The organism is Blautia sp. AF17-9LB (assembly GCF_003479185.1).
GTDB lineage: Bacteria > Bacillota > Clostridia > Lachnospirales > Lachnospiraceae > Fusicatenibacter > Fusicatenibacter saccharivorans.
The window spans coordinates 115,879-158,950 of sequence record NZ_QUGU01000009.1 but is presented as its reverse complement, the minus strand read 5'-3'; the positions used below and the strand labels follow the sequence as shown (position 1 = coordinate 158,950).

General features: G+C 47.5%; 45 protein-coding genes and 1 pseudogene (1 of these 46 cut by a window edge). 21 read left to right on the top strand and 25 right to left on the bottom strand.

The annotated features are described in order from the left end of the window. Positions 1 to 69 precede the first annotated feature (69 nt). Positions 70 to 840 (bottom strand): ATP-binding protein, encoded by a 771-nt coding sequence (locus DWX00_RS11370; protein ID WP_117762263.1) that lies wholly within the window; start codon positions 838 to 840, stop codon positions 70 to 72. A gap of 168 nt (positions 841 to 1,008) precedes the next feature. Between DWX00_RS11370 and DWX00_RS11365 the strand changes: the two genes are divergently transcribed. Continuing rightward, entirely contained in the window at positions 1,009 to 1,656 is a 648-nt protein-coding gene (locus tag DWX00_RS11365) for a TetR/AcrR family transcriptional regulator (RefSeq protein WP_019162593.1), read from the top strand. On the opposite strand, the gene DWX00_RS11360 is transcribed toward DWX00_RS11365, so the two are convergent. Beyond that, a complete protein-coding gene (locus DWX00_RS11360) occupies positions 1,578 to 2,204 on the bottom strand; it encodes a DUF3786 domain-containing protein (RefSeq protein ID WP_055226247.1) in 627 nt (208 codons plus the stop codon). The genes DWX00_RS11365 and DWX00_RS11360 overlap by 79 nt on opposite strands. 230 nt (positions 2,205 to 2,434) lie before the next feature. Here DWX00_RS11360 and DWX00_RS11355 point away from each other — a divergent pair, with 230 nt between their 5' ends. The 7 genes from DWX00_RS11355 (at position 2,435) to DWX00_RS11320 (ending at position 8,776) form a co-directional block, all read left to right on the top strand. Beyond that, the gene (locus tag DWX00_RS11355) at positions 2,435 to 2,884 is read left to right on the top strand and encodes an Rrf2 family transcriptional regulator (RefSeq protein WP_055221751.1); all 450 of its coding nucleotides are present in this window, start codon (positions 2,435 to 2,437) and stop codon (positions 2,882 to 2,884) included. A gap of 575 nt (positions 2,885 to 3,459) precedes the next feature. Next, positions 3,460 to 4,353 carry a DegV family protein gene (locus DWX00_RS11350; protein WP_118595257.1) on the top strand — a complete coding sequence of 298 codons (894 nt, stop codon included), beginning with the start codon at positions 3,460 to 3,462 and terminating at the stop codon, positions 4,351 to 4,353. A gap of 172 nt (positions 4,354 to 4,525) precedes the next feature. Then, the gene (locus tag DWX00_RS11345) at positions 4,526 to 5,077 is read left to right on the top strand and encodes a stage V sporulation T C-terminal domain-containing protein (RefSeq protein ID WP_055221761.1); all 552 of its coding nucleotides are present in this window, start codon (positions 4,526 to 4,528) and stop codon (positions 5,075 to 5,077) included. A gap of 257 nt (positions 5,078 to 5,334) precedes the next feature. Further along, positions 5,335 to 6,279: an ABC transporter permease gene (locus DWX00_RS11335; RefSeq protein ID WP_022462693.1), complete on the top strand. Its 945-nt coding sequence runs from the start codon at positions 5,335 to 5,337 to the stop codon at positions 6,277 to 6,279. 78 nt (positions 6,280 to 6,357) lie between these two features. Further along, complete coding sequence (locus tag DWX00_RS11330) at positions 6,358 to 7,161, top strand: ABC transporter permease (RefSeq protein WP_022462692.1); 804 nt, start codon at positions 6,358 to 6,360, stop codon at positions 7,159 to 7,161. Position 7,162: 1 nt separating this feature from the next. Further along, entirely contained in the window at positions 7,163 to 8,041 is an 879-nt protein-coding gene (locus tag DWX00_RS11325) for an ATP-binding cassette domain-containing protein (RefSeq protein ID WP_118595256.1), read from the top strand. A gap of 3 nt (positions 8,042 to 8,044) precedes the next feature. Further along, a complete protein-coding gene (locus DWX00_RS11320) occupies positions 8,045 to 8,776 on the top strand; it encodes an ABC transporter ATP-binding protein (protein ID WP_117510043.1) in 732 nt (243 codons plus the stop codon). Positions 8,777 to 8,778: 2 nt separating this feature from the next. On the opposite strand, the gene DWX00_RS11315 is transcribed toward DWX00_RS11320, so the two are convergent. Further along, complete coding sequence (locus DWX00_RS11315; protein ID WP_117804456.1) at positions 8,779 to 9,759, bottom strand: dipeptidase; 981 nt, start codon at positions 9,757 to 9,759, stop codon at positions 8,779 to 8,781. Between the two features lie 286 nt (positions 9,760 to 10,045). Between DWX00_RS11315 and DWX00_RS11310 the strand changes: the two genes are divergently transcribed. The 5 genes from DWX00_RS11310 (at position 10,046) to fucO (ending at position 16,080) form a co-directional block, all read left to right on the top strand. Further along, positions 10,046 to 11,443 carry an alanine/glycine:cation symporter family protein gene (locus tag DWX00_RS11310; protein WP_055267140.1) on the top strand — a complete coding sequence of 466 codons (1,398 nt, stop codon included), beginning with the start codon at positions 10,046 to 10,048 and terminating at the stop codon, positions 11,441 to 11,443. Positions 11,444 to 11,590: 147 nt separating this feature from the next. Further along, on the top strand, positions 11,591 to 12,679 hold the full coding sequence (locus DWX00_RS11305; RefSeq protein WP_117801845.1) for a hypothetical protein: 1,089 nt from the start codon (positions 11,591 to 11,593) through the stop codon (positions 12,677 to 12,679). A gap of 66 nt (positions 12,680 to 12,745) precedes the next feature. Continuing rightward, complete coding sequence (codB, locus tag DWX00_RS11300) at positions 12,746 to 13,990, top strand: cytosine permease (RefSeq protein WP_118595255.1); 1,245 nt, start codon at positions 12,746 to 12,748, stop codon at positions 13,988 to 13,990. Between the two features lie 136 nt (positions 13,991 to 14,126). Beyond that, the gene (locus DWX00_RS11295; RefSeq protein ID WP_022462686.1) at positions 14,127 to 14,708 is read left to right on the top strand and encodes a TetR/AcrR family transcriptional regulator C-terminal domain-containing protein; all 582 of its coding nucleotides are present in this window, start codon (positions 14,127 to 14,129) and stop codon (positions 14,706 to 14,708) included. A gap of 223 nt (positions 14,709 to 14,931) precedes the next feature. Further along, positions 14,932 to 16,080 carry a lactaldehyde reductase gene (gene fucO / locus DWX00_RS11290; protein ID WP_055226239.1) on the top strand — a complete coding sequence of 383 codons (1,149 nt, stop codon included), beginning with the start codon at positions 14,932 to 14,934 and terminating at the stop codon, positions 16,078 to 16,080. A gap of 237 nt (positions 16,081 to 16,317) precedes the next feature. Here fucO and tig read toward each other — a convergent pair whose 3' ends face one another. Continuing rightward, positions 16,318 to 17,553 (bottom strand): trigger factor, encoded by a 1,236-nt coding sequence (tig, locus tag DWX00_RS11285; RefSeq protein WP_158578810.1) that lies wholly within the window; start codon positions 17,551 to 17,553, stop codon positions 16,318 to 16,320. 243 nt (positions 17,554 to 17,796) lie between these two features. On the opposite strand from tig, the gene DWX00_RS11280 reads away from it, so the two are divergent. Beyond that, on the top strand, positions 17,797 to 18,252 hold the full coding sequence (locus DWX00_RS11280; protein WP_117510035.1) for a hypothetical protein: 456 nt from the start codon (positions 17,797 to 17,799) through the stop codon (positions 18,250 to 18,252). Positions 18,253 to 18,399: 147 nt separating this feature from the next. On the opposite strand, the gene DWX00_RS11275 is transcribed toward DWX00_RS11280, so the two are convergent. The 8 genes from DWX00_RS11275 to DWX00_RS20580 all read right to left on the bottom strand — a co-directional run bounded on the left by DWX00_RS11275 (position 18,400) and on the right by DWX00_RS20580 (position 26,241). Beyond that, a complete protein-coding gene (locus DWX00_RS11275) occupies positions 18,400 to 18,852 on the bottom strand; it encodes a DUF1934 domain-containing protein (protein WP_022462143.1) in 453 nt (150 codons plus the stop codon). 39 nt (positions 18,853 to 18,891) lie between these two features. Beyond that, complete coding sequence (gene murI, locus DWX00_RS11270) at positions 18,892 to 19,716, bottom strand: glutamate racemase (protein ID WP_118595253.1); 825 nt, start codon at positions 19,714 to 19,716, stop codon at positions 18,892 to 18,894. A gap of 197 nt (positions 19,717 to 19,913) precedes the next feature. Further along, entirely contained in the window at positions 19,914 to 20,660 is a 747-nt protein-coding gene (gene spoIIR, locus DWX00_RS11265) for a stage II sporulation protein R (RefSeq protein ID WP_117510034.1), read from the bottom strand. 96 nt (positions 20,661 to 20,756) lie between these two features. Beyond that, entirely contained in the window at positions 20,757 to 22,493 is a 1,737-nt protein-coding gene (locus DWX00_RS11260) for a GerAB/ArcD/ProY family transporter (RefSeq protein ID WP_118595252.1), read from the bottom strand. A 3-nt stretch (positions 22,494 to 22,496) separates the two neighbouring features. Beyond that, the gene (locus DWX00_RS11255) at positions 22,497 to 24,029 is read right to left on the bottom strand and encodes a spore germination protein (protein ID WP_118595251.1); all 1,533 of its coding nucleotides are present in this window, start codon (positions 24,027 to 24,029) and stop codon (positions 22,497 to 22,499) included. A 145-nt stretch (positions 24,030 to 24,174) separates the two neighbouring features. Then, complete coding sequence (locus DWX00_RS11250; protein WP_055221789.1) at positions 24,175 to 24,888, bottom strand: GntR family transcriptional regulator; 714 nt, start codon at positions 24,886 to 24,888, stop codon at positions 24,175 to 24,177. Then, positions 24,875 to 25,756 (bottom strand): 4-(cytidine 5'-diphospho)-2-C-methyl-D-erythritol kinase, encoded by an 882-nt coding sequence (gene ispE / locus DWX00_RS11245; protein WP_118595250.1) that lies wholly within the window; start codon positions 25,754 to 25,756, stop codon positions 24,875 to 24,877. The genes DWX00_RS11250 and ispE overlap by 14 nt, the downstream gene beginning before the upstream one ends. Positions 25,757 to 26,097: 341 nt before the next feature. After that, entirely contained in the window at positions 26,098 to 26,241 is a 144-nt protein-coding gene (locus tag DWX00_RS20580; RefSeq protein WP_319638357.1) for a DUF6783 domain-containing protein, read from the bottom strand. On the opposite strand from DWX00_RS20580, the pseudogene DWX00_RS20575 reads away from it, so the two are divergent. From DWX00_RS20575 to DWX00_RS11230, 3 genes and pseudogenes are all read left to right on the top strand, one after another. Further along, positions 26,200 to 26,328, top strand: a pseudogene (locus DWX00_RS20575) (DUF6783 domain-containing protein); the annotation flags it as partial. The gene DWX00_RS20580 and the pseudogene DWX00_RS20575 sit on opposite strands and share 42 nt — an antisense overlap. After that, the gene (locus DWX00_RS11235; RefSeq protein WP_117510030.1) at positions 26,325 to 27,068 is read left to right on the top strand and encodes an AzlC family ABC transporter permease; all 744 of its coding nucleotides are present in this window, start codon (positions 26,325 to 26,327) and stop codon (positions 27,066 to 27,068) included. The pseudogene DWX00_RS20575 and the gene DWX00_RS11235, both read left to right, overlap by 4 nt. Beyond that, complete coding sequence (locus DWX00_RS11230) at positions 27,058 to 27,360, top strand: AzlD domain-containing protein (RefSeq protein ID WP_330410127.1); 303 nt, start codon at positions 27,058 to 27,060, stop codon at positions 27,358 to 27,360. The genes DWX00_RS11235 and DWX00_RS11230 overlap by 11 nt, the downstream gene beginning before the upstream one ends. Positions 27,361 to 27,420: 60 nt before the next feature. Here the strand turns inward: DWX00_RS11230 and DWX00_RS11225 are convergent, their stop codons facing one another. The 3 genes from DWX00_RS11225 to DWX00_RS11215 form a co-directional block, all read right to left on the bottom strand. Then, entirely contained in the window at positions 27,421 to 28,950 is a 1,530-nt protein-coding gene (locus DWX00_RS11225) for an alpha-N-arabinofuranosidase (protein ID WP_118595249.1), read from the bottom strand. Between the two features lie 136 nt (positions 28,951 to 29,086). Continuing rightward, on the bottom strand, positions 29,087 to 29,281 hold the full coding sequence (locus DWX00_RS11220; protein WP_055226225.1) for a hypothetical protein: 195 nt from the start codon (positions 29,279 to 29,281) through the stop codon (positions 29,087 to 29,089). Beyond that, positions 29,268 to 29,663: a BrnT family toxin gene (locus tag DWX00_RS11215; protein ID WP_330377069.1), complete on the bottom strand. Its 396-nt coding sequence runs from the start codon at positions 29,661 to 29,663 to the stop codon at positions 29,268 to 29,270. The genes DWX00_RS11220 and DWX00_RS11215 overlap by 14 nt, the downstream gene beginning before the upstream one ends. Positions 29,664 to 29,862: 199 nt before the next feature. Between DWX00_RS11215 and DWX00_RS11210 the strand changes: the two genes are divergently transcribed. Both DWX00_RS11210 and DWX00_RS20720 read left to right on the top strand, forming a co-directional pair. Continuing rightward, positions 29,863 to 31,155, top strand: a complete 1,293-nt coding sequence (locus DWX00_RS11210; protein ID WP_055267159.1) for an L-cysteine desulfidase family protein — start codon at positions 29,863 to 29,865, stop codon at positions 31,153 to 31,155. Between the two features lie 57 nt (positions 31,156 to 31,212). Next, on the top strand, positions 31,213 to 31,332 hold the full coding sequence (locus tag DWX00_RS20720) for a DUF6783 domain-containing protein (RefSeq protein ID WP_368250375.1): 120 nt from the start codon (positions 31,213 to 31,215) through the stop codon (positions 31,330 to 31,332). A 9-nt stretch (positions 31,333 to 31,341) separates the two neighbouring features. On the opposite strand, the gene DWX00_RS11205 is transcribed toward DWX00_RS20720, so the two are convergent. From DWX00_RS11205 to DWX00_RS11190, 4 genes are all read right to left on the bottom strand, one after another. Beyond that, positions 31,342 to 32,271: a nucleoside hydrolase gene (locus DWX00_RS11205; RefSeq protein ID WP_070103170.1), complete on the bottom strand. Its 930-nt coding sequence runs from the start codon at positions 32,269 to 32,271 to the stop codon at positions 31,342 to 31,344. A 122-nt stretch (positions 32,272 to 32,393) separates the two neighbouring features. Beyond that, positions 32,394 to 34,094, bottom strand: a complete 1,701-nt coding sequence (locus DWX00_RS11200) for an ABC transporter substrate-binding protein (protein WP_055226221.1) — start codon at positions 34,092 to 34,094, stop codon at positions 32,394 to 32,396. 73 nt (positions 34,095 to 34,167) lie between these two features. Then, positions 34,168 to 35,058, bottom strand: coding sequence for a carbohydrate ABC transporter permease (locus DWX00_RS11195; RefSeq protein ID WP_055226220.1), 891 nt, complete (start codon positions 35,056 to 35,058; stop codon positions 34,168 to 34,170). 11 nt (positions 35,059 to 35,069) lie between these two features. Continuing rightward, positions 35,070 to 36,026, bottom strand: a complete 957-nt coding sequence (locus DWX00_RS11190) for an ABC transporter permease (RefSeq protein WP_055226218.1) — start codon at positions 36,024 to 36,026, stop codon at positions 35,070 to 35,072. 403 nt (positions 36,027 to 36,429) lie between these two features. On the opposite strand from DWX00_RS11190, the gene DWX00_RS11185 reads away from it, so the two are divergent. Together DWX00_RS11185 and DWX00_RS11180 are read left to right on the top strand one after the other, a co-directional pair. Further along, positions 36,430 to 38,097: a sensor histidine kinase gene (locus DWX00_RS11185; RefSeq protein WP_158578808.1), complete on the top strand. Its 1,668-nt coding sequence runs from the start codon at positions 36,430 to 36,432 to the stop codon at positions 38,095 to 38,097. Positions 38,098 to 38,181: 84 nt separating this feature from the next. Beyond that, entirely contained in the window at positions 38,182 to 38,940 is a 759-nt protein-coding gene (locus tag DWX00_RS11180; protein WP_118595247.1) for a response regulator transcription factor, read from the top strand. A 95-nt stretch (positions 38,941 to 39,035) separates the two neighbouring features. Here the strand turns inward: DWX00_RS11180 and DWX00_RS11175 are convergent, their stop codons facing one another. From DWX00_RS11175 to DWX00_RS11150, 6 genes are all read right to left on the bottom strand, one after another. Next, complete coding sequence (locus tag DWX00_RS11175; RefSeq protein WP_117762094.1) at positions 39,036 to 39,662, bottom strand: GntR family transcriptional regulator; 627 nt, start codon at positions 39,660 to 39,662, stop codon at positions 39,036 to 39,038. A gap of 214 nt (positions 39,663 to 39,876) precedes the next feature. Next, positions 39,877 to 40,308, bottom strand: coding sequence for an RrF2 family transcriptional regulator (locus DWX00_RS11170; protein ID WP_055226207.1), 432 nt, complete (start codon positions 40,306 to 40,308; stop codon positions 39,877 to 39,879). A 147-nt stretch (positions 40,309 to 40,455) separates the two neighbouring features. Further along, positions 40,456 to 40,824, bottom strand: coding sequence for a prenylated flavin chaperone LpdD (locus DWX00_RS11165; protein WP_082424856.1), 369 nt, complete (start codon positions 40,822 to 40,824; stop codon positions 40,456 to 40,458). Beyond that, on the bottom strand, positions 40,818 to 41,393 hold the full coding sequence (locus DWX00_RS11160) for a UbiX family flavin prenyltransferase (protein WP_055226203.1): 576 nt from the start codon (positions 41,391 to 41,393) through the stop codon (positions 40,818 to 40,820). The genes DWX00_RS11165 and DWX00_RS11160 overlap by 7 nt, the downstream gene beginning before the upstream one ends. An 18-nt stretch (positions 41,394 to 41,411) precedes the next feature. Then, the gene (locus DWX00_RS11155; RefSeq protein WP_118595246.1) at positions 41,412 to 42,812 is read right to left on the bottom strand and encodes a subtype B tannase; all 1,401 of its coding nucleotides are present in this window, start codon (positions 42,810 to 42,812) and stop codon (positions 41,412 to 41,414) included. Between the two features lie 75 nt (positions 42,813 to 42,887). Next, a protein-coding gene (locus DWX00_RS11150; protein WP_118595245.1) for a UbiD family decarboxylase crosses the window boundary here: on the bottom strand, positions 42,888 to 43,072 show its 3' end. The gene runs 1,285 nt beyond the window's last position; the window shows 185 of its 1,470 coding nt (coding positions 1,286-1,470); its start codon lies beyond the right edge, outside the window — the gene reads right to left on this strand; its stop codon occupies positions 42,888 to 42,890.

Genomic DNA, 43,072 nt, shown 5'->3' with positions numbered 1-43,072 from the left:
TGACTTTTTATTTGCAGGCTGAAGTAACGAGAATGCGACGCGCAGTTTTCAAACTTTCAATCCTCCAACTCACAATCCTAACTTCTTTACAATTTCTCCCAGTGCACTTCTTACAGGAGAATCTTTCGGAAGCCGTATGATCGGCTTTCCATCACAGTCATACTGATATACCTGGTCATCATGTGGTACAACGCCTAACAGTTCCAATCCCTGATTTCGGATTTCTTCCAGAGTTCCGGCATCCAGTTTTCCATCCGGAACACGATTCACGATTAATCCAGTTTTCTGTGGTTTAAAGTTTAATTCATTCATCAGCTTTGCAATACGTCCGGCTGCCTGAACACCTCTTCTGGAACAGTCACTCACAAGAATCGCAACTTCCATCATTGGCAGAATTCCTCTGCTGATGTGTTCCATACCCGCTTCGTTATCAACCACAATATATGGATAATGGCTTTGCAGTTTCTGAACCTGGGTCTGCACAAGGCCATTTACAAAACAATAGCAGCCCTGTCCCTGGGTTCGTCCCATTACCATCAAATCATAATCGTCTTCTTCTGCAATCGCATCAGAAAGACGCATTTCCAGATATGCCTGTTTTGTCATACCGGAGGGAATCTGATATCGTGGGTCTATGCCTGCCCGCTCAATTTCTTCTCTCAGCTCCCCAAGTGTGACCTCCGGCTCAACACCGAGCACTTCGTTCAAATTTGCATTTGCATCTGCATCCACCGCTAGGACCGGACGTTTTCCGCTTTCACATAAATACTGGATCAACAATCCACAAAGAGTTGTTTTTCCTACGCCGCCTTTTCCTGATACTGCAATTACATGTCCCATGTTTTTCCTCCTAAAATTCTGAACAATCTGTTGACTTTTTCTTTAAACCTCATTATAGTTGTTACTATATAAATTACAATAATCAATCTGTGAGATTTGTATGGTTACTCAACACATCAGAAAAATTGTTGAGAAATTATATGATACTAACTAATACAGGAGTATATAATGTCAGAAAAAACGAGAAAACAAGATCGCCGTACCCGCTATACCAGGCAAACCATAAAAGATACGTTCTTAGAGTTGTTAAATCAGAAAAGTTTTACGAAAATTACAGTTACAGAGATCTGCAAAAATGCTGAAATCAACCGTGGCACTTTTTATCTTCATTACTACGATATCCATGATGTATTATCAGATATTTTTAATGATATGACTCAGGATATGTTAACAACTGTAGATCATTTATTCTGTCTAAATCAAAAAAGCTGTTCCTATCCGTTCTGTCAGAAAATACAGATGGAATCACAATACAGGGCACTGTTTCTGGATGATGCAATTGCCCCTATTCTTCTGGAAAAAATAGCAGAAAATACAAAAGAAGGCTATGTGACCTGGCTTATGTCACACAGCCTCCTGACCTTTGAACAGGCAGAATCGGTTTTTTATTTTCAAATGAATGGCTGCCTTTCCATCAACAGACTGATGCTCCGCAATCACTGTAATGACTGGAAACAGATTCAGACAGTAATCGACAAATTTATCAAAGCCGGGTTGGAAAGTTTTCTGATTCATGATCAGAGAGAAGAAAAGGCTTCCGATAATTTTTGCAGCAAAATTTCTCCAACTGTTACCGCATCTTCTACACTCAGATAATGATCGGCATGATCCTGAAGAAATATTTTGCCAGATGCAGGAAATTCTTCATCTGCAAACCATATCTTTAAAGTTACCGGATATCTTGGCAGAACTGGAAAAACAGCACACAGATCCGCCTTTGTCTCTGTGAATTCTGCACCCAGGTTTTTACATGCTTTCTGAATTTTCTCAGGATCTTTATCCTGCAAAAGCTTTTCCAGTTTCTGCTCTGCAGTCCGGTCAAACTTGGTTCCCCGTATCAATCCATCTTTCAGGTTACCAAAAGTAATGAGCTTCTGTGAGCCTTCTGTGCCATCGGCCATATCCAGATAATGCAGCAATGTCAGATAATGCCATTCGTCCACGTTTGAGTTAATACGAAACTCAGGGAGTTGAATTTCAATTGTTTCATAAAAACTCAGTACTTCAAGCACATTCCGGCTGCTATGAAAAACAGCCCCGCTTTTTGCAGCAATCTCCTCTCCGGAACGATTTTGCAGCCGTTTTACTGCTGCCTGCAACATTTCCTGAAATGCACGATTTTCTGTTTGATTTTTGTATTCCATAAGTTCTCCTTTGTGAGCATTTATAGTATCTGTGTTGACTTTTCCTTTAATCTCCATTATAGTTGTAATTATATTATTTACAATCATCAAAGCATTAAAAAATGTACAGTTTATCAACACATTAAAAAGAACTGTTGAGAACTTAGGATGTTTTAAACAAACCAGAAATATTTTCATCCCAAAAACGTGAAAACAAGATCATTATATCATACTACAAGGAGTTTCTTATCATGAAATATTCAACGAAATTAAGTGATACTGTTCATGTGATGGTTCTGATTGCTATCAACCAGGAAAAATCCCTCTCCAGTGCCTCAATTGCAGAAAGTGTCCATACAAATCCCGGCTTTGTACGCCAGCTTATGTTAAAACTAAAAAAAGCTGAACTTATGACCAGTGTAGCCGGACATGCCCGTCCTTCTCTTTCAAAACCAGCCGATCAGATTACATTGCTGGATATTTATAAAGCAGTTGAAGGTGATAAACCATTGCTTCATTTAGATACTCATACCAATCCAGATTGTGGCGTTGGTATTAACATTCAGTTATCTTTGCAGGGATTTTATAATGAAATTCAAAAGGCTGCCGAAGAAAAAATGAATACGATTACTTTGCAGGATATCATAGATACCTACTATCAGCGGATATCTATAGAAAATAACTTACAGAATATTATTTAACAGGAGAACACTTTCATGTACCTTCAGCAAATACGAAATGCTACCAAAACACTGTGGGAGAAGTAGACTATGAGAAAACAATCTGGTCAAGTTCATAGCAGGGAATCTTCTGCAACTCTCCAACTGACAGTAAGTTTACTCTATCCTTAATTGCTTAAGCTGGTTGTATATGAATAAAGAATGATGTATAGTATTTGCAAGAGGCACCTTCTTTCGTAAATGTTGCAAATGTTTGTTTCGTCACTTTCATTATACAACATCAAGAATCAAGGTGTCTTTCTTTTATGCAAAATCACGAACTTGCTCATTTATAGATAAAACAATTTTATTTCAAAAGCGGTTTTTACTAAAAATACGTCTGCTGTTTTTGGTCATTATTACTATGCATTGATACCTGGTCAAATTTCTTCCGAAAACAGATGATTTCAGGAATCAACTTGTCGGCACACTCCTTTGTAGTATGTTGTCTATCTTCCATTGAAATCTCTCTTCTTTGGTGATACAATGTGCTACAATGCTTATCAAAAGTTACATCATTTTGGGGGACATTTACACTACAAAGGAGAATTTTATTTATGTTTCAGGTTTTTGTTGATTCAGCGGCAAATCTGCCTGCTGTTACTGCGAAAAAATACGATATCCATGTCGTTTCTTTCGTCAATCTTGTGAATGGAAAAGAGCTGGTCTGCTTCGACCCGGATCTGTCACCGGAAGAGGAGCTTTCAAAAGGAAAAGAATATTACAATGCCATGCGCACCGGCTGTGAAATCAAGACCGGACTGATCAGCACCGCAAATTTTGCGGATGCGTTCCGCACCGCTCTTGAGGCAGATCAGGATGTCATCTATCTTTCCTTAAGCAAAAACATCAGCGGAACTTATAACTCCGCAAGACTTGCTGCCGAGGAGCTTCTTGAGGAATACGGCGGAAAACGTAAAATCCGCCTCGTCGATTCCCTGAATGCCTCTCTTGCACAGGGCATCCTCGCCATCTATGCCAGCGAAATGCGCGATCGGGGCATGAACGTAGACGAAGCGGCAGATCTTCTGGAAACCTACGTCGGCAAAATGAACGGCATTTTCACCGTCGGCGATCTGAAATATCTTTCCCGCACCGGAAGAATCAAGGGAAGTGTCGCTGTGGTCGGAAATATGCTGAAAATCAAACCGATTCTGCGTGGAAATGAAGATGGCTATATCGTTTCTTATAAGAATGTCCGCGGACGCAAGGCCGTTTTAAATGAACTGATTCGTCTTTTCTGTGAAACGATCGAAGACCCGGAAAACCAGATCGTCGGAATCGCACATGCAGATGCCTATGAGGAATCTCTTTATATGATGGAAGAAATCCAGAAAAGAGTGAAGGTGCGTGAATTTATCAATACTTCCTACGATTACTGCACCGGAAGCCACGTCGGACCGGATACGATCGCTTTGTTCTATCTCGGAAAAGACCGCAGTCTTCTGTAAAAGGAGCAACCAGACTAACCACTGCTGTTCCACTGTATTTTTTCCGAAATTGCTGCAAACAGCGGAAATACTGTTTCTTTTTTCCATGCATAATTCCACCTGTTTTTCCACATACTACCCATACAGTACAAATTATGGAAAGTACATTGCGGAAACAGGAGGAATTTTTCATATGAAAGCGACGGGAATTGTTCGAAGGATTGATGATCTGGGGCGTGTGGTAGTTCCCAAGGAAATCCGGCGCACGATGCGGATCCGGGAGGGACAGGCCATGGAAATTTATACCGGACGGGAGGGTGAGATTATCCTGAAAAAATACTCACCGATCGAAGAGCTGGCGGAATGCGCAGCAGGGTTTACAAAATCGATTTCAACGGTGACCGGATGTCTCGTCTGTGTTTCGGATCAGGAACAGATTGTAGCGGCAAACGGGCCGGAACAGAAAAATTATCTTGGCAAGTCCATCAGCAGCCGGCTGGAGGAAGCGATTCTGAACCGGAAAACAGTACTTGCGCGTCCCGGTGAAAAGGCTTATTTTTCAATTTTGGAAAACACAGACAATACTACTCCTCTGCCGGAGCTCATTTTTCCGATTCTCTCCTCCGGTGATGCCATCGGTTCGGTCATTCTCTGCGGCAAAGACAGGGAGTCCCTGCCGGGCGATACGGAAAAGAAGCTCCTCCAGGTAGCGGCAACGTACCTCGGACGGGAAATGGAAAACTAAACAGGGGATTTATCGAAGGCAATTTATCAAAGGCTTTTTGCATCATCCGCACCGGTTATGCAAGAGGCCTTTTCCTGTTATTCTGTAATTCGAGATATTCCAATTTTATCTTGCTATTTACACCTGCATTGTCTACAATAAAAATGACGTGCACGAAAACCTTCAGCCGATACGCCCGAAGCTTTTCTGTGCCTGCTTTTATAAGCCGGGAAAAATTCCCGGAGTATCCTACATTACACAAGGAGGAATTTCCATTCATGAAATACATTGCAAAGAAATTCGGCTCTCTCCTTCTTACGCTGCTTCTTGTATCCTTTTTATCGTTCTTTGCCTTTTCCGTCATACCCGGAGATGCGGCAAAATCGCAGCTTGGCACGGAGGCGACGCCGGAGCGGATTGAGGCTCTGCAAAAGGAAATGGGACTGGATCGGCCGGTTCTGGAACGGTATGCTTCGTGGGTAACCGGCTTTTTTCATGGAGATCTCGGCACCTCGTATTCATACTCGATGCCGGTCGGAGAACTGATCCGCGATAAAGTTCCGATTACCATCGCTATCACCGTTATCGCATTCCTGATGATCCTTGTTGTCTCGATTCCCATCGGCATTTTCACAGCACAGCACGCCGGAGGCCATCTGGACCGGCTGATCATGACGATCAATCAGGTGATCATGTCTGTGCCGGGATTTTTCATCGGTATTCTGATCACGTATCTTTTCGGTCTGATTCTCAAATGGTTTCAGCCGGGCGCCTATGTGCCGATTTCTGAAAATTTTTCCGGTTTTATCGGTTATCTTGTTGCACCGTCTGCCGCCATTGCACTTCCGCGCTGTTCCATGGCTGTCAAAATGCTGCGCAGCTCTGTGCTCTCGCAGCTCGATGCCGACTATGTGCGCACCGCCTATTCCCGCGGAAACAGTACACGCCGTGTTATGTATCACCATGTGCTGAAAAACGCCCTGATTCCGGTACTGACCTTCTGGGGCATGACAATCGCAGATATTGTGGCAAACAGCATTATTCTGGAACAGGTTTTTTCGATTCCGGGCATGGGCAATCTTCTGATCACTTCGATCTCCAACCGCGATTACCCCGTGGTTCAGGGCATCCTTGTACTGATCGCCGCCCTCATTATTATCATCAATTTCGTGGTAGATCTGCTGTATGGCAGAATTGATCCGCGCATCCGCGTAAAAGACTGACGGGAGCTTTCGATCATCCGCTCCCTGCGACCGAAAGGTCGCAGGGAGCCGCCCACGACAAACGAAAGGGTTTTCATTATGAAAAAGAAACGCAATCTCACGCTGATCATCGGAGCTGTTCTCACCGCTTTTATGCTTCTGTTTCTTCTGATCGGCTTTTTCTACACACCGTACGACCCGGACGCAATGAACGGCGCAGCCAAGTTTGCTGCTCCATCTCTGTCACACCCGTTCGGCTGCGATCACTTTGGACGCGATATTTTCAGCCGCGTCTTAAAAGGAACCGGTACAACCTTCTTCGTCGCTTTCGCTACTCTGCTGCTCGGCGGAACCATTGGTGTTCTTGTCGGTGCGTTCACCGGGTATTTTGGCGGATGGATTGACGAAATCCTGATGCGCATAAACGATGTCATTGTTTCCTTTCCGGGAATCCTGCTGGCGCTGGTATTTATCGCGCTGCTTGGCCCCGGCAAATACAACGTGATCCTTGCACTCGGTATCGTATTCATTCCGAGCTTTGCACGTATCACCAGAAGCGAATTTCTCGCACGCAAAGATATGGACTATGTCAAAAGTGCCCGTCTGATGGGTGTTTCCCATCTTCGGATCATATTTGTACATATCCTGCCAAATACGGTCCCGTCCCTTCTTTCGATGGCAGCAATCGGCTTCAACAACGCCGTTCTCTCCGAGGCCGGCATGAGCTTTCTCGGCATCGGTGTCCAGCCGCCCGATGCCTCGCTTGGACGGATGCTCTCAGAATCCCAGACGTATCTGATGACTGCTCCCTGGGGCTCTGTTTTCCCCGGTCTTGCCGTCATTTTACTGGCGCTTGGCGTATCGCTCCTCGGCGACGGATTACAGAAGAAAGGCGGTAACTGATATGGCGCTTCTCGATGTACGTGACTTAAAAATTGCATTTTACGATACCACGCCACCGACCGAAGTGGTAAAAGGCATCTCCTTTTCCCTGGAAGAAGGTGAGACACTTGGCATTGTCGGGGAATCCGGTTCCGGCAAAACGCAAACAGCACTCTCCATTCTGCAGCTTTTAAAGGAAAACTCCGCCGTATCCGGCGGAGAAATTCTCTACGAAGATTCTTCCGTTGCGCACGCTTCCAGCCAGGATCTGCAGCGCATCCGCGGAAAAGAAATCAGCATGATTTTTCAGGAACCGATGACCTCTTTAAATCCGGTTCTGACCATCGAAGAACAGATTGCAGAGGGACTGCTGATCCATGAGAGCTGCACACCGGCAGAACGTCATGAAAAGGTTCTTGCCATAATGCATGAGGTCGAGCTTCCCGACCCGGAAAAGCTTTGCAAAAAATACCCTCACCAGCTCTCCGGCGGTCAGCGCCAGAGGGTGATGATCGCTGCGGCGCTTATTACAGAACCGAAGCTTCTGATTGCAGACGAGCCGACAACAGCTCTTGATGTGACGATTCAGTCGCAGATCTTAAAGCTGCTGAAAAAAATCAATGAACGCCATCACACGGCGATTCTTTTTATCTCACACGACCTCGGCGTCATCCGTTCGCTCTGTGACCGGGTCATCGTCATGAATCATGGGACGATTGTGGAATCCGGCAGTGTGGACGATGTCTTTTTCCACCCGAAGGAAGACTACACCCGCCGCCTGCTCGATGCAATTCCGAACCGACGAACATCGCTGCGAAAGCGAATCAAAATCGCTCCAACAGCTCAATGGCCGACAGGCTCTGACAAAAAAGCTGCTCCGCCTGCGGAAAAGGAGGAATAACCCATGGAAGAAATCAGTCCAAACAACATTCTGAAAGTCAGCCATATTTCTGCCTCCTATCAGGAGGGAAAGCAGAGAAAAACGGTGCTTCATGATATCTCTTTCGAGCTTCATGAAAATGAAATTCTCGGTCTCGTCGGAGAGAGCGGATGCGGAAAATCGACACTCTCCAAAGTGATCTTAGGATTTATCCGCCCAGATGAGGGCGAAATAATTTCGCAGGTCGACCATCCGCAGATGATTTTCCAGGACCCGTTTTCCTCCCTGAATCCGGCGAAGAAAATCTCCTGGATTTTAGAAGAACCGCTTCGGATGCAGAAGGTTCCGAAAGAAGAACGAAAAAAACGGGTTCTTGCGATGGCTGAAAGAGTCGGTCTCTCCGCAGAGCACCTGAAACGCCGCCCGCATGAGCTCTCCGGCGGCCAGCGCCAGAGAGTCAGCATCGCGGCCGCACTGATCCAGGGCTCACGCCTGATCCTTGCCGACGAACCGGTTTCCGCTCTCGATGTGACGATTCAGAAGCAGATCATGGAGCTGATGGTTCAGCTTCAGGAGGAGCTTCAGCTCTCGATTCTCTTTATCTCGCATGACCTCAACGTGATCTATCAGATGTGCGACCGGGTTCTCGTGATGAAAGAAGGCCGGATTGTGGAGAACGCGGAGACGGAAGAACTGTTTGCGCATCCGCAGAATGATTATACAAAGGAGCTTCTGGCGGCATCACCGGAGCTGTAGTTTTATTTCCAGCATTCTCTAAACACCCGAAGTACATTCTTGGAAAAGACCTTCTCGATCTCTTCATCGGTGAAACCGTCGTGGCTCATCACATCTGCGAGATGCTGCATATGCGCGGTGTCCGGCACATCCGTTTCACCGCTGAAACCGTCAAAATCGGTTCCAAGGCCGATGATGTCGATGCCGCCGACGTTGCGCAGATATTTCATATGGCGTACCATATCCATCGTCGATGCCTTTTTCGCCGCCGGCTCCTCGCGCAGAAACGACGGACAGAAATTGATACCGGTGACGCCGCCACGCTCTGCGAGCTGACGAATCATTTCATCTGAAAGGTTTCGCAGATGGAAGCACGCACCGCGCGCATTGGAATGAGATGCAATGACCGGACCTCTCGTATGTGCAAAAACGTCGCGGATTCCGGCATCATTTAAGTGTGATAAATCGATCACTATGCCGAGCCGCTCCATCTCCTCGACAAAGGTAATACCGGTCGGCGTCAGCCCGTTTTCAAGATCCGGAAGATATGGCTTTCCCTCTTCCTGCGCCGGGTTTGGGAATCCGAGTTCATTCGGGAAGTTCCAGGTCAGTGTGGAAATCCGCACGCCGAGATCGTACATCGTATGCAGTTTTTCAATACTTCCCTCGTAAACACCACCCTCTTCGACGGTCATCACCGCGCCTATTTTTCCTTCCTTCTGTACCTGCATCAGATCCGCATACGTTTTGATCTGACAAATGCGGTCCGGATACCGTTCCACCTCTGATTTCCAGAGATCAGCCAGCTTTCTCACATGCTCAAACGGCGTTTCGTCTTTCAGTCCCTTCAGGAACGTAAACAAAGAAAAGCACTGGCAGAGGCTGCCGCCCTTTTCCAGCTTATCCAGATTGATCTGAAGATCCGCATCCGCAAGATGCTCCTGTTTTTCCTTCCACTGCAGCGCCGGGATGGTGTCGCAGTGCATATCAATTACCTGAAACATGGCAATAATCCTCTTTTCTGTTTTTTCTCTATTCTATCATATTTCGCTGCATTCCTTCACAAAAACTGGAAGAAAACGTAAAAAACCGCCTGGCTCATGGTAAACCCATAAGGCTAGAGAAAATATATCTTTCCGGAATCGCAAAAAATTTGGGGGGTCCGCGTTTTTTCTCGAAAAAAACTTGCAAATCTCGTCTGAGATGATATACTTTTTGCATTGTGTTACTTTATGAAAGCACTGATCTTCCAAAAAAGTGCTTCTGCTTATGAAAAAGAAAGAGGTATCTATGCTCCAACTGATTGAAACCATCAACAATGCCGTGAACAATTTTATCTGGGGTGTTCCGGCTATGATCTGTATTTTCGGTGTCGGTCTTTACCTGAGTCTGCGCACCCGTTTTCTCCAGATTCGAAAATTCCCGTATGCGATCCGCACAACGCTCGGAAGAATGTTCCGCAAACGAGATGCTTCCGATGGCGCAATTACACCGTTCCAGGCGGTCTGTACAGCACTTGCCGCCACGGTCGGTACCGGTAATATTGCCGGTGTCGCCGGCGCTATCGCTATCGGCGGACCCGGTGCCGTGTTCTGGATGTGGGTTTCCGCCCTGCTCGGCATGTGTACGAAATTTGCCGAGGTAACACTGGCTGTTTTCTATCACGAGAAAAACGCCAACGGAGAACTCGTCGGCGGACCGATGTATTACATCAAAAACGGTCTCAGCAAAAAATGGCATTTTCTGGCCTATCTTTTCGCTGCTTTCGGTGTACTGACTGTGTTCGGAACCGGAAATGCAACGCAGGTCAACACCATCACAACCGCAGTCAACTCCGCACTGATGAATTACCATGTGATCTCAAAGGACGCGATCCCTACCTCCAACCTGATTCAGGGTATCATCATTGCGGCACTCGTAGCGCTGATCCTGCTCGGCGGTGTCAAACGGATCGCACAGGTAACAGAAAAGCTCGTTCCGTTTATGGCTCTGTTTTATATTGTCCTTGCCATCGGTGTAATTTTGCTGAATCTCAACCGGATTCCGTCTGTTTTCGTATCGATCCTTGAGGGCGCCTTCCGTCCCTCTGCTGTTACAGGCGGTATCGTCGGAAGCATGCTCATGAGTGTGAAAAAAGGTGTGTCCCGCGGTATTTTCTCAAACGAGGCAGGTCTTGGTACCGGTTCGATTGCGCATGCCTGTGCCGACACAAAAAAGCCGGTCAAACAGGGTATGTTCGGTATCTTTGAGGTATTTACTGATACGATCGTGATTTGTACCTTAACTGCACTTGTTATTCTCTGCAGCGGTACTTCCATCACCTACGGACAGGCTGCCGGCGCAGAGCTGACCATCAGCGGTTTTACCCTTACATACGGAAACTGGGTTTCGCTGCTCACCGCGTTCGCGATGTGCTGCTTCGCCTTTTCCACGATTCTCGGATGGGGACTTTACGGTGCACGCTGCATCGAGTTTTTATTCTCCGAAAGAATCACAAAATATTTTATGGCCGCCTATGCGCTGGTTGCCATCCTTGGCGCCACCGCAAATCTCGGCCTGATGTGGAGCATTGCCGAGACCTTCAACGGCCTCATGGCAATCCCAAACCTGATTGCGCTCTTCCTGCTTTCGGGCAAGGTTGTGGAGCTTACAAAGGAATATTTTTCCGGAGAAGGCAAAACCCGGTAAAATTCCTTTTATCGCGGCGCATTCCCTTCTTCTGTAAGAAAATCATGTAAATTTGCCTTTTCCCTTGACAATCAGATTGCTACCCCTTACACTGTTAAAAGTTTATAACATGTTTACCAAAGAGGGAAAACCGGGAGGAACTTTTGAATGGAAAAATGGAATGAAGTAAAACTGGTGCCGGAGTTTTCGGAACAGGGCGTGGACTGCTATCGCCTCGCAGGCGGCGATTATGAGAACGAATACTATGTCGTTTCCGAAGCAGAGACAAGAAAGCTTCTGAACACACCGGAGGTTGTCGGATATGAGGTTTATCACTGCCTGATTCCGTCTACTTCACAGATGCTTTATTATTTTAAAGAGCAGGGAAAGGTAACCGCAGCCAACATCCTTTCCATCCTGCGCGGCGCTTTGAATTATCCGCTGGAGGAAAGCTGCTACCGTGAGCACATTCGTGTGCATGACATCAGCTTTCTGTCAAGTGAGCGCGTCTTTAAAGAGGAAGAAATCGCAGGGCTGGAAATCAAATACAGCAAGCTGACGATGGTTCCGGGAAGCACACTTCTGATCGGCGATATCATCGCAACGGGTGAGACGCTGATCCACTGCCTGCGCTACGTAACCGATTTCTACCGTGAGCACGGTGCTTCCCTTCGTAACATTATCATCTTTACGATCGGCGGCACAACCGGAATCAAAATTCTGGAACGTCTCACAAAAGAAATCCGCGAGTTCTGGCCGGAGTTTGAAGGCTTTATCACCGTATATTACGAAGGAATCTTCAGCACCTATCAGGACAGGGGCGTATCTGGAATCAATCTGCCGGATGTCGATTTCTACTGGAAAGACGGTATCATTGCACCGGAGTTCCGAAGAGAAACGCTTTCCATGCGCGATCCGCTGTTTGAAAAATGCATCATCTACGATGGCGGTGCAAGACGCTATGAAATCCATGAGCATGTCGAGGAGGTTCTCGATTTCTGGAATAAAATGCTGGAGAGAGCCGACCGGATCGACTTCACCAGACTGCTCGAGGAGAAGCTCGGCTGCCCGCTTGGCGCATCCTACGAAGAGTGGATTCACATCAATCACTACGAAGAAATCGATGAACGTGTGACCAAATGGCTGTACCGCCAGGAAAAAGGCTATATTGCAAGCCTTGGCGATGCTACCCTGAAAGAAATTGCGGCTGAACGAATTGAAGAGTTTACCGCAGCACTTCGCAAATACATGCTGTAACAAAAAACCATTTCTTACGGTTCGCTGAATTTCGGCGAACCGTAATCACAGTTTTCAGGAGATATTATGGAAAAAGAAAAGAAAGTAAAAGATGTTGACTTCGCGGACAGCGCGGTTCCGTCTTCTGCCCGGAAAAATGTAGTAACCATGTTTATGATCATGCTTGGCTTCACCTTCTTCTCGGCAAGCATGTGGGTCGGCCAGCAGCTCGCTGACGGCCTCGATTTCTGGGGCTTTTTGGGATCACTGATCCTTGGTGGAATCATTCTTGGTATTTATACCGGTCTGCTCGGCTACGTCGGTGCAAAAACCGGTCTGTCACTTGATCTTTTGTCCCAGAGAGCCTTTGGCGAAAAAGGTTCCTATCTGCCGTCAGCCATGACCAGCTTTACGCAGATCGGATGGTTTGGTGTCGGTCTTGCCATGTTTGCAATTCCGGTTTCCAAGGAGCTGCTCGGCGGAAGCACTGCGGCACAGTGGGGACTTGTTATTCTTGCCGGCGTCTGCATGACCGCCTCTGCCTATTTTGGTATTGAATCTCTGACCATCGTCAGCTATATCGCTGTACCAAGTGTTGCCATTCTCGGAACGATCGCCATGGTCATGGCCGTAATGAGAGGCGACGGAACGATCATCGATCAGTTTGCCAAATCCAGCGGATCTCTGACTATCATCGGCGGTGCCGGTCTTGTCATCGGCTCCTTCGTTTCCGGCGGAACCGCAACTCCAAACTTCGCACGTTTTGCAAAGAATGGAAAATCTGGTGCCATCACCACGATTGTGGCCTTCTTCATCGGAAACTCTCTGATGTTCTTCTTCGGTGCCGTTTCTTCCATCTTTGTCGGTGGAAATGATATCTTTGAGGTTATGGTCCGCCTGAACCTGTTCTATCTGGCTGTTCTCGTTCTCGGTCTTAATATCTGGACTACAAACGACAACGCTCTGTATACCGCAGGTCTTGGTCTTGCCAACATCTTCCATCAGAGGAAAAAACCGATGGTTCTCCTTTCCGGTATCATCGGAACGGTTGCCTCCGTATGGCTGTACTACAACTTCTGCGGCTGGCTCAACATTCTGAATTGTACCCTGCCGCCGGTCGGCATGATTCTGGTGCTCGCCTACTTCATGAACAAAAAGGACTTTGAAACCGATCAGCCGAAGCTTAAAACCGTAGACTGGTTTGCGGTTGCCGGTGTCATTCTCGGTGCCATTGTTGCGAACCTCTTACACTGGGGCATCGCTTCCATCAACGGCATGGTTGTTGCCGCTGTATGCTACTGTGTCGGTCAGGCCGTAAACAAAAGAAAATAGGCAAAATCGTCCTGAATATGTTCCTGTATCTTATCTCCGGAACATGTTCAGGGCTTTTTATTTTTTCGGATTCGCGTTATAATATATGCATAACTCTGCATAGTTACAATTTTCGAAGCGAAAGGAAACTACCCGGATGATCCATTCCACCGTATCTGCTCCCAAAGGAGAAAAAACAAAATACCGTCTTGCCGAATCCATGAAGGAGTGCATGAAAACAACACCCGTTGAAGAGATCACCGTGCGCCAGATCTGTGAAATCTGCGGTGTTACCCGCCAGACCTTCTACCGCAATTTTCTCGACAAATACGATCTGATCAACTGGTATTTTGATAAATTACTGACGAAATCCTTCGAACATATGGGCCGCGGAACGACCGTTTTTGACAGTCTGGAAAAGAAATTTACCTATATTCAGAAAGAAAAAGCTTTTTTCGCCGCGGCCTTCCGCTACGACAAACAGAATTCTCTGCGTGAGCACGATTTCGATCTGATTCTCGCGTTCTACGAAAATCTGATTCACGAAAAAAGCGGCAGTCCGGTTTCACCGGAAATGCATTTTCTTCTCGAAATGTACTGTCAGGGTTCCATCACCATGACCGTAAAATGGGTGCTTACCGGCATGGATCTGACACCTTCCGAGTTTGCAGCTCTTCTCGTCCGGGCAATGCCGGAAGACTTAAAAAAACTGTTCCGGAATCTGCAGCTGCTCTCTTAGAGCGCGTGTCAAAGTGGGGCTTGCAGATTGCGGAAATGGTTTTTCAGACACTCTCTGGTTATTTTTCACAAATTTTGTTCTGTTGTTTTTGTCACAATGGCGATTTTTTTTAAAGTGTTACACTTCGCTTCTTCTGTCACTTTCTTTTTCCCTTCCGGATTTGTTAATATAATAACAAGTTCAGTAAAACCATTTATTCATTTTAGAAGGGAGTTTTTCAATCATGGCAAATCGTATTAATTTAAATGCAACCTCTTATCACGGAGCAGGCGCTATTGCCGAGATCGCAAATGAAGCAAAGGCACACGGCTTCAAGAAAGCTTTCGTATGCTCTGACCCGGATCTGATTAAATTCAACGTTACTTCCAAAGTAACCGATATTCTGACCGCAAACGGACTCGACTATGAGCTTTACAGCGATATCAAGCCAAACCCGACCATCGAAAACGTAAAACACGGCGTAGAAGCTTTCAAGGCATCCGGCGCTGACTATCTGATCGCCATCGGCGGCGGTTCTTCTATGGATACCTCCAAAGCAATCGGTATCATCATCGCAAACCCGGAGTTTGAGGATGTCAGAAGCCTTGAAGGCACTGCACCGACCAAAAATCCATGCGTACCGATCATCGCTGTTCCGACCACAGCCGGTACTGCTGCAGAGGTTACCATCAACTACGTTATCACAGACGTTGAAAGAAAACGTAAATTCGTATGCGTTGACCCGCACGATATGCCAATCATCGCAGTTGTTGACCCGGATATGATGTCCTCCATGCCAAAAGGACTGACCGCTTCTACCGGTATGGACGCTCTGACCCACGCAATCGAGGGTTACACCACAAAAGCTGCATGGGAAATGACTGACATGTTCCATCTCAAAGCCATCGAACTCATCTCCAAATCTCTGCGCGGTGCTGTCGCAAACACCAAAGAGGGACGCGAAGGAATGGCTCTTGGCCAGTACATCGCAGGTATGGGCTTCTCCAACGTAGGTCTTGGAATCGCTCACTCCATGGCACACACCCTTGGTGCTGTTTATGATACCCCACACGGTGTTGCATGTGCCATGATGCTTCCGATCGTTATGGAATACAACCAGGAGTGCACCGGTGAGAAATACCGCGAAATCGCACGTGCCATGGGCGTTACAGGTGTAGACGAAATGTCTCAGGAAGAGTACAGAAAAGCAGCGATTGATGCTGTTAAGAAGCTGTCCGCAGACGTTGGAATCCCATCTGTTCTCGAGGCAGTCAAAGAAGAAGATCTGCAGTTCCTTGCAGATTCCGCACACGCAGATGCCTGCGCACCGGGCAACCCGAAGGATGCAAGCGTAGAAGATCTGAAGGATCTGTTCCGCAAAATCATGGCGTAACGAACACAATTCGTTTCCCACATGCGAAGCGGATATTCGCAATCCGCTTCGCTACTTGCTCATAACTGAATAACTGCTCCGCAGTTTATCAGAAGGAGCTTGCACTCCTCCTGATACAAGCAAGTCCCCCCCACTGCTTATTGCTTTTCGCAATGGAAGCAGGGGACTTACTTGATTCGGTTAAATCACCCCGGAAAACAGAAATTTTTATCCTGTTTTCCGGGGTGATTTCTCTTTTTATTCTACTGTATTTCCGTCTGCATCCACAGTCACAGTATTGACCGTTGCATTATCGAGAACCATATTGATCATGCGCTCCATCATGATATTGCGCACTACCGTATCTTCCCCGTAATAGTCATTGGCTGCTTTCAGGAAATCTTCCTGCGACATATTGGCATTGGCTGCCTCATCGTTTAAGATCTGCTGGTAATCCTGGTCATCTGTAGTCCAGCCTTCTGCCTCTTTTACGGCATCCAGAAGAAGGGCACTTTTTGCCATCGTTCCTGCATACGTTGCTTTCTCCTGATTGTAGGTTGCTCTGTCCGCATACTGCTCCAGATAGTCGTCCAGGGAAATGCCGTAATTCTGAAGATAAGTGGTATACCGTTTATCGTAATCCTCTTCGCCAAGGGTGATATAGGATTTCGGAATTTTGTTAAACGTACAGCCGTCTGCCACCTGCTGCATCGCGTCATTCTGCAGATTATTTTCCGCTGTCGTCTCATTTGCAGCCTCCAGCTCTGCGCGTTTTCCGGCACGGTATTCCTCCACAGTGCTGTAATCTGTATTCTCTGCTACCCATGCATCGTCGAGTTCCCATCCGTCAATGTTTTCTGCCGGGCGGGTAAACGCATTTACCGTAACGGTAAACACAACGTCTTTTCCTGCCAGATCGGTACTCTGATAGCTGTCCGGGAATTTCAGGTTCAGATCCTTTGTCTCCCCCGTTTTCATTCCAACGACACCATCCTCAAATCCATCGATGAAGGTTCCGGAACCAATCACCAGATTGTAGGAATCACTGCTTCCGCCGTCAAACTCCTTGCCGTCAACTTTTCCAACATAGGCAATATCGGCGGTGTCGCCTTTTTGTACGGTGGCGTCCGGATCGTCCATGGTGACAGCTGTCTCTGCCATAATGGCCGTCTGTACGTCATCATCCGTTACCTGCTCTACTTTCTTTTCCAGTGTCAGCTTTTTGTAATCTCCAAGCGTTACACACTCTGCCGGATCAACTTCCTCATCGACAACCGGAATCCCGTCTACATCACTCGGGGAAGCGTATTCCTCAGAAGCTGTGCTGTCGGACGATGTGCTGCCTGCGCTCGACGCATCGGATGCTGAGGAAGCGCTTGTGCTGCTTGCGCTTGATACGGAACTGCTGCTTGTTGTATTGTTTTTTCCACATCCGCTCACACTGGCTGCTCCCAGTGTCATGAGCAGAAGCATGACTGCTGCTTTTCTTTTCATTCTTGAATTTTCCTCCATACTACGCCGTTCCCGGCGCGTTGTAAATCTCATTTTACCATACTTGTCTGGTAAAAAAAAGGCTGGGGCTCCGATTTTAGAAATTCTTATGATTTTCGACCGTAAAATCGCCTGGATTGCGCTAAAATGTGTTTGCGTTTTGCCGAAATCAATGTTAGAATGTTCATAGACTGGCATTGTATGTTCCGATGCCCACATTATTTTTTGCAGAGGAGGAATAGAGGGATGAAACCCTGGATTATCGTATTAATCGTATTAGCTGTCATCGCTGTCATCCTTGGTCTGCTGTATTACTTCGGTAAAAAAGCACAGACAAAACAGGCCGCACAGCAGGAACAAATGGAGGCCATGAAGCAGACGGTCTCCATGTTGATCATAGATAAGAAAAAGCTTCGCATGAAAGATTCCGGACTCCCACAGATGGTCATTGACCAGACACCGAAAATGATGCGTCGCGCAAAACTGCCGATCGTCAAAGCAAAAGTCGGTCCGAGAATCATGACCCTGATCTGCGACGCTGCTATCTTCGATCAGATCCCGGTAAAAAAAGAAGTCAAGGCTACCGTAAGCGGTATCTATATCACCGGAGTTCGCGGCATCCGCGGTTCTTTAGAGCAGCCGGCAAAGAAAAACGGCTTCTGGCAGAAAATGCTCCGCAAGGCACGCGGCGAGGAAAAATAAAATTTCATCTGAAGCAAAAAGAAACACGCTTTGCGTGTTTCTTTTTGCTTTCGCGGCAGTCGCCAAGGTCTCGTGCAAGCCCGGACTTTGGCTCGTTGCTCGCGAAAATACCCGAGTTGAATGATTTTCATTCTTCCCGGGTATTTTTTATAAATTCAGTTTTCCGCCTTCCCGCGGTCTTACCTCGATATCGATTACGCAGTCCCCCACGTAGCTGTCGTTGATGTCGAGCGCGTATTCTGCCTTCAGTAAAATCTGATCCGGCGTCTCTTTCATTCTGACCTTCGTCGCCGCAACTCCCATGTTGATCATGCCATATGGCGTATGATAAAACGAAATGTTCTTTTTATCCTCCTCAAAAATCATATGGACATCAATGAGGCCGCGCTTGCGCACCTCGAGGGCGTTTTCCGTAAATTTGATCATGTTGTGCGTCATCATATCAAAGCCTTCGGTTGCCTCGTCGTAGATCAGAAAGTGATGGCCGTTTTTCTTGTAGTACGAACCCGTCGTCATAACCTCCACCGGTTCTTGTTCGCCGGATTCCTCATCCATCAGATACTGCAGTCCGCGGATGCTGATGAGTACGTCTTTTTCCATCCTTTTCTGGTGTTCCTCTCTCTTTTCTGTATGTCGTTTTTAATAGTTTTCAATCTGTACCTGTTTCGTATCGCTGATCTGCTCCGGCAGAACGGAATGTGCGAAGGCATTGAACCGCTCCACGCCGTCGCTTGCGAAGAACTGGTATTTCTGACGGCCCAGCTCATCGTTTCCCGGATTCTCCAGATCCAGCTCCCGCAGCAGTCTGCGCAGTGCCTGTGAGGTTTCGTATGCCGGGTTGACGAGTGTTACTTTTTCTCCGGCTACTTTCCGCAGCAGAGAACGCAGCAGCGGATAGTGGGTGCATCCCATAATCAGCGTGTCGATGTCTTTATCCAGAATCTGTGCCAGATAGCGGCGCGCCACTTCCTCGGTGATCGGATCTTTTGTCCAGCCCTCTTCCACGAGCGGCACGAACAGCGGACACGGTTTTCCGTAAACGGTGATCGCCGGATCTGCCTCGGTAATAAGCTGCTGGTAGAGGCCGCTCTGAATAGTGCTCTCGGTTGCGATGACGCCGACACGCTTGTTCTGCGTCGTCTCGACGGCCATCTGTGCGCCCGGTTTTACCACGCCGATGATCGGGAGATCAATCTCTTTTTCGATCGTATCGAGTGCCAGCGCACTTGCGGTGTTGCAGGCGATGACGATTGCCTTGACCTGCTGGGTTTCCAGAAAGTGTACGATCTGGCGGGAATAACGGATGACGGTATTTTTCGATTTGGAACCGTACGGCACACGCGCGGTATCTCCAAAATATACGATTCGTTCGTCGGGCAGGTTTCGCATAATCTCACGCACTACGGTCAGTCCGCCGACACCGGAATCAAAGACGCCGATCGGCGCCTGTCTGTCTGCTTTCATACTTTCCTCCATTTTTCATCCGGCATTACTTTTTTGTCATGCCGAATGGGGTTCATTTCTATATTTAATATATCTGAATTTTTACATTTCTTTTTTCATTTCACGACCCTGGTTAAAATAGGTCGCTGATACATTATTTTAACCCGAATGGAGGAATATTGCAATCATTTCTCTTGAAAGTCTTTCGAAAAATCCGCCTAACGCCAGAAAAACCGGAACGAAATCCGGTCACTTTTCAGAATTTCGCGGTAGGCGGCGTCACTCAACAGATTCTGCAGCGGAATCCGGCTTTTTTCGACTTTTTCTGCACTTTCGCCATCCTCGTTTACGGGGCGCAGGGCATCCGAAAAGCAGATGGACGGGTACAGCATGCACCACCAGTTGTGCCCTTTGGCTCTGCCGATGTTGATCTGAAGAGCGTCGTACGTTCCGGCGGGGAGAATATAATTGCCCGTTTCTTTTTCCTCAAAACTGGCTTTTCCGTACGTTACGGTGATATCGTCAGTACTGCCTCCTGCGCGCAGCGTCTGAAGGGCGGCGGCACGGATGGAGGGCTCGTTTTCACGCAGGATTTCTTCGGTTTCTGCTTTTGTTTCGGCTCCGTGCAGGATCGTCTGCAGTTCTTCGGCAACGGCATCGCGTACCTGAAGCTTGATCTGCTGGTCGGAGGCGCAGTCGCTGTTGGCTCTTACGTGAAAGCGCACGATCTTTGCAGCGACTTCCTGCTGCAGACGGGACTCGCGGAGAAGATTGGCGGTTCCGGAAAGGATCAGCGCCGCAATGCAGACGGGGAGCCAGCGGCGGCAGAAAATTTGAAATGCCGCCTGGAATTGACTTCTATGCTGGTTCCCAAATGTATTTCGGGGCTGCGCCTGCCTGTCCCTGGATTTCTTCTGTGTCTGATTTTGATTCCGTTTCCGGCTCTGTACTTTTTTCTCATTCATATGCTGCCTCCTGTTTTTTCCAGTTTTGCCGGATTTCAAAACTTTTATACACAGACACTCACTACCCGCTCCGATATTCCATACACTTTAAACCTTTTACGGCGCTTTCGGAATCCACGGAATGCTCCTTTCGTTTTCCAACGCATAGCACAGGTCCGCCAGTGTCACCGCCTCTTTTCTTTTCACCCGGTTGTCATAAATTCCGCACAGGTACTCACCGACGGACTCCACCTGTTTTCCGTTCTGCTCCATGATATCTTCTGGTTTTTCTGCGTGAAACAGATAGGCACTGTGCCCAAGCGCACGGTCCTGTTCCAGGTACTTCAACAGTTCTTCCATCCGTCCCCGGTCACTGAGCAGTGCATCGGAAAATACAATCGCCTGGACGTGTCCGGTGTCGAGATCATATTCCTCTGTGCTGTCATATTGCTGCGCAATCTCCTCAAACGTCTCCGCTTCAAAGAACAGCGATGCGGGGTCCTCGTCGGTTCCCTCCTCCTGCTCATCCTTTCCCTGGCCGGTCACCACCGCAAGATTCGCAGGCGCATACCAGACGCGCCATTTACCGCCAGCCGTCTCCTTTTCTCCGCCGCTCTCACTGACCGCCGTCCCGGTTTCTTCCCCAGTTTCACTGTTTTCCGGCGCAGTCGCCTCTTCCGACATATAATCAAAGGCAACCGCCAGTGGATACAGCCGCTTTTCCGGCTCTACTGCCCCGCAGGATGACAGGAAAATCATACTGCCCAGCGCCAGACACACAAGCCGCAGTTTTTTCATATGCTTCTGGCAGAAGCCGAGCAGCACCGTGATGGCAAGGAAAAACGGAAAGTAACCGTATCGGACCGACCAGCCGCTTTCCGCGCATGACAGCAGCCATATAAAAAGCACTGTACCGATCTGTACATAGAGATTCTGCGGTTTCCACAGTCCCGTCTTCTCTCCGATCAGCGATACGTAAAACAGCAGACTTCCCAGTGTGAACAGCAGTCCCATCAAAAGAAATGCCATCCACAGAATATCAAACCGCTCCAGAAATCCACCTGGCAGGCTCGTTCCTGCCATTAACAGTAAGAGCGGGTCCTGCGCCGCAGCCGTGCCGCGCCGGCCGAAAACGCCGAGCAGCGCCATGCTTCCTGCAATTACAAGAAGCCCCGTTTTCCAGATACTCTGCGTCACCGGAAGAATGACACTCCTGTGCTCTTTCTGCACATGCCCCAGTAAAAACGGCAGCAGCGCAATCGGTGTTCCATTTTCCAGTGTTCTCCACACATTCCACCCAAAAAGTATTCCGTTATCCACAATTTCAACAGACTTTGCTGTCTTCCAGGCATCCTCAAACGAGGAAAAATGCATCTGCGGAACCGTCAGCAGAAGCAGAATCAAAATCCCGCCCACAATCCACGGATAGAGTGCTTCCGCCAGCCGTCCTCTTTTCTGTACTTCACTGCCGACACCAAACCCGGCCGCCGCGAGCAGAAACAGTCCGCAGAGCTCCTGCGGTACACCCGCTGTCAGATACGCGGCGGCAAGCTCTGCCATTCTGCGAAGCAGTGTTCCGCCGAGGAAAAGCAGATAACACAGATACATCACTGCCAGAAGGAGTTTCCCAGCCTTTCCCATCACGCTTTCCAGGCGGCAGTAAAGCCCGCCAAGGCGCACGAGATAAATGCACCACACCGCCAGCAGCCCATATCCAACGAAAATCCCTGCCATACCGGGCAGGCCGTCCGATGCGCCGTACGCTGCGAGCTGCCAGAACGCCGGGCAGAGCAGAACGAGCACGATCTGGCGTTCCATCTGGCGCTGTGAAATTCTGTCATTTTCCGAAAACATGCGTCACTCTCCCCTTTCCTGTTTTTCTTCCGGCTCCGCAGCTTTTCTGTTTTTCCGCAGCCGCACTCTCTGATTGCGCTTTGTAAAGACCGGCCGCTCCCGCATCTGATGCAGCGGCGGCCGCCATACGGAATCCTTCGGCGCATGGTAGCCCGCAAGTCCTTTCCCGACGAACGGCATCAGATAGGGAATGCCAAAACTCGTAAGCCCGGCAAGATGACCCGCGAGAAGAAACGTGCCGAGCACCATGCCGAAAATGCCGATCCATCCGCCGAGCAAAATGAAGCCGAACTTCAGCAGCCGGAACGGCGCACCAAACTCTTCGTTCGGAATCGCCAGCGAACAGAGCGCCGAAACCGCAACCACAACGACGGTCATCGGGCTCACCAGATTGGCGGAAACCGCTGCATCTCCGATGATCAGCCCGCCCACAATTCCGATCGTCCCGCCAAGCGGCCCCGGCATGCGCACACCGGCCTCGCGGATCAGTTCAAAAGCAAATTCCATCAGAAGAATTTCCAGAATGCCGGGGAACGGAACGCCTTTCCGCGCTTCGGCGAACGCCAGCAGGAGTTTGGTCGGAAGCACCTGTGTGTGAAAGCCCGTGACAGCCAGGTATCCGCCCGAAATCCACAGGGCGAGAAAGACCGCCGCATACCGCAGCAGCCGCTCAAATGAGACGATCAGAAAATGATGATACCGGTCCTCACTGACCTTTAAAAAGCTGTCAAATGATGCCGGGAAGAGAATCCCGACCGGGGAATTATCACATAAAAGCAGGATTCTTCCGTCCAGAATCTCCATCGCCGCGCGGTCCGGCCGTTCAGTCGTCTCGAAGCGCGGGAACGGCGATTTCCACTGCGGTCCGCAGAGCTGCTCGACCATGCCGCTGTCAAAAACGCCGTCCACCTCCCAGCCGGCAATCTGCTGTTTTACCTCTTCCAGAAATTTCGGATAAATCAGCTCTTTCTCATACACCAGAGCCAGAACCGTATCAGAACGCGCACCAAAATGTATCTCCTCCACTTTCAGATCGGTGGTCCGCAGACGCTTGCGGACGAGTGCCGTATTGGTTTTGACGGAATCGGAAAAGCCCTCGTTTGAGCCGCGCAGCACTTTCTCGGACTCGGCTTTCTGGACTCCCATATTTGGATATCCCTTCGAACCGATTTTGACGGCGCAGTCGTAACCGTCCACAAAGAGAACGGCGTTTCCCGCCAGCATCGAGGCAAAGGCATCCTCGAGGGTGTCAAATTCCAGCGTGTCCGAAATTCCGAGCTGATTTTCCGAGAGAACCCCCGGGATATCTGCCTCGGGAACCTCCATCAGACGGTTCAACAGCTTCCCGATCACGGAATCCTTCAACATAACGCAGCTCACCGCCACTTCTACGTAGATCAGCAGCGCACCGGTTCCGCCCGTTTTGCCGAGTTTCATCGGGCGGATCTGAATATCATCGCAATTTTCACACCATGTACGGATCACGCTTTCATTTTCCGCCAGTGTGAGTGAAATCTGCGTCTTCTCTTCTTCCATGCCTGCGTCCCTCCTTCTCCTCCTTTTGAAAGCTTCCGAAAAACCATCTGGAGAAATATACTCTGCAAAATTCCATAAAAAAACATTCTGTCACGATTTTTTTACTCTGTAACAGAATGTTCCTTTTTCGAAATTTTATACGCTTTTATTTTTCTTCTACACCCGTCATGCTCTGGTGATGTACGGTCTGCATAATACTCTCCTGCTGTCGCTCGATATGCTCGCGGATCATCTTCTGTGCGCCTGCAAGATCCCGATTTTTCATACGTTCATAGAGGGCATCGTGCTCCTCGACCAGGGAACGTCGGGATTTTACATCCTTTAAATATTCAATCCGGTAACGGTACATTTGCTCCCGCAGATTGTTCAGCAGCTGAATCAGACGTTCGTTGTTCGTCGCCTGATAAATCACATCATGGAATGCCACATCTGCCTGTGCAAGCTTCTGCAGATCATCCGTCTCTGTTGTCTCCAGCATTTGTTCAAAGCTGCGCGATGCCTGATAAAGCTTCTGCAGTTCGCTCTCTGTAATCCGCTGACACGCCAGTTTTACCGCCAGCTCCTCCAGTCCAAGCCGCACCTCCAGCACATCGTTCAGGTCTTTTTCCGTAATCTGTGCTACCTGCGCACCCTTCCGCGGCACCATGATCACAAGGCCGTCCAGCTCCAGCATACGGATCGCCTCGCGGATCGGGGTACGCGAAACGCCGAGCTGATTTGCCAGCCGGATCTCCATCAGCCGTTCACCCGGCTTTAACTCCCCGCGCAGAATCGCCTGGCGCAGCGTGCGGAACACGACATCGCGGAGCGGAAGGTACTGATAATCCTCCATCTGCAGGTCTAACTCATTTTTTGCCATACTTTGTACCTCCCGGTTTTGATACAGTAGTCAGGAATGTCTGTTTCGACAGTCCGCTTATTTTTAACTGATCGCGGGCAAATTCTGCCTTGTCCGGATCGTCGAAAATGCCGAATACGGTCGGGCCGCTGCCGCTCATCATCGCATTGACCGCACCGTTTTTCATCATCTGTGCCTTGATCTCATCGATCACCGGATACGCCGGACACGTCACGGATTCCAGCACATTTCCCATGCGGTCCGTGATGCCGTACAGGTCATGATTTCGGATCGCCTCTACCATGCCGTCGATATCCGGATGCTCCGTCACCTCGTCAAGATGCAGGTTTCCATAGACAAATTTCGTCGAAACATTGATGCCCGGTTTTCCGATCAGCACGTAGCACATCGGTACGCCGGGAAGGGATGTCAGCTTTTCGCCGATTCCTTCTGCCAGCGCCGTACCGCGCATCACACAGTACGGAACATCCGCTCCGATCTGCATACCCCGCTCCATCAGCTGGCGTTTTGTCAGACCAAGCTGAAACATGCGGTTAATTCCTACCAGTGCTGCTGCCGCATCCGAGCTTCCGCCCGCCATGCCGGCCGCTACCGGGATAAATTTTGTCAGGTTCATATCGACACCCTGACGGATATCGAATTCATCCATCAGAAGTTTGGCCGCTTTGTATACGAGATTTCCGTCATTACACGGAAGGAACGGCAGATTGGTTGTCAGCCTTATGCCAAGTTCTTTGCTCTCCTTTATTTCCAGCTGATCGTACATCTGGATCGTCTGCATTACCATGCGGACTTCATGGTAACCATCCTCTCTTTTTCCGGTCACATCAAGACCAAGATTTATTTTTGCAAGCGCACGCAGTTTCATCGTAAGCACCACCTTCGGTAATGTTTTTTGTATACATAGATATTAATGGATTTTTCTTCTATTTTCAAGCGTTATCTTCTGTTTTTGTACATAATTTTATACAATTCAGTTCAACAGCCTTGGAAACGCAGGCGTAAGCGGTGGCTGAGGGAAACGAACAAGAGCAAAATAAGAGTTTACGAACCTGTCGAAACTTGCTATAATTTTCATCAGATATCAGGGGCAAAAGATCAAAAAGCCGGTGCAAGCTCGCTTGCAAGAGGATTTTTGATCTCTTGACCCCAACATTTTTGCCAGATGCCAGAGCATGTCTGAAAAAAACTTTTCGTAAGCTGCGAATCTCAGATTACGGAAAATTTTCTCAAACACGCTCTAGAGCGTGTCTGAAAAAGGCTTTTCGCAAGCTGCGAGTCCCAGTTTGTGGGAGATTTTGTCCGAATGAGGGCGGCGTAGCGGGCTACGGCAACCGAATGAGGGCAAAATATACCATAAAGTGGGGCTTGCAGATTGCGGAAATGATTTTTCAGACATGCTCTAGCTTCTGCGAAGGAAAAGGAAGTAGCTTTTTATGAGTTCACAAAGATCTTATTCATTTTCCCGCCAGGTTCTGATCAATGGAATCCGCGATGGTATTCCGATCGGGCTTGGCTATTTTGCGGTCTCGTTTTCGCTCGGCATTGCGGCGCGTAAGGCAGGTCTTAGTCCTTTTCAGGGTTTTCTCGCCAGTCTTTTTAACAATGCTTCCGCCGGAGAATACGCCGCCTTTACACTGATTGCCGCCAATGCAGGCTATCTGCAGGTCGCTATCATTACGCTCATCGCCAATGCGCGGTATCTTCTGATGAGCTGTGCGCTTGCCCAGCGCTTTTCGCCGGACACGCCGTTTTTCCACCGTTTTCTCATTGGTTACGATGTAACGGATGAACTGTTTGGCATCACAATCGCGCGCCCGGGCTGGCTGAATCCGTATTATACATACGGTGCCATTCTCGTCGCTGCTCCCGCGTGGTCGATCGGCACGGCTCTTGGTATTATTGCCGGAAATCTGCTGCCGCTGCGCGCTGTCAGTGCCTTAAGCGTGGCGCTGTACGGCATGTTCCTTGCAATCATCATTCCCCCGGCGCGAAAGAGCCGTGTGGTAGCGGGTCTTGTTGCCGTCAGCTTTTTCTTAAGCTTTATCTGCAGCTATCTCCCGGGCATCTCCACTCTCTCCGACGGAACCAGAACGATTCTGCTCACCGTTCTGATTTCCTGCGCCGGAGCTATCCTGTTCCCGGTAAAGACAGAGGAGGAAAATGCTGATGTACAATAATTATATCTATATCGCCGTCATGGCTCTGGTTTCCTACACAATCCGGATTCTGCCGCTGACGCTGATTCGGAAGCCGATTAAAAATCAGTTTATTCAGTCGTTTCTGTACTACGTTCCATACGTGACGCTGTCAGTCATGACCTTCCCGGCGATTGTCCATGCAACACAGAGCCCTGTTTCCGGCGCACTCGCGCTTGTCGTCGGCATCGCAGCCGCATGGTTCGGTGCAAGCCTGTTTCAGGTTTCGGTGGCATGCTGTGCCGTGGTGTTTGTGATTGAATTATTTTTGTAATAGAAATGAGCCGCCCTGTGGGAACAATCCTTTTCCCCGGGGCGGCCCGTTTTGTATGTATTACTTTTCTGTTTCTGTTTTTCTGAAATGATAAACGCTGACCGAAGCCGCCGGCAGTGCAATCTGGAAGGAGTCTTTTTCCCGTGCAGGTGCTTTTCCTTCTTTGCAGCGGACTCGGTTCGGATGTTTCGCATCGTTGTAGTTCTGCGGATCTTTGGAGTACAGTGTTTTGGCCTCAACAAATTCCGGACACTGTTTGAATTTCAATTCGATTTTCTTTGATTCGCTGTAGCTTGTATTTACGAGGTTGACGTAGATATCATCATTTTTGATCGAAGCAAAGATGCAGACCTCAGGATCTTTGTTCTTTTCCTCAAAGCCAAGCGTATACGCACCCTGATGCACCTGATACATATCGAACACATCGTAGTTTGGTGTCAGAATACAATGCTCACCATCCGTCAGGAACAGGGAATTCAGGACATTGACAGACTGTGCCACACATGCCATGCGCACATCCCCGGTATTGCGGTGGAAGATGTCGAGCGTCAGTGCGGTTGTAACGGCATCGCGCATCGTACACTGCTGATACAGCGCCGGGCGCGCATTAAATGCACTGCTGTGCCAGTTGCCCCACTCACCGACAATCAGTTCACATTTTCTGGGTGCCGCCTGGAACGGACCCTCCGGTTTCGGAAGTGCCTCAAGACCAGCGTCTATCAGGCGGCGCTGCTCGTGAATGACATTTTCCAGCTCTTTGCATCCATTGATCACATCATACCACTGTTTCTCATCAAATTTCTTCTCGGTCTGAAGCTGCTTCAGATTCCAGTTGTAAAAATGGAGATCGTAGCCATAGAGAGACGGCATCCGGTATTTTCCCATTTCCTTAAAGAAATCTTTTGTCCACGCAGCACGTTCTTTCGGCTTATTTCCATCCGGGCCGCTGGCGATGCATTTCATGGAAAATGTCTGATCGCCGCCTCCAAACGACGGACAGGAGGAACTGAATTTCCGGTATTCGTTCGCATACATCTGCGGCGTCATTTTTCCGCCGCCGTCCCATACTTCATTTCCGATACCCCAGTATTCAATCTCGAACGGTTTTTCATGGCCGTTTGTTTTTCGTTCCTGCGAAAGTGCCGTCGGCTCTTTGCGGTTACAGTACTCCATCCACTCTCGCATCTCGGATGGAGAGCCGGTCATCATATTGATATTAAACCATGGCTTCGCGCCGATCATCTCGCAAAATTCCATCATCTCGTGCATACCGAACTGATTGGGATCCGTCTCGAAAGTACCGAAGTTTTCATTGTATGTAACCGGCCGCTGCTCCCGCGGACCTATGCCGTTCCGCCAGTGATATACATCCGCAAAACATCCGCCAGGCCAGCGGATCACCGGCGGGTGCAGCTTCTGAAATGCATCCACAAGGTCTTTTCGGATTCCATGATAATTCGGAATTTCCGAATCCTCTCCAACCCAGATTCCATCATAAATACAGGAGCCAAGAAACTCGATAAAGTGTCCCTGCAGTTCCGGGTAAATATATTTTTCTCCAGCTAATTTTCGAAACGTAATCTTCTGCATAAAAATCCTCCAAATGAAAGGGTGGTGTGTATTTTTGCTACTTTTCAGTATAGGACACTTTAAAGGAAAATACAATTTATTCTGAAAAGATCTCCGTAAAACTAGGATTTTCTGGTTTTACGGAGATCACAAATTTTTATGCTCTTTTTTTGCCTGCTCCCCTCGGCGGATTTACCCGTCGAAATTTTAGCGCCCGTTCTGGAGTCGTTTCCGGACAATCTTCATCAAATACAATAGGTTTTTCTTTTGCTGCTTTTAGTTCCCTTAATTCTTCTTCTGAAAAAGCGAGTTCTTTTATCAGGCTTTCTGTCATTTCTTTAGTATTTACCATAATAAAGCCCCCTTTCAAAATTGGTTGCATATCTTGCGGAGATTAATCTTGTCACATCTATTTCTGCCCCATTTTCATTTTTCCGTATTCTTTCCGTATACACTACAAACAAAACATCATCACTTTTTATATTTCCGATCATAATCTCTGTATTACGCTCTATTTGCGCTGTCCCTGCAGATAAATCACCTATGATATCATATCGATCTTCAACATTACTATTTTCCTCATCATAATATTCTATTCGATCATAATCAAAAAATACACGGGCAGCACTTTTAAATGAAATTCCATGTTTTTCTATATTAATTTTATTCTTTTTCTCATCATATTCGAAAATCATTCCACCAAGTGAAAATGTTACAGTTTTGCTATTCTCCAATGATTACCTCCGATTTCAGTATTTTACTGTTTTTATCGTATCATCTTTTCTTTTCTGCGTCAATGCATGATGTTAATTCACAAATTGCAATTCTCTACTTGACATCTGATATTATCAGTGATATATCAATAGTATAATCAGAAAGAAATGCAAGATTTACCAGTTGATAACGCATAAAAAACTATACAGGAGAATTTTCATGGATCAGAAATTATATGACAGTTATGTAAAGATTTTAAAAAACGAGCTTGTTCCGGCGCTTGGCTGTACAGAGCCGATTGCCATTGCATATGCGGCAGCAAAAGCACGCGAAGTACTCGGACAGATGCCGGAATCGATCGAGCTTTGCTGCAGTGGAAACATCATCAAAAACGTAAAGGGTGTTAAAGTTCCAAACTCCAATGGCCTGAAGGGAATTGATGTTGCGGCAACGCTTGGCGTCGTCGGAGGCTGTGCCGAACGTGAACTTGAAGTACTTGAAGATGTGACCGAAGCAGATATTGAAAATACAAAAAAGCTGGTACAGCAGGGATTCTGTACCTGTACTTTAAAAGAAGGCGTAGAAAATCTCTACATTGTTGCAAAAGTCATTGCCGGAGAGCACAGTGCAGAAGTAACAATTGTAAACCGTCATACTCTGATTTCACGCATCGTAAAAGATGGTGAGATACTTTATCAGATTGCGGCTCATGAGGATTCCCCTGAATACGTTGATAAAAGTGTGCTGAACGTCAAGGATATTCTTGAATTTGCCGATACTGTGAAGATCGAAGACATCAAAGAAATTCTTGACCGTCAGATCACCATGAACTCTGCCATTTCCGATGAAGGTCTCCGTCATCCATACGGTGCACAGGTTGGCCGCACGCTGCTGAATGAATACGGCAATGACGTAAAAATCCGCGCCCGCGCCCGTGCAGCGGCAGGCTCCGATGCGCGTATGAGCGGCTGCTCTCTTCCGGTCGTCATCAATTCCGGCAGCGGAAACCAGGGCATGACCGTTTCCCTTCCTGTCATTGAGTTTGCAAAAGAATGGAACGTTTCCCAGGAAAAACTGTACCGCGCACTCGTTGTCAGCAACCTGATTGCGGTTCATCAGAAAAAATATATTGGAAGTCTTTCCGCTTACTGCGGCGCCGTCAGCGCAGGCTGTGGAGCCGGTGCCGCCATTACCTATCTTTCTGGCGGAACTTATGAAGATGTCAGTCTGACGATCGTCAACACCATTGGAAACGTCGGCGGTATTGTCTGCGACGGCGCAAAATCCTCCTGTGCGGCGAAAATTGCATCCGCTGTTGACGCTGCTATTCTCGCCCACTACATGGGCCAGCATCACAGAAGTTTCCAGCCGGGCGAAGGTATCGTGCGGGAAGATGTCGAGGATACGATCAAGAGTATGGGATACATCGGAAGAGTCGGCATGAAAGATACCGATACGGAGATCCTGAATATTATGATCGACCGTGTGGATATTGACGAAGTGTGTAAATAACGAAAGTATTACGATAGACAGCCATCTGGACAAACTTGCACAGATGGCTGTTTTTATATTGCTCTTTCTGTCCATACAAAAACCCGCTGCGACGCCCTCTGTCGAACAAAATTTCCGATAAATTGTGACACACATCTTGTGGAAAGCTTTTTTCAAACAGGCTCTGATTTTGATTAGCAGTCCCTGTCACATCCCATAATTCAGTTTCAACTTTGCAAAGAAGTCTCTCAACGTCAGCTCCGCATTCGGATCATGGTAAACGCGGATTTTGCGGTTCTTTCCGGTGAAGTGATAGCTCATGTCCTCATAGCTGATTTCCGGCGCTTCTACCATTTCATAGAGATCGGTACGCTGTACTTCTGCCAGCAGAAGTCCCACTGTCGGAGAATCGCCAAGGCCCCAGATTTCGCCGTGCGGCCATTCCTGAAACTGATAGAAGGTGTTGTTAAAGTCTACCATCTGCTGATACAGATAATTTCCAATTTCTCCACATGGCTGAACATTAAGCTGCAGCTCGGCAAGAGAAACTGTTACTTTCTTGTATACGGTAGACGGAACCTGCCATACCTTCATGCCGGATTTCATCACAACGTTTGCAGCTGCGATATCCTGGCGGAGGTTGAACTCTTCTCCCCCTTCCGGATACGGTGCTCCGCCGATCCAGATGGCGGTCATGCGGTCTGCGATTTCCGGTTTCATCAGAAGTGCGGAGGCAACGTCGGTCAGTGCTCCCTGGCAGGCGATGAACAGCGGATGCGGATCATCTTTCATGGCTTCTTCGGCGATCAGCTTTGCGCCATCCGACACGGCCGGAGTCTGCTCGTCCTTCATCGGAAATTCCGATCCTTTGCAGACCGGGCATACGCCCTGCCGATCCATCAGATCCAGCACTTTATTGACCTCGTCCATGCTCGCCTGTGCTGTGTGGCCATCGCCGTAATCGCGGGAGAACATGTTGAAGTGACACGGAACGATGCCTTTCAGAATAAACATCGGTGTCATCAGGTGATGTGCCAGTGCGAACTGGTCGTCCGCCTCATTTTTGCAGTCTGTGCTGACAATCATACGCACGCGTTTGTTGTCCGGCACGGAAAATGTGTAATTCATTTTTTTCATAGTAAATCCTTTCTGCTGTAAAAGCCAAAAACATACAAAGCAATCCGCCCGAAGACCGCACAGCTTTACGGTTTCCGGGCGGATTTGCCTTAGATCTAATTATACCTAATGTTGATCTTTCGTTAGTTTGCTTCTTTTGCTGCTGCAATCGTATCAAGGTTAGACTGCGGAGTTTCTGTAGCTCCTCCGTTTTCATCCAGCCATTTATCCAGCTGCTCCTGTTTTGCATCCATAACAGTCTGCAGTCCGGCTGCATACAGCGCATCATTCAGTTTCTGGAGTGTTTCTTCTACACCAGCAACTCCGACAGAGCCTGTCTCAAGTGCTGGACGATACGTATTCAGTGCATTCTGCAGAGCTGTGATCTGTGTAGAGTATTCAGAAGAATCCCACATAAATCCGTATGCCGGTGAATACTGTGCCCAGTCGTTATGGTGCTGCAGTTTATCCCAATAATTTGCATCCTTGGAACCATCATTCCATACGTATGTGTTAAACTGATTGCCCATAAACCATCCTGTATTCTGATGATATTTAAAGTTAGAAGCATCTTCACCATCTACATAATAAGCAGTACCATCATCCAAAACTTTATAGTTTACATCCTGAATACCATTCTGCCACAGATTCATAACCTCCGGATCTGTATACAGCGCGGAGATAAACTTAAAGGCCATTTCCGGATCCGCACTGTTGGTTGCGATACCAGTATCATAAAAACTTACGTTTGTAGTTGAATATCCACCTTCTACATCCTGTCCAAAATACATTGCATAGCAGTCTGTTCCTGTAGATGCCTTTGCCTCAACAAGATAGCCCGGTTTAATTGCTGACATATAAGAGAACGTATTTCCGGCTTTCATCATAACTGCAGATCCCTGTGTATCCGTCAACGCATCCGGATAAATGTATCCTGCATCAAACCATTCCGCCAGCTGGGTTACTGCTTCTTTGTAAGTATCGGTTTCAAACTCATTCACTACGGTTGTGGAGTCATGATCAGCCTCCCAGTCCAGAACACCGAACTGATCCGCTAACTCGTCGAAAAATGCAAGACGTCTCATCGGGCTTGCACTTCCCTGCAGATACAGAGGTGTCATTTCCGGATGTGCTTCTTTTACTTTCTTGAAAATTTCAGTTGCAACCGACCAGTCATACACTTTTCCGGTGTATTCATCCTGATTCAGCTCCAAACCATATTCTTCTGCGATACCAAGCTCATCACAGATATCTGCTCTCATAGTCAGACCACCAAGTTCAACCGATTCCTTCTGTGCCGGGAAGCCGAACAGAATACCATTCATGGAACCTACCGTTGCATTTGCCTCACCAAGTACATCCTTAATGGCCTGTCCTTCCGGAGTATCCATATATTGATTCATGTCGACAATACCATTCATTGCAATCCAACTGGAAGCATTGCTGTAATAAATTGGCATAACATCCAGCTCATCACCACCGGAAATCATCAGCTGAATCGTCTGCTGATATTCTGCATACTGCAGTGGAAGAAATTCCACTTCAATATGGTATTTCGGAATCATATATTCATTCAATGCATCCTGTACTGCAGTACGTGCTGCGTCATCCTGCTCGTAGAACTCGACGAAGGCAAATACGAGATGATAAGGATTTTCTTCCGTATACTCACCAAGCTCTGTTTTTGTTACGGAAGCATCTGCCTCGCCAGATGCCGATGCTGTTGATGTTGTTCCAGAAGAGCTCTTGGATGAGCCGGAAGTGTCTCCACTGTTTCCGCAGCCGACAAGCAGGCCGCCCACCATTGTCGCTGCCAGAAAAGCAGCAAGCATTTTTCTTTTCATATAAAAATTCCTCCTTAAAATAAGTTTATCACGAAGCAGCCCTTTTCGCTGCTAATGATTCATTCCATCTGTATCAGCCTTTGACTGCACCAAGAGCGATACCTTTTGCATAATATTTCTGGAAAGATGGGAAAATCAGCATAATTGGCAGAATTGCTACAAATGCGATTGCCATCTGGATTCCCGTTGCCGGAATGGTCGATGCAGCTGCTGTCACATTCGAGTTGGAGCTCTGTGTCAGGAACTGAATATTCTGTACCATCTGGTTCAGAAGGTTCTGTACGTTGTACAGACCTGTATTCTTAACGATATAGTACAGACCATTGGTCCAGTCATTCCAGTAAGCAAGGCCTGCAAAGGTGCCCATTGTTACCAAGATCGGTTTTCCAAGCGGAAGTACGATTTTCCAGAAGATGGTAAACTGGCTTGCACCGTCAATCTCTGCCGCCTCGTATAATCCATCCGGAATGCTTGTGGTAAAATAAGTTCGAATCATCATAACATTCCATGCAGAAAGCAGGAAGTTTGGAAGCAGCTGTGCAAAAATCGTATCTTTGATATGGAAGGTACCTGTCCACATAATGTAAGATGGAACGATACCGCCGTTGAACAGCATGGTAAAGAACACGAAGAACATCATCACATTTCTGCCCGGAAGATTTTTTACTGACAAAGGATAGGCCATCAGAGCAGACAGAAGGACATTCAACAGAGTTCCGACTACCGTGACACCAATACTTACTCCATAGGCCTTCAAAATCTGACCTCCGGATTTGATGATGTAGGAATAGGACGCGAGGGAGAACTTCTTCGGAAAGAAGGAGTATCCATTCGCTACCAGTGTGTTTTCATCTGTAATAGAAGACATAAATAACAGAATAAACGGTAAGATAATGGCAAGCGTCCAGATAATCATGACAGCGTTTGCTAAAATCTGATATTTGGAAAATGGTTTTTCTTTCATACGTGATCTCCTTAGAACATTGCGTTTTCTTTGCTGACTTTACGTACGATTCCGTTTGCGGTAAGGACAATGATAAATCCGATGATGGACTGATAGAAGCCGGCTGCTGCAGACATTCCGACATTTCCGGATTTCATCAGGCCGCGGTATACGTAGGTATCAATAACATTGGTTGCCGAGTACAGAAGTCCTGAATCACGTGGTACCTGATAGAACAGACCGAAATCGGAATAGAAGATACGGCCGACACTCATCAATGTCAGGGTGATTACGGTTGGTTTCAGGAATGGAAGCGTAATGTTTTTGATCTGCTGCCATTTGGTTGCGCCATCCAGAGAAGCTGCCTCATACAGAGACGGATCAATGCCATTGATGGTAGATATGTAGATCAGACATCCATATCCTACACCCTTCCAGGTATTTACAAAAATCAGAATGAACGGCCAGTATTTCGGTTCTGCATACCAGTTCACAGCATCTTTTCCAAGTGCACTTAAAATCGAATTGTTTACAATACCTGTACTCTGACTTAAAAATGCATATACAATGTAGCCAAGAATAACAGCCGACATCAGATATGGAAACAAGATTGCACTCTGATAAATTTTCTTTAATTTTTTATTAAACGTATCGCAGATAAAGATTGCAAAAATAATTCCGACTACCGTGTTCAGAACAATAAACGCCAGATTGTAAAGTAACGTATTTCTTGTAATAGTCCATGCATCCGATGATGCAAACAGAAATTCAAAGTTCGCCAGTCCGCAGAACGGGCTCTTCCAGATTCCCAAACGGGCATTGTACTTCTTAAATGCTACGATAATGCCTGCCATCGGAATATAATTGTTAATGAGCAGATAGATCGCGCCTGGAAGGAACATCAGATACAGCGGAAGGTATCGTTTGAATTTTGCTGCTTTGCTGTGGCTGCTCCCGGATGATGCATGGGATTTTTTTAAAGATGCCATGTTTTTCCTCCTCGTTTCCTCTTTGTTTTCTCGTTTTTTTGTCGTTGCAAGTATGTTCGAACAAAATTGCTTTGACTATCAACTGTTGTTATTATATAATTTTAATAAACTTTTTAGCAATTCACATTGCTTAGGTTTTATTGCACTTTTCTTAGAATCTATGTGCAAATTATATATAATTACGGAGGCATCCTTCTTGAATTCATCAAAACATCGTACTTTTTCACTAAACTTCAATTTTTTTGACCACACTATGCACAAACACAAAATATATTCCCTAAAGAAAAAAGCATTTTGGTATTGGATGCGTATTTTAATAATGTTCAGTATTTTATTGCTGTTTTTAATTTTTTATATTTCCAAACAGCTTCAGCATGAAACCTACCAGGGAATTCATCAGACAATGGATCTTTATGTCCAGCAGTTAAATAAGAGTATGGAAACTGCTGAAAACTGTCTCTGGGAATTCGCTAATAACAATACTGATGTTGTCGATACGATCACTTCCAAAAACAACCCAAACGCAGTGATTTCCCAGATTAAAGCCTCCAGGCTTTTGGATAATACTTTAAGTTACATGACAGACATTGACGGTATGTTTGTTTATGGAAAAGCAAACGACCATTTTGTCTGCCGCTATAAAAATGGGGGCTCCAATGACTGTAGTTCCTACATGAAAAAGCTTTTACGTCAGTCGGGAGAGGACGCCTCCGCTCTCAACTTCAAGAGTTGGTATTATATAGAGCTGGAACGCCATACCTATCTGATCCGAATTATCAATGATCTCCATGGCTATCTTGGTGCCTGGATCCGTCTGGATGAACTGAATACTCCATTTGATGATTCAAATACCATTTTTCTGTTTGCTGATGAAAATGGTATTCCATACGACAACGAAAGCTGGTCCGATTTTAAACTGTCTACCGACTTTTCTACCCAGAAACCTCATCGGATCCGCGGAAAGGACGGTATACAATATTTACAGGTCGCTGAAAAGCTTCCTTCTTCTACCTGCTCCTTAAATGCACTCATCCCCTCCGAAGAAGTCAACACTCCTATTTACAATATGCTCAAGCTTCTGCTCGGGGGTGCTCTGCTGATTTTCGTGGTTTCTCTTTTATGGACCGTTTCCTATGAACACCTGATTTCAAAGCCTCTTGATCTGATCCGGAAAATGGCATCACAGGTCAAAGAGGAACAACAGGTGCCGCACCCGGATCTTTCCAATGAGCGGTGTGAGGAGGTTCTGGAAATCGGTGAAACACTGAATAAGCTGATGAATCGAATTGAGAAGTTAAAAATCAATGTTTATGAGGATAAATTAAATCTGAAGGCACTGGAGATTCAGTATCTGAAATCCCAGGTAGCGCCGCACTCTCTGATCAACTGTCTCTCCGCAATCGCATCAATGCCATTCACGGAAGAAGGAAGGCGGCTCACAAATGAATTCGTCCGCACACTTTCGAATCATTTGCGGTACACCCTGCAGGATAAGACAGCCGTTCCTTTGAAAGAAGAACTGAAATACGTAGAAAATTTTCTGGAGATGACAGAACTGCGGTTTCCAGGCTGTCTGAACTGGGAAATCCATGTGGATGAGAAATGCAGGAATGCTTCTGTTTTTCCGATCATTCTGCTGATGTTTACAGAAAATACCATCAAGCACAACATGATCATGGGCGAAGAGCTCCGTGTCCGTATCACCGGCAGCCTTGTGGAGCGCAATGGTGAAAAATATGTGGTTCTCACTCATCTCGACTCCGGCAGTGGTTATTTTGAAGAGGATCTGGAATACCTGAACCGGCCAGTTTCCCAGCAGGTTCATGACTTTGATGGAAAAAAAATCGGAACCTACAATCTGCTCAAACGGCTTTATCTTGTTTATGGAGAAAAAGCCCATGCGCATTTTTCCAACGAACCCGGATGGGGTGCAAGATCAGAGGTTACGATTCCATACATTCCATACCGGGAGGATGGCAATCCGCCGGAAAGCAAAATTGAAACATCGGAACCTCTTTTTTCACATGCTTCCGACACACCTCAGGTCCCCGGCAAAAGAAACGAGAGCTAAAGCTTGTTTGAAAAAGGCTTTCGGCTTGCTTTTTGTAACGATTCAAATCCATGCGAAACGGAAGAAAGGAACAGGGCTTTTACAATGAACATTTTAGTAGTGGATGATGAATATTATATTGTGAAAAACATTATCGAAACGACAGACTGGTCGGCGCTCGGGATTGAGCAGGCGTTTCCTGCCTACAGTGCCAGCCAGGCAAAACGAATTTTTGAGGGTTCCCAGGATATTGATATTCTTTTGACTGACATTGAAATGCCGCGCGAAACCGGTCTGCAGTTAGCGGAATGGCTTCATGAGAACGATTTTCATCCCATCGTACTCGTTCTGACCGGCCATCAGCGATTTGATTATGCGCAGGAAGCGCTGAATTTACATATTTTCTCCTACCTGTTAAAGCCAATCGACCCGGATCAGCTTATGGAAAAGCTGGCGGCGGCTGTGCAGGAGGTGAAGAAAAATGCATGGTATGAGAAGGAGCGGCTGAATATGGAAGAGCACCTCTCCACCGATACCTCGGACCCGATCAGCGTCATCAAGGACTATATCCGTTCGCATCTTTCCGATCCTGAACTGGGCCGCACCTCCATCGCCGAGGAAATCCACATGAACCCGGATTACCTGTCCCACATTTTCAGTACGAAGACAGGAGCATCGCTTAGCAGCTACATCATGGATGAACGCATGGCAGCCGCAAAACGCCTGCTTGCCACCACAAGCTTCTCCCCCCAGCAGATCTGCGACCAGGTCGGAATCGCAAACGTTTCCTACTTTTACCGGCAGTTCAAGAAAAGCAGCGGGGTGACACCGCAGCAGTATCGGGAGAGGCATTTTCATGGATAATCACGAGCCCTGGAGCGTGCCTGAAAAAGGTCTCCAGCGCGCAAAAAAACAGAGTGTATTGGAATTTTTCGTTCCTATGCACTCTGTTTCATTTCTCACCCGCAAAAATCCGCCAGATCCTCTTTCAGATAATTCAGCGTTTTCTCCAGATCTTTTTCCCGAATACTCTGCATGATATCGGTATGATGTGCAATATCCAATGCCGGATTCACGTTGGACCATGTCTGCCAGTAAAACTGAGCATAAGCACGTTTTAAGACGTTCATGGTTCGCTCGAGTTCCTGATATGCATAAGCATTTCCGGAGAAGGAGATTAATTTCAGATGAAATGCCGTATTCGCCTCCCAGTGATCCCATACGCTGTCGGTGCTCTGTTTGCATCTCTCATCAATCTCGGCAAGCTCCGCCAGATTTTCTTCGGTGATATGTCCGATCGACTGACGAAGATATCCGCCCTCGAGAACAAGGCGGAAATCCAGAATATTCTGTGCCTCTTCGCGGGACACGCTGACAACCTGGTAGCCGAAGCGCGGGAAGCTGCGGAGGATTCCCTCATTGCAGAGCGTCACAAGGGCTTCACGGATCGGTGTCTTGCTGCAGCCGAATTTCTGTACCAGCTCCTGCTCGTTGATAATTTGATTGGGTTTATATTCATCGGTAAAAATGCCGTTCAAAATGGCCTGATATACCATATTTTTAAGGCTTTCCTGTTGTTTTTTCATAAGGGGAAACTCCTTATCTTTTATTTTCTTCACTTTTGCGCATCCTGATTTTTTTCTTCTCCAAATGCGCCCTGTTTTTTATCTTAACAAATTTTTTTTTGCTTGTAAATGCCGTGCTCCCAGATTTTTACCGGTAAAAAAGAGGAAAATGATGTTTTCACCATTTTCCCTCTTCTGTTCCCTCATTGGACGTTATCGCTTATTCTGTCTGCCGTCAGATTACATACTCATTCGACTTCTGCATCTGCCATTCCACCAGATCTGCCAGCGTAATATTGTCCACCACACTGTTGATGGCATCGTTCAGTTTTTTCCAGAGCATCACCGTAACGCACTGATCTTCCCTGCCGCAGTCGGCGCCGTCTTCTACACAGTCCACCGGCGCAAGGCTGCCCTCGGTCAGACGCAGGATCATGCCCACGGTATATTCTTCCGGCTTTCGTTTCAGGGAATAACCGCCCGCCGGGCCGCGCACACTTTTTACGAAACCAGCTTTATTCAAAATCGAGATGATCTGTTCCAGATATTTTTCCGAAATCTCCTGCCGCTTTGCCACATCTTTCAAACGCACCGGTTCGCCGGTATTGTTGAGTGCCAGATCCAGCATCAGACGAAGCGCATACCGTCCTCTTGTCGAAACTTTCATTTTATTTCCTCCGAATATATGTCATGATAAAAATACCTTCTTTTATTTTATTCCATATTCTCTACATATTCAATAGGAAATATAACACAAACCCAAAGCATGTCCGAAAAATGCAATAACTTTTTATCCGCTTTCCATGCTTACTTATCATCTCAAATCCTGCGCAATCTCTTCTCCCATCTTCTCTACCGCATCCACAATCTCCCGGATCTGCTCTCCGGTAATTCCATCGATATGCACGCCACCGGTGCAGACGGTCACGGTACGGCAGGCACAACAGATTTTTTCCGCCAGCATCCGGCACAGTACCTCATCTTTATGTCCGGTGCGGTTCCATACCGAGGAAGTCGCACTCCAGCTCCCGTCTCCGGTCAGCGATTCCCGTGGTACGGCCTGCACCACACAGCCGATATGCGGCTTTTCTCCTCCGGCGAGACAGATCTGAAAATCTTCACCGATCTTCATTACCGTCACTTCCATCGTGCATCCTGTAGCTGTTGTCTTTTTTGTCAGCATCCTTTCCATCTCCGGTACTCCTTTACTTCCACGCCGAACGGCAAAAGCAGTTTGGCCGCAAGATGTGTCACCATATCGTCGATGGACTCCGGTTTCTGATAAAAGGTCATCATCGGCGGAACAATCCATACATTTGACAATCTCGACAGTTCGTACAGATTCCGCAGATGAATTTCACTCATCGGTGTCTCCCGCGCTGCCAGTACAAGCGGGCGTTTCTCCTTGATCGTCACATCCGCCGCACGCAGCAGCAGATTGTCGGTGTATCCGCTTACAATTCCTGCCGCTGTTTTCATGCTGCACGGCACAATCACCATGCCTTCTGTCCGGTACGACCCGCTCGCCGGGCCTGCACCGATGTTGTCCTGCTCGAGCACTTCATCTGCCAGCGCTTCCACCTGCGAAACACTCCAGTCTGTCTCCTGTTCCAGCGTCAGCTTTGCACTGCGGCTCATCACCAGAAGGGAACGGTATTCCTCACTATCCCGCAGAATTTCAAGGCACTTCATCAGCAGCGGCATTCCACTCGCCCCGGAAGCGCCAACTACAATCCGTTTTTCCACAGCCATCCGTCTCGTTCCTTCCTTTTATCCACAGATTCCATCGATCCATGCGAATAACTCGTCGAGGTCGTAGTCGCCTGCATGCGGCGTATTCCATGGGGAATGGTAATCAACCTCACAGCCCGCCTCGCGCAGTTTTGCCGTCAGCATTGCCGAGATCACCAGAGAGGTGTCGCGGTCGCACTCGCCGTGGCGGATGCGGAAATGCTGTGCTTTTTCTGCTTTTTCATCCAGAATGTATTCCATTGGATTCATCATTTTCACAACTTCTGCTTCCGCACACGCGCCCTGTGCTTTCGTGTGTGCTGTGCTGTATTCCGTGAAGTGACGGCAGTTTGTCGTCTCGTTTCCAAACAGATCATTCTCCGGGCTTTCCAGATCCAGCGCATCAAAAGCAGGTGCCGTTTTCATCCGGGTGATGTCTTTGACATAAGCGGTAAAATCCATGCCCTGCACTTTGCCGTTCTCGACGATCAGCCATGGTTTATCTGATAAATCCACACCCTGGTCAGACGCTCTCTGCGCAGATTCCATCACAACGCGTTTTACATATTCCTTCAGGGATCCTTCTCCATCTGCATCAAGTGTCAGTGGATCTCCGTTTTCATCCTTCAATCCAAGGCTGTTTACATATGCCGGAAACATTGCTTTTTCCTCTGCTGAAACAAGGATCTGTTCTTTCGTCATCTCGCCATCCACCGGTGTGAAAACCGGGCGGCCGCCCTCATCCATTTTCATGTTGGCACGGTGAAAATCATTTACTCCGCAAAATTCCCATTCATACGCCATGTCTGCGTGTTCAAGGTTTGTGATCGGGCAGTAGCAGGAAGCCGCAAACACGTTATCTCCGGCATCCGCCGCGCCAAGTGCCTGCAGATACGGCTCATAGTCCGGGTGATTTCCCGTGCTTCCCATCAGGGATGACAGCGCACCTCCGGCACTCGTTCCATTGGTGATAATTTTGCTCGCATCGCCAGGCAGCTCATCCGCGAAGAAGTGGAGATATCGCACGGCCGCTTTATAATCAACCACGCAGGATGGTGCTTTTCCGTTGTACCGGCCATCTGCCCCCTTCTGCACTCTGCCGCGGATTGCCGGGGATGCCACAACATAGCCGTGCTGCAGTGCACGAAAAATCGTGTTGGGTCTGCCCTGTAAAAATGGATTCGTTCCAGGCTCATCCGCCGGACCCGGCATGTAGCCGCCGACCGTATTCGGCATGAAAACCGGCGCGCTCCCTAAATCATAGCCATGCAGGGATGCTCCCTCATAATAGCATTCCGGCACAAAAAGATTCATCTTCTGAAACTCTTCATTAACCGGTTTTTCCACATAAATCAGGTCGCGGAACGCCCGAAACCGGATCGTCTCGCCACACAGTGTTACTTCTTCTATTGTATAATCATTTTTCTCAAATTTCAGCATACCAGGCTACTCTCCTTTTTTAACAAAATATACTTTTTAGAACACAATATAACATTTTTTTTGCAAAACATGCTTTTATTCCTCGTCCAGCCAGTGTTTCGGATCAACTTCCAGAAACCTCGCCCGCACAAATCTTTTCTTCTGATCATACGGCACGGTACAGTCAAAAATTGTCTTGCATGCAATTCCGTGATCGCGGATCGATGGCGAACACGTCGGATCGTTTGACGGATCGAGCGGATGACACCGGACACCTGGGA

What these genes read in the sequence shown, in the direction of transcription:
- DWX00_RS11225 (WP_118595249.1), bottom strand. Translation starts at nt 28,950, where the DNA reads ATGCAGAAGATTACGTTTCGAAAATTAGCTGGAGAAAAATATATTTAC.
- DWX00_RS11370 (WP_117762263.1), bottom strand. Translation starts at nt 840, where the DNA reads ATGGGACATGTAATTGCAGTATCAGGAAAAGGCGGCGTAGGAAAAACA.
- DWX00_RS11355 (WP_055221751.1), top strand. Translation starts at nt 2,435, where the DNA reads ATGAAATATTCAACGAAATTAAGTGATACTGTTCATGTGATGGTTCTG.
- DWX00_RS11250 (WP_055221789.1), bottom strand. Translation starts at nt 24,888, where the DNA reads ATGGCAAAAAATGAGTTAGACCTGCAGATGGAGGATTATCAGTACCTT.
- tig (WP_158578810.1), bottom strand. Translation starts at nt 17,553, where the DNA reads ATGAAAAGAAAAGCAGCAGTCATGCTTCTGCTCATGACACTGGGAGCA.
- DWX00_RS11185 (WP_158578808.1), top strand. Translation starts at nt 36,430, where the DNA reads ATGGATCTTTATGTCCAGCAGTTAAATAAGAGTATGGAAACTGCTGAA.
- DWX00_RS11195 (WP_055226220.1), bottom strand. Translation starts at nt 35,058, where the DNA reads ATGAAAGAAAAACCATTTTCCAAATATCAGATTTTAGCAAACGCTGTC.
- DWX00_RS11190 (WP_055226218.1), bottom strand. Translation starts at nt 36,026, where the DNA reads ATGGCATCTTTAAAAAAATCCCATGCATCATCCGGGAGCAGCCACAGC.
- DWX00_RS11335 (WP_022462693.1), top strand. Translation starts at nt 5,335, where the DNA reads ATGAAATACATTGCAAAGAAATTCGGCTCTCTCCTTCTTACGCTGCTT.
- DWX00_RS11235 (WP_117510030.1), top strand. Translation starts at nt 26,325, where the DNA reads ATGAGTTCACAAAGATCTTATTCATTTTCCCGCCAGGTTCTGATCAAT.
- DWX00_RS11305 (WP_117801845.1), top strand. Translation starts at nt 11,591, where the DNA reads ATGGAAAAATGGAATGAAGTAAAACTGGTGCCGGAGTTTTCGGAACAG.
- DWX00_RS11220 (WP_055226225.1), bottom strand. Translation starts at nt 29,281, where the DNA reads ATGGTAAATACTAAAGAAATGACAGAAAGCCTGATAAAAGAACTCGCT.
- DWX00_RS11275 (WP_022462143.1), bottom strand. Translation starts at nt 18,852, where the DNA reads ATGGAAAAAGACGTACTCATCAGCATCCGCGGACTGCAGTATCTGATG.
- DWX00_RS11345 (WP_055221761.1), top strand. Translation starts at nt 4,526, where the DNA reads ATGAAAGCGACGGGAATTGTTCGAAGGATTGATGATCTGGGGCGTGTG.
- DWX00_RS11330 (WP_022462692.1), top strand. Translation starts at nt 6,358, where the DNA reads ATGAAAAAGAAACGCAATCTCACGCTGATCATCGGAGCTGTTCTCACC.
- DWX00_RS11350 (WP_118595257.1), top strand. Translation starts at nt 3,460, where the DNA reads ATGTTTCAGGTTTTTGTTGATTCAGCGGCAAATCTGCCTGCTGTTACT.
- DWX00_RS11365 (WP_019162593.1), top strand. Translation starts at nt 1,009, where the DNA reads ATGTCAGAAAAAACGAGAAAACAAGATCGCCGTACCCGCTATACCAGG.
- DWX00_RS11210 (WP_055267159.1), top strand. Translation starts at nt 29,863, where the DNA reads ATGGATCAGAAATTATATGACAGTTATGTAAAGATTTTAAAAAACGAG.
- DWX00_RS11260 (WP_118595252.1), bottom strand. Translation starts at nt 22,493, where the DNA reads ATGTTTTCGGAAAATGACAGAATTTCACAGCGCCAGATGGAACGCCAG.
- DWX00_RS11205 (WP_070103170.1), bottom strand. Translation starts at nt 32,271, where the DNA reads ATGAAAAAAATGAATTACACATTTTCCGTGCCGGACAACAAACGCGTG.
- DWX00_RS11310 (WP_055267140.1), top strand. Translation starts at nt 10,046, where the DNA reads ATGCTCCAACTGATTGAAACCATCAACAATGCCGTGAACAATTTTATC.
- ispE (WP_118595250.1), bottom strand. Translation starts at nt 25,756, where the DNA reads ATGAAACTGCGTGCGCTTGCAAAAATAAATCTTGGTCTTGATGTGACC.
- DWX00_RS11170 (WP_055226207.1), bottom strand. Translation starts at nt 40,308, where the DNA reads ATGAAAGTTTCGACAAGAGGACGGTATGCGCTTCGTCTGATGCTGGAT.
- DWX00_RS11155 (WP_118595246.1), bottom strand. Translation starts at nt 42,812, where the DNA reads ATGCTGAAATTTGAGAAAAATGATTATACAATAGAAGAAGTAACACTG.
- DWX00_RS11165 (WP_082424856.1), bottom strand. Translation starts at nt 40,824, where the DNA reads ATGCTGACAAAAAAGACAACAGCTACAGGATGCACGATGGAAGTGACG.
- DWX00_RS11175 (WP_117762094.1), bottom strand. Translation starts at nt 39,662, where the DNA reads ATGAAAAAACAACAGGAAAGCCTTAAAAATATGGTATATCAGGCCATT.
- fucO (WP_055226239.1), top strand. Translation starts at nt 14,932, where the DNA reads ATGGCAAATCGTATTAATTTAAATGCAACCTCTTATCACGGAGCAGGC.
- DWX00_RS11315 (WP_117804456.1), bottom strand. Translation starts at nt 9,759, where the DNA reads ATGTTTCAGGTAATTGATATGCACTGCGACACCATCCCGGCGCTGCAG.
- DWX00_RS11320 (WP_117510043.1), top strand. Translation starts at nt 8,045, where the DNA reads ATGGAAGAAATCAGTCCAAACAACATTCTGAAAGTCAGCCATATTTCT.
- DWX00_RS11180 (WP_118595247.1), top strand. Translation starts at nt 38,182, where the DNA reads ATGAACATTTTAGTAGTGGATGATGAATATTATATTGTGAAAAACATT.
- DWX00_RS11280 (WP_117510035.1), top strand. Translation starts at nt 17,797, where the DNA reads ATGAAACCCTGGATTATCGTATTAATCGTATTAGCTGTCATCGCTGTC.
- DWX00_RS11160 (WP_055226203.1), bottom strand. Translation starts at nt 41,393, where the DNA reads ATGGCTGTGGAAAAACGGATTGTAGTTGGCGCTTCCGGGGCGAGTGGA.
- murI (WP_118595253.1), bottom strand. Translation starts at nt 19,716, where the DNA reads ATGAAAGCAGACAGACAGGCGCCGATCGGCGTCTTTGATTCCGGTGTC.
- DWX00_RS11360 (WP_055226247.1), bottom strand. Translation starts at nt 2,204, where the DNA reads ATGGAATACAAAAATCAAACAGAAAATCGTGCATTTCAGGAAATGTTG.
- DWX00_RS11325 (WP_118595256.1), top strand. Translation starts at nt 7,163, where the DNA reads ATGGCGCTTCTCGATGTACGTGACTTAAAAATTGCATTTTACGATACC.
- DWX00_RS11255 (WP_118595251.1), bottom strand. Translation starts at nt 24,029, where the DNA reads ATGGAAGAAGAGAAGACGCAGATTTCACTCACACTGGCGGAAAATGAA.
- DWX00_RS11230 (WP_330410127.1), top strand. Translation starts at nt 27,058, where the DNA reads ATGTACAATAATTATATCTATATCGCCGTCATGGCTCTGGTTTCCTAC.
- codB (WP_118595255.1), top strand. Translation starts at nt 12,746, where the DNA reads ATGGAAAAAGAAAAGAAAGTAAAAGATGTTGACTTCGCGGACAGCGCG.
- DWX00_RS11200 (WP_055226221.1), bottom strand. Translation starts at nt 34,094, where the DNA reads ATGAAAAGAAAAATGCTTGCTGCTTTTCTGGCAGCGACAATGGTGGGC.
- DWX00_RS11295 (WP_022462686.1), top strand. Translation starts at nt 14,127, where the DNA reads ATGATCCATTCCACCGTATCTGCTCCCAAAGGAGAAAAAACAAAATAC.
- spoIIR (WP_117510034.1), bottom strand. Translation starts at nt 20,660, where the DNA reads ATGAATGAGAAAAAAGTACAGAGCCGGAAACGGAATCAAAATCAGACA.